The sequence below is a fragment of the Heyndrickxia ginsengihumi genome (assembly GCF_011008565.1).
Taxonomy (GTDB): domain Bacteria; phylum Bacillota; class Bacilli; order Bacillales; family Bacillaceae_C; genus Weizmannia; species Weizmannia ginsengihumi.
The window spans coordinates 57,672-115,342 of sequence record NZ_JAAIWK010000005.1 but is presented as its reverse complement, the minus strand read 5'-3'; the positions used below and the strand labels follow the sequence as shown (position 1 = coordinate 115,342).

General features: G+C 36.7%; 51 protein-coding genes (2 of these 51 cut by a window edge). 10 read left to right on the top strand and 41 right to left on the bottom strand.

Annotation, left to right across the window (positions count from 1 at the left end; genetic code table 11):
* From G4D61_RS05325 to galU, 3 genes are all read right to left on the bottom strand, one after another.
* Positions 1-167, bottom strand: partial view of a CDP-glycerol glycerophosphotransferase family protein gene (locus G4D61_RS05325; protein ID WP_163173401.1) — the start only. The gene continues 2,077 nt to the left of window position 1, outside the view; 167 of the gene's 2,244 nt are visible here — the first part of the coding sequence; it begins with the start codon at positions 165-167; its stop codon lies beyond the left edge, outside the window.
* Positions 168-355: 188 nt separating this feature from the next.
* Positions 356-3,721 (bottom strand): CDP-glycerol glycerophosphotransferase family protein, encoded by a 3,366-nt coding sequence (locus tag G4D61_RS05320; protein ID WP_163173399.1) that lies wholly within the window; start codon positions 3,719-3,721, stop codon positions 356-358.
* A gap of 35 nt (positions 3,722-3,756) precedes the next feature.
* Positions 3,757-4,641 carry a UTP--glucose-1-phosphate uridylyltransferase GalU gene (gene galU, locus G4D61_RS05315; RefSeq protein ID WP_163173397.1) on the bottom strand — a complete coding sequence of 295 codons (885 nt, stop codon included), beginning with the start codon at positions 4,639-4,641 and terminating at the stop codon, positions 3,757-3,759.
* 560 nt (positions 4,642-5,201) lie between these two features.
* Between galU and G4D61_RS05310 the strand changes: the two genes are divergently transcribed.
* Positions 5,202-6,173, top strand: coding sequence for a hypothetical protein (locus G4D61_RS05310; RefSeq protein ID WP_163173395.1), 972 nt, complete (start codon positions 5,202-5,204; stop codon positions 6,171-6,173).
* A gap of 458 nt (positions 6,174-6,631) precedes the next feature.
* Here G4D61_RS05310 and G4D61_RS05305 read toward each other — a convergent pair whose 3' ends face one another.
* The 7 genes from G4D61_RS05305 to G4D61_RS05275 all read right to left on the bottom strand — a co-directional run bounded on the left by G4D61_RS05305 (position 6,632) and on the right by G4D61_RS05275 (position 12,599).
* Positions 6,632-7,198, bottom strand: a complete 567-nt coding sequence (locus tag G4D61_RS05305) for a bifunctional 4-hydroxy-2-oxoglutarate aldolase/2-dehydro-3-deoxy-phosphogluconate aldolase (RefSeq protein ID WP_163173393.1) — start codon at positions 7,196-7,198, stop codon at positions 6,632-6,634.
* A 16-nt stretch (positions 7,199-7,214) separates the two neighbouring features.
* Positions 7,215-7,766, bottom strand: a complete 552-nt coding sequence (gene hxlB, locus G4D61_RS05300; RefSeq protein WP_163173391.1) for a 6-phospho-3-hexuloisomerase — start codon at positions 7,764-7,766, stop codon at positions 7,215-7,217.
* On the bottom strand, positions 7,763-8,383 hold the full coding sequence (gene hxlA, locus G4D61_RS05295) for a 3-hexulose-6-phosphate synthase (RefSeq protein ID WP_163173389.1): 621 nt from the start codon (positions 8,381-8,383) through the stop codon (positions 7,763-7,765). The genes hxlB and hxlA overlap by 4 nt, the downstream gene beginning before the upstream one ends.
* Positions 8,380-9,669 carry an MFS transporter gene (locus G4D61_RS05290; RefSeq protein WP_163173387.1) on the bottom strand — a complete coding sequence of 430 codons (1,290 nt, stop codon included), beginning with the start codon at positions 9,667-9,669 and terminating at the stop codon, positions 8,380-8,382. The genes hxlA and G4D61_RS05290 overlap by 4 nt, the downstream gene beginning before the upstream one ends.
* A 103-nt stretch (positions 9,670-9,772) precedes the next feature.
* The gene (locus tag G4D61_RS05285) at positions 9,773-10,735 is read right to left on the bottom strand and encodes a sugar kinase (RefSeq protein WP_163173385.1); all 963 of its coding nucleotides are present in this window, start codon (positions 10,733-10,735) and stop codon (positions 9,773-9,775) included.
* Positions 10,732-11,472 carry a sugar phosphate isomerase/epimerase family protein gene (locus tag G4D61_RS05280; protein WP_163173381.1) on the bottom strand — a complete coding sequence of 247 codons (741 nt, stop codon included), beginning with the start codon at positions 11,470-11,472 and terminating at the stop codon, positions 10,732-10,734. Before G4D61_RS05280 ends, G4D61_RS05285 begins: the two co-directional genes overlap by 4 nt.
* A gap of 92 nt (positions 11,473-11,564) precedes the next feature.
* Entirely contained in the window at positions 11,565-12,599 is a 1,035-nt protein-coding gene (locus G4D61_RS05275; protein WP_163173379.1) for a LacI family DNA-binding transcriptional regulator, read from the bottom strand.
* Between the two features lie 400 nt (positions 12,600-12,999).
* Here G4D61_RS05275 and pxpB point away from each other — a divergent pair, with 400 nt between their 5' ends.
* The 3 genes from pxpB to G4D61_RS05260 are packed head-to-tail and all read left to right on the top strand — an operon-like array spanning position 13,000 to position 15,481.
* A complete protein-coding gene (gene pxpB / locus G4D61_RS05270; protein ID WP_025727305.1) occupies positions 13,000-13,704 on the top strand; it encodes a 5-oxoprolinase subunit PxpB in 705 nt (234 codons plus the stop codon).
* Entirely contained in the window at positions 13,701-14,699 is a 999-nt protein-coding gene (locus tag G4D61_RS05265; protein ID WP_025727304.1) for a 5-oxoprolinase subunit C family protein, read from the top strand. Before pxpB ends, G4D61_RS05265 begins: the two co-directional genes overlap by 4 nt.
* Before the next feature lie 14 nt (positions 14,700-14,713).
* Entirely contained in the window at positions 14,714-15,481 is a 768-nt protein-coding gene (locus G4D61_RS05260; protein WP_025727303.1) for a LamB/YcsF family protein, read from the top strand.
* A 269-nt stretch (positions 15,482-15,750) separates the two neighbouring features.
* On the opposite strand, the gene G4D61_RS05255 is transcribed toward G4D61_RS05260, so the two are convergent.
* From G4D61_RS05255 to iolA, 11 genes are all read right to left on the bottom strand, one after another.
* The gene (locus G4D61_RS05255) at positions 15,751-18,141 is read right to left on the bottom strand and encodes an Ig-like domain-containing protein (protein ID WP_235929324.1); all 2,391 of its coding nucleotides are present in this window, start codon (positions 18,139-18,141) and stop codon (positions 15,751-15,753) included.
* A gap of 231 nt (positions 18,142-18,372) precedes the next feature.
* Positions 18,373-19,245, bottom strand: coding sequence for a class II fructose-1,6-bisphosphate aldolase (gene fba / locus G4D61_RS05250; protein WP_025727301.1), 873 nt, complete (start codon positions 19,243-19,245; stop codon positions 18,373-18,375).
* A 32-nt stretch (positions 19,246-19,277) separates the two neighbouring features.
* Positions 19,278-20,129 (bottom strand): 2-keto-myo-inositol isomerase, encoded by an 852-nt coding sequence (iolI, locus tag G4D61_RS05245; protein WP_025727300.1) that lies wholly within the window; start codon positions 20,127-20,129, stop codon positions 19,278-19,280.
* A 39-nt stretch (positions 20,130-20,168) separates the two neighbouring features.
* Positions 20,169-21,038, bottom strand: a complete 870-nt coding sequence (locus tag G4D61_RS05240) for a sugar phosphate isomerase/epimerase family protein (RefSeq protein WP_025727299.1) — start codon at positions 21,036-21,038, stop codon at positions 20,169-20,171.
* Between the two features lie 35 nt (positions 21,039-21,073).
* Positions 21,074-22,102: a bifunctional inositol 2-dehydrogenase/D-chiro-inositol 1-dehydrogenase gene (gene iolG, locus G4D61_RS05235; protein ID WP_025727298.1), complete on the bottom strand. Its 1,029-nt coding sequence runs from the start codon at positions 22,100-22,102 to the stop codon at positions 21,074-21,076.
* 97 nt (positions 22,103-22,199) lie between these two features.
* Positions 22,200-23,639: a sugar porter family MFS transporter gene (locus G4D61_RS05230; protein ID WP_035354843.1), complete on the bottom strand. Its 1,440-nt coding sequence runs from the start codon at positions 23,637-23,639 to the stop codon at positions 22,200-22,202.
* A 16-nt stretch (positions 23,640-23,655) separates the two neighbouring features.
* Positions 23,656-24,549, bottom strand: coding sequence for a myo-inosose-2 dehydratase (gene iolE, locus G4D61_RS05225; RefSeq protein WP_025727296.1), 894 nt, complete (start codon positions 24,547-24,549; stop codon positions 23,656-23,658).
* Positions 24,550-24,566: 17 nt separating this feature from the next.
* A complete protein-coding gene (iolD, locus tag G4D61_RS05220; RefSeq protein WP_025727295.1) occupies positions 24,567-26,480 on the bottom strand; it encodes a 3D-(3,5/4)-trihydroxycyclohexane-1,2-dione acylhydrolase (decyclizing) in 1,914 nt (637 codons plus the stop codon).
* A gap of 28 nt (positions 26,481-26,508) precedes the next feature.
* Complete coding sequence (gene iolC / locus G4D61_RS05215) at positions 26,509-27,486, bottom strand: 5-dehydro-2-deoxygluconokinase (protein WP_025727294.1); 978 nt, start codon at positions 27,484-27,486, stop codon at positions 26,509-26,511.
* Between the two features lie 20 nt (positions 27,487-27,506).
* Positions 27,507-28,325: a 5-deoxy-glucuronate isomerase gene (gene iolB, locus G4D61_RS05210; RefSeq protein ID WP_025727293.1), complete on the bottom strand. Its 819-nt coding sequence runs from the start codon at positions 28,323-28,325 to the stop codon at positions 27,507-27,509.
* A 100-nt stretch (positions 28,326-28,425) separates the two neighbouring features.
* The gene (gene iolA / locus G4D61_RS05205) at positions 28,426-29,901 is read right to left on the bottom strand and encodes a methylmalonate-semialdehyde dehydrogenase (protein ID WP_025727292.1); all 1,476 of its coding nucleotides are present in this window, start codon (positions 29,899-29,901) and stop codon (positions 28,426-28,428) included.
* 457 nt (positions 29,902-30,358) lie between these two features.
* Between iolA and G4D61_RS05200 the strand changes: the two genes are divergently transcribed.
* Both G4D61_RS05200 and G4D61_RS05195 read left to right on the top strand, forming a co-directional pair.
* Positions 30,359-31,114 (top strand): DeoR/GlpR family DNA-binding transcription regulator, encoded by a 756-nt coding sequence (locus G4D61_RS05200; RefSeq protein WP_025727291.1) that lies wholly within the window; start codon positions 30,359-30,361, stop codon positions 31,112-31,114.
* A gap of 311 nt (positions 31,115-31,425) precedes the next feature.
* Positions 31,426-31,632: a hypothetical protein gene (locus G4D61_RS05195; RefSeq protein WP_025727290.1), complete on the top strand. Its 207-nt coding sequence runs from the start codon at positions 31,426-31,428 to the stop codon at positions 31,630-31,632.
* An 81-nt stretch (positions 31,633-31,713) separates the two neighbouring features.
* On the opposite strand, the gene G4D61_RS05190 is transcribed toward G4D61_RS05195, so the two are convergent.
* Together G4D61_RS05190 and G4D61_RS05185 are read right to left on the bottom strand one after the other, a co-directional pair.
* Positions 31,714-31,866, bottom strand: coding sequence for a hypothetical protein (locus tag G4D61_RS05190; RefSeq protein ID WP_163173377.1), 153 nt, complete (start codon positions 31,864-31,866; stop codon positions 31,714-31,716).
* 189 nt (positions 31,867-32,055) lie between these two features.
* The gene (locus G4D61_RS05185; RefSeq protein ID WP_025727289.1) at positions 32,056-32,481 is read right to left on the bottom strand and encodes a DUF4395 domain-containing protein; all 426 of its coding nucleotides are present in this window, start codon (positions 32,479-32,481) and stop codon (positions 32,056-32,058) included.
* Positions 32,482-32,666: 185 nt separating this feature from the next.
* On the opposite strand from G4D61_RS05185, the gene G4D61_RS05180 reads away from it, so the two are divergent.
* Complete coding sequence (locus G4D61_RS05180; protein ID WP_025727288.1) at positions 32,667-33,425, top strand: IclR family transcriptional regulator; 759 nt, start codon at positions 32,667-32,669, stop codon at positions 33,423-33,425.
* A gap of 78 nt (positions 33,426-33,503) precedes the next feature.
* On the opposite strand, the gene G4D61_RS05175 is transcribed toward G4D61_RS05180, so the two are convergent.
* From G4D61_RS05175 to G4D61_RS05115, 13 genes are all read right to left on the bottom strand, one after another.
* Positions 33,504-34,505, bottom strand: a complete 1,002-nt coding sequence (locus tag G4D61_RS05175; protein WP_035354722.1) for a C-terminal binding protein — start codon at positions 34,503-34,505, stop codon at positions 33,504-33,506.
* 68 nt (positions 34,506-34,573) lie between these two features.
* Positions 34,574-35,788, bottom strand: a complete 1,215-nt coding sequence (locus G4D61_RS05170; RefSeq protein WP_052137880.1) for a UxaA family hydrolase — start codon at positions 35,786-35,788, stop codon at positions 34,574-34,576.
* A complete protein-coding gene (locus G4D61_RS05165; protein ID WP_025727285.1) occupies positions 35,727-36,032 on the bottom strand; it encodes a UxaA family hydrolase in 306 nt (101 codons plus the stop codon). The genes G4D61_RS05170 and G4D61_RS05165 overlap by 62 nt, the downstream gene beginning before the upstream one ends.
* 46 nt (positions 36,033-36,078) lie before the next feature.
* A complete protein-coding gene (locus G4D61_RS05160) occupies positions 36,079-37,398 on the bottom strand; it encodes an MFS transporter (protein ID WP_052137879.1) in 1,320 nt (439 codons plus the stop codon).
* A gap of 94 nt (positions 37,399-37,492) precedes the next feature.
* Entirely contained in the window at positions 37,493-38,506 is a 1,014-nt protein-coding gene (allD, locus tag G4D61_RS05155) for an ureidoglycolate dehydrogenase (protein WP_035354719.1), read from the bottom strand.
* 178 nt (positions 38,507-38,684) lie between these two features.
* Positions 38,685-39,590: a dihydrodipicolinate synthase family protein gene (locus tag G4D61_RS05150; RefSeq protein ID WP_163173375.1), complete on the bottom strand. Its 906-nt coding sequence runs from the start codon at positions 39,588-39,590 to the stop codon at positions 38,685-38,687.
* Between the two features lie 132 nt (positions 39,591-39,722).
* Entirely contained in the window at positions 39,723-41,048 is a 1,326-nt protein-coding gene (locus tag G4D61_RS05145) for an MFS transporter (RefSeq protein WP_025727281.1), read from the bottom strand.
* A 68-nt stretch (positions 41,049-41,116) separates the two neighbouring features.
* Positions 41,117-42,265: a galactonate dehydratase gene (gene dgoD / locus G4D61_RS05140; RefSeq protein ID WP_163173373.1), complete on the bottom strand. Its 1,149-nt coding sequence runs from the start codon at positions 42,263-42,265 to the stop codon at positions 41,117-41,119.
* A gap of 21 nt (positions 42,266-42,286) precedes the next feature.
* A complete protein-coding gene (locus tag G4D61_RS05135) occupies positions 42,287-42,922 on the bottom strand; it encodes a bifunctional 4-hydroxy-2-oxoglutarate aldolase/2-dehydro-3-deoxy-phosphogluconate aldolase (RefSeq protein ID WP_025727279.1) in 636 nt (211 codons plus the stop codon).
* A 17-nt stretch (positions 42,923-42,939) separates the two neighbouring features.
* A complete protein-coding gene (locus tag G4D61_RS05130) occupies positions 42,940-43,890 on the bottom strand; it encodes a sugar kinase (RefSeq protein ID WP_163173370.1) in 951 nt (316 codons plus the stop codon).
* 29 nt (positions 43,891-43,919) lie between these two features.
* Complete coding sequence (locus tag G4D61_RS05125) at positions 43,920-44,672, bottom strand: IclR family transcriptional regulator (RefSeq protein ID WP_025727277.1); 753 nt, start codon at positions 44,670-44,672, stop codon at positions 43,920-43,922.
* A 147-nt stretch (positions 44,673-44,819) separates the two neighbouring features.
* Positions 44,820-46,166, bottom strand: coding sequence for an MFS transporter (locus tag G4D61_RS05120; RefSeq protein WP_163173368.1), 1,347 nt, complete (start codon positions 46,164-46,166; stop codon positions 44,820-44,822).
* A 146-nt stretch (positions 46,167-46,312) separates the two neighbouring features.
* The gene (locus G4D61_RS05115) at positions 46,313-47,683 is read right to left on the bottom strand and encodes a sigma-54 interaction domain-containing protein (RefSeq protein WP_035354717.1); all 1,371 of its coding nucleotides are present in this window, start codon (positions 47,681-47,683) and stop codon (positions 46,313-46,315) included.
* A 196-nt stretch (positions 47,684-47,879) separates the two neighbouring features.
* On the opposite strand from G4D61_RS05115, the gene ahlS reads away from it, so the two are divergent.
* Positions 47,880-48,728, top strand: coding sequence for an AhlS family quorum-quenching N-acyl homoserine lactonase (gene ahlS, locus G4D61_RS05110; RefSeq protein WP_025727275.1), 849 nt, complete (start codon positions 47,880-47,882; stop codon positions 48,726-48,728).
* Between the two features lie 57 nt (positions 48,729-48,785).
* Positions 48,786-49,910, top strand: coding sequence for a zinc-dependent alcohol dehydrogenase family protein (locus G4D61_RS05105; protein ID WP_025727274.1), 1,125 nt, complete (start codon positions 48,786-48,788; stop codon positions 49,908-49,910).
* Between the two features lie 48 nt (positions 49,911-49,958).
* Here G4D61_RS05105 and pdxA read toward each other — a convergent pair whose 3' ends face one another.
* The 4 genes from pdxA to G4D61_RS05085 form a co-directional block, all read right to left on the bottom strand.
* Positions 49,959-50,963, bottom strand: coding sequence for a 4-hydroxythreonine-4-phosphate dehydrogenase PdxA (gene pdxA, locus G4D61_RS05100; protein WP_025727273.1), 1,005 nt, complete (start codon positions 50,961-50,963; stop codon positions 49,959-49,961).
* Positions 50,953-52,257 carry a four-carbon acid sugar kinase family protein gene (locus tag G4D61_RS05095; RefSeq protein WP_051476236.1) on the bottom strand — a complete coding sequence of 435 codons (1,305 nt, stop codon included), beginning with the start codon at positions 52,255-52,257 and terminating at the stop codon, positions 50,953-50,955. The genes pdxA and G4D61_RS05095 overlap by 11 nt, the downstream gene beginning before the upstream one ends.
* 13 nt (positions 52,258-52,270) lie before the next feature.
* Positions 52,271-53,263, bottom strand: a complete 993-nt coding sequence (locus G4D61_RS05090) for a 2-keto-3-deoxygluconate permease (protein WP_163173367.1) — start codon at positions 53,261-53,263, stop codon at positions 52,271-52,273.
* 175 nt (positions 53,264-53,438) lie between these two features.
* Complete coding sequence (locus G4D61_RS05085; RefSeq protein WP_025727270.1) at positions 53,439-55,127, bottom strand: sigma-54-dependent Fis family transcriptional regulator; 1,689 nt, start codon at positions 55,125-55,127, stop codon at positions 53,439-53,441.
* A 211-nt stretch (positions 55,128-55,338) separates the two neighbouring features.
* On the opposite strand from G4D61_RS05085, the gene G4D61_RS05080 reads away from it, so the two are divergent.
* A complete protein-coding gene (locus tag G4D61_RS05080) occupies positions 55,339-57,069 on the top strand; it encodes a GGDEF domain-containing phosphodiesterase (RefSeq protein ID WP_025727269.1) in 1,731 nt (576 codons plus the stop codon).
* On the opposite strand, the gene G4D61_RS05075 is transcribed toward G4D61_RS05080, so the two are convergent.
* Positions 57,066-57,671: the final stretch of an aminotransferase gene (locus G4D61_RS05075; RefSeq protein WP_025727268.1), read on the bottom strand. The gene runs 753 nt beyond the window's last position; 606 of the gene's 1,359 nt are visible here — the last part of the coding sequence; the start codon falls outside the window, past its right edge; it ends in the stop codon at positions 57,066-57,068. The genes G4D61_RS05080 and G4D61_RS05075 overlap by 4 nt on opposite strands.

The following is a 57,671-nucleotide window of genomic DNA, read 5'->3' as shown; positions in this document are numbered from 1 at the left end:
ACTAATTGTAAATTCAAAAGATCTAAAAATTTATATTTTTTAATTTTAAACGTTATTTTTTCTTCTTTTATATCCAATAAAATGTCACTAATAGATAATTTTTCTTTAACAACACTATAATCAATTTTTGTTGTGGGTAACATTTGACTATACTTAATTTTCTTCACTTGCATCATTCCTTTAACTTAAGATTATCAACAACATAAAAAATCAAGTTCAAGGGATTAATAACCCACAGTAAATGTTTACATAAGATAGAAATACTTTCAAAAAAATAAGTGCACTACTTAAAAGTCTATTATAAAAAAGGAACGCTAAAAAAGCGTTCTTAAATTTTAGACGACATGTTTATTATTTAAAGGATGTTCTTTTTTTTCTTATCCATAATAGCCTTATATGTCCGTTCACAATTCTTATTATCTACGTATTTAAAATACTTACTTCTAAGTAAACCATAGTTAGGTTTTTCTTTAAAATCTCTCTGATAATAATCCTTGACCATTTTTACAAGTTGATCAACATCAAATACTCTATCTCCGAACAAATCATTTTCCATATCTAAATAACTACCTTGAAAATTATTATAATCTTCAATATCAAATTGGTAAAAAATTACTGGTTTTTTCATATAAAACATTTCCCACGCTACACTTGAGTAGTCTGTTATTAATAGCGATGATTTCATTAATAACTCATTTACTTTTTCTTCCCCATATTGTAAAATCTTAATATTTTTTGAGTTCGTTTTAAAGTTATCAATGTAGGCCTTAAATTTTGGATGTATATAAAATTGTAATATTATATTTTCTGTTTCAAGGAAATCAACAAGTACATTTGAATTTAAAAAGCCAACATATTTCTTATAATACTCTGTTTCTCTGAATTTTGATTCTGGTAAATCATCCATCCAAGTTCTCCAGGTTGGCATAAGAAATATTATTTTTTCTTCCCCAGATAAATCCTTTAGAACATCCCATCTACAAAAACCAGTTGTAATAATTTCATTATCATTATAACCAAAATTATTTTTAATAATATTCTTTTCATAATCAGAAGTAGCCACAAATAAATCAACCGCATGCGTTGAATTTTTATTAAATACGTAATCAACTCTTTTTAATGCTGTAACACCATGTTGCAAAAATACTTGTTTTTTATTTTTTAAGGCTTTTTTTAGTCTACCTTTTTCAATACGAATATCATATGAATGCCCTTTTGATTCAGAAGAAATAAGCAACTCAGCAGCAAACATATACAACATATATTTAAAACTCATAAATTTTAGAACCTTATCCTTCATACCAATAACATTTGAATAATCTGGAGAACTTTCCTTAATTATATAGTAAAAATTTTTCCGTTTGCTATTTTCATAGCAATATTTAAAAAAGTAGTATCCATTGTCCTGAGCACCCTCAGAAAATTTTTCATAACCAAGCCATATACCTTTATTATTAAAATAATTTTTAAATAGCCTATAAGTATAATAAGCTAGATTCTCTTTTATTTTATAAAATGTAGATTCATAAGCTTCCTTTTCTTTATATCCGATAGCCAATGTATTTACCGAAGTAACATATGGATATATTAGAAAACCATTTTTATCTGTATAAGAATATCTTACTACTTTTTTGTCAATTGCCTTTTTAACTTCTTTAGTTGGATTTTTAATTTTAAGGGCATATTCTCTATTGTTAATTTTAACTACAACAAATAAATCCCAATAGTAATTCTGCAGCTCTAGTGAACTTAGGTCAACTTTAAAGAATACTTGAGAGTTGTTTGTATTATCCTTTTTTTCTTTTGCCTCAAACTTATATTCTACTACTTCGATTTTATCACGATACTTTAGCATGACAGAAGTAACCTCATAGACATTACATTCATGTAATTTTAAGGATACTTGTCCACTTATCAATGGTCCTCTCATTTTAAACTTAGTTAGCTTCATATCAGCTTTAACTTTTTCAGAATTCAAATTAATTTCAGGCTTCACAACGATTGATAATTCGTTTTTAGAAGTTAAATATGGAGTAACTGAATTAGGGGTGTCCGTTATTATGCTATCTAAAAACCTGTCATACGCTGGTTTTACCGGAGCATCAAAATATCCTATCCTATTAGTTTCTATTATTCTGTATGTTTGAATTTCTAGATACAAATCCCATCGTGATTGTTTAGTTTTATACTCCTGTATAAATGAATCTAGATTTAAAATTATAGATATTAAACCATCTTTAGATTTATAGTTTAACTCCTGTTTCCACTCTTCTTTTGTTTTTCTTTCCTTAAATATAATAGCAAGTTTTAGATTATCCATGTTATAACCATAATTATTGATACTGAAATGTATATTAGTACCAATAAGTCTAATATCATGGATATTTGTATATCCAGATAATTTTTTATAAACTTCTCTATTATATATCGATTGATCTCCACATAAAATCCCTAGCTCATTTTTACCAGAAATATATACTATTAGACTTAAGTCTTTATTTATTTCAAGTGGGCTCATATGTCTTTGAAGAGCAGATTCAACCCAAATACCTTCTTTTTTCACCTGTGAAATTATAACCTGTTCTTCTTTGTAAAATTTCACATACAAAAACCATCTTTGATTAAGCTCAAAAATGTTATTTTTGTCAAATAGTGACAGTAAGTTAATGTTAATTTCCCTTTTTAATGGATCAAAAAGTACTTCTTCCGTATTCAAAGTAATTACATCTGAACTTTTACGATTTTTAATATATATTGCGTACTCACCTTGAAAATCTATATTATCTGATTCTTTCAAGGAAATTTTCAATGTTTTATTATTTAATGAAAATTGATCAATGTATACATCATTACGTACTACACTATAGATTCTTTTATCCAAGATCTCATCGTTTCCAATTAAAAAAGATAGCTCCCCTTTTGAAGTAATGTACGGTAATATTTTTTTAGTTCGATTTATTTCAAATGAGTTAAAAAATCTCTGGCTTTCTTCACTAATATTTTGATCTAATCCAATTCTATATTTAACTAAATTATACCCACCATTCTTTTGTATTAGATATAAATAATATTCTAATTCATGTTTTAAATCTCTAATGCTTTCAAAAGGAAATTGCAATTTTAAAGGATTAGCACTCAATATCTCAAAGGTAATTCCAACTATACTATTATCTTTTTTATTTTGAACAGCCAAATACAATGGAGAGTTATTAATATTTAAAAGATTTTCTTTAAATGTCAAAATAACATTATTCTGATTAAATTCAACATTCTGAGCAGTGATCTTCTCATCAATTTTATTACAATAGCTTTTAAACACTTCAGTTGCATTACCATATAAAAGAGACAATGTGTTTAATTTAGTTAAATAAGGAACAACAACTCTATTAGAATTTAACCGATATTCATTCGGCAAATATTTATTAACCCTAGTTTTTAAATTAACTGTGTTATATTTTATTTTTATTTTTTTATTTTCTCTATTAATATATAAATCAATAATATTTTTACTCTTATCATCAAAATAAATTCCATTTAAATCTATATTAATAAATTTTCCGTTTTTATTGTTTTCTATTTCAGGAGTTACACTTTGGATTTTTTTCGACTCTCTGTTAACAAATAAAAGTTGAAAATTCTCTACAGGAAATTTTTCATCTTCTATAGTCATAATCAAAAAGTTTTCCCTCAAAGTATAAAAAGAAATTTCAAAGAAATCCATTCTATTTATCACATCTTTCTAATAATTAATTATTATTAAGACTTTATTTTGTATTCTTGTAGCAATTCGTCTATTACTTTAATGACATCTTGTCTTATTTCTTCATGTTGCAAAGCAAATTCTATTGTCGTTTTTACGAATCCTAATTTTTCTCCGACATCATAACGTTTGCCATCAAAATCGTAGGCAAATACGCGCTGTGTTGTATTTAGTTTTTGGATTGCATCTGTTAATTGAATTTCCCCTCCTGCACCTGTTTCTTGATTTTCTAGAAGTGTAAAAATTTCCGGTGTTAGTACATAACGTCCCATGATCGCTAAATTAGATGGAGCAGTTCCTTGGGCAGGTTTTTCAACAAAATTATTAACTTCATAAAGTCGGCCATTTTGTGCTGTTGGGTCAATAATGCCATAACGATGAGTTTCTTCTGAAGGTACTTGTTGAACACCAATAATAGAAGAATGTGTTTCTTCATATTTGTCCATTAATTGTTTTAAGCATGGAGTTTCACTTTGAACGATATCATCGCCTAATAGAACTGCGAATGGTTCATCACCAATAAAACTGCGTGCACTCCAAACAGCATGTCCAAGTCCTTTTGGCTCTTTTTGGCGAATGTAGTGGATATTAGCTAAATTCGAGGAGTAATTTACTTTTTCAAGAAGTTCATGCTTACCTTTTGAAGCAAGATTTTGTTCTAGTTCCGGAGCACGATCAAAATGATCTTCAATTGCCCGCTTTCCTTTGCCTGTAACAATAATAATATCTTCGATTCCTGCTTCAACAGCCTCTTCAATAATATATTGAATCGTTGGCTTATCAACAATTGGCAACATTTCTTTCGGCATTGCTTTTGTAGCAGGTAAAAATCTTGTCCCCAAACCCGCAGCCGGAATAATTGCTTTTCTTACTTTCTTCATAAATTTTATACCCCCAATTTTTAGCTATAAATTCTATTTATATAATAGTTTCTATTCTATTTTTTAATAAGGACCTTTATATTTTAAAATTGTATAATACTACTTCTATACCATCTAAAATTAGTTTTATTCCCATTATTATTAATGTAAAAAACAAGTACAATTTATACCACATTATAACATATTTCATAGCTATTAGGAGTTTCTCGTCATATTTGTAATGCACTTGTAATAGTATGTTGAAGCATGTCGAATTGAAAAAGTCATTTATATTAGCACTACAAAAGGCCTACATAAATACAATTTCTAATATGTTCATTTTATCTTTCTCCATCTAGTTTTCAATGGTAAAATAGCCCACACTCTTTATTTTTGAAGGATAATTTTTTATCTCCCAATGAATAATAAAAGGTAAAATATTTGTTTATGTTTCCTTTTTAAATATGAAAACACTTTCGTTTTTTACAATTATTTGGGAATTCACCCAAGATTTTAATGACCCTATTGCTTTTTCGTGTTAACATTTACTTATAGAAGCACTATGATCGGGGGGGACGTATGTGAAAAAATTGTCGATTTTAGTAATTGCTCTTTTATTAGTTGGATGCACACCACAAGCGTATTCAGACAATTTAACAAAAGGAAAAGATGCTTTTAACGATGGAGATTATTCAAAAGCCGTCAGTTTATTTGAAAAAGCGCAGAACGAAAAAGAAACAGATGAAATCTCTTCCTATATTAAGGCTACACAACTATTGCTTGATAGTGAACAAGCTATAAAACAAGGGAAATTAGATATAAGTTTGAAAAAGGCGAAGCAGGTGGTAGCAATGAAAGGAAATGATTCACTTCTAAAAAGAGCAAAGTCAAAAGCGAAATCACTGATTCATAAGGATCAAACATTATTAAGACAAAAAAAATCCTTGGAGAAGAGCATAAAAAAGGGAAAAGCACTTCTTGCCAACAATCAATATGATGAAGCAAACGACGTCTTAAATAAAGCATTAAGTAAAAACACGTTAGAACACCCTGCAATCTCTGAGCAAAAAAGTACAATCAAGAGTTTAATAAAGCAAGCAGTAAATGGAGCAAAAACATCTGCGTCTGATACTGAGCAAACGTCAGCCCAGCCGCAAAAAAGTTCATCAGATAATACAAAATCTAACCAAGATACAAGCTCAAAAGCAACAAGTTCAAATACTAATACAAACACTAATCAGCAAGAAGGCTCTAGCCAAGGTTCAAGTCAAAGTTCAAGCCAGTCTTCTGATCAATCACAAGACTCCGGTACGAATCAAGGAACAAATCAAAGCTTAACACAAGAAGAAGCTGTCAATTTAGTTAAGCAATACTTAGGTGTCGACTCCGATGACAAAACGATCGTTCAATACGATCACGATGATGGTCAAGGAAACTATATTATTCATGTTTATGAAAAAGTCATAGATGACCCAAGCACTGGTGTAGGTCATAGTGTAACCCGTGGCTGGTACAGTGTAAACAAAAAAACGAAAAAAATTACAGCTCAGTAAGGCTGAACAAAGCAAAATGAGAATAAAGAAATGTTATCCTTCTAAATAGTATAGAAGCCCCCCATTGAATCTATTATGCGATGGGGGGCTTCTATTTTTAGCGCAAGCTCAAGAGGCTGGGAAAAAATTCAAAAGTGGTTAGCTAAAGACGAACATTGTACAAATCAGCTCTGGAAATATACTCCTGCGGGAGGATAGGCATCGGTGAGACCCCGCAGTGCATTTACTTTTGTCCCCGCCTCTTGCTAATTACTTTAAGTCCATGGCCATGATAACTTTCAAGAAAAGGAGTAGAATTTCTTCTATATAAATGGAGTTTAAATGCAAATACTCCATTGGTTTAGAGAAACGTCCGCTCGGTGCTTGCCCACGGTAAGCTTCGGAGAATCCCTATCTAACATAAAAAAGACTGTAGACAAATAAGAGGATAGCAAAAGTATCCTCCTTTTCATTGCCCGTTATAAAACCGGCCCTTTTATTGCAGCCAAGCCGCTTCCCATTCCAACTGCAAGAGCGCCGGCATCGAGCCATTGCTGTGCTGTTTCATTTGTGATTCCGCCAGTTGGAATTAGTTCAATATTTGGGAATGGCCCTTTTAAATGCTTAATATAGCTTGGACTATATGCATTGGCTGGAAAAAGCTTCAATATAGTAAATCCATCTTTCATTGTTTGCATAATGTCTGTAGGCGTCACAACACCTGGAATATAGACGATATGATGTTCTTTAGCAAACTTGCCGAGCTCATGATCGTAGCCAGGGCTAATGACGAATTGTGCACCTGCTCTTACAGCCAGCTGTGCTTGTTCTATCGTTATAACTGTTCCGGCTCCGACAATCATATCTACTTTTCTAGTAAAATATTCGATCACTTTCTCTGCTTCGGGAATCGTAAAGGTCACTTCAAGGATCCGTATACCTGCCTGTATCAGCTTCTCGCCTTTTTCAATTGCTTCTTCCACTGTGTCTGCCCGTAATACCGCGATAAATTGTTCGTCATGGATCTTTTCTATAATTGGATTCATGCTACAGATCTCCTCACTATTCTAGATTACTATGGCGTTGAAAGGCGTCCTCATTCCCCGATTGCTGTGTTTCCATTAGAGCCATACAAACTGCATCAAAATAAATATGGACTGCTTGATCAAATAACGAACTTAATGGCTGTTTACTTTGAATTTCTCCTTCTCTTCGATATTTCGTTGCAGCTGGTATATCAATTGTTTGATGAGAAAGGTTTGCAAGCGGCGATGCTGAATCAGAAGTAACACTGACAACGGTTACACCTGTTTTCTTTGCCTTCTCTGCCGTTTGGACTACGTTTGCTGTTGTTCCCGAACCCGATATTGCCACTAATACATCTCCGTCCTTAACGGATGGTGTGATCGTTTCGCCGACAACGTAAACTTGAAAACCTAAATGCATAAGCCGCATTGCAAACGATTTGGCAATGAGTCCTGAACGGCCCTCCCCTAAGACGAAAATTCTTGATGGTGTTGTTAACATGTCGACAAGTGTAGCGACATGTTGATTATTGATTTTTGAAAAGACAGTTTGAATTTCTGATAAAATAATTTCTGTTTCACGATTCATTTTAGCTTCCTCCATGCTTCTTTAATTTCCTTGGCTGCCTGACCTGGATCTTTTGCTTTACTAATAGCCGAACCAACGATTAATACATCAGGATTCATTTTGTTTAGCTCTGGGAGTGACGTAAGGGAAATCCCTCCTGCCACTGCAAGCTGCTGGTAAGAAGGGATTTTTTCTTGATCCCACACTGCTCGATCCCCTTCTTCTTGCTGATCTTTACTAATATGTTTGCAAACAATAACATCTTGCAGATGCTGAATAGTATGCCTATTGTCTTCACCTGTATTTAATAAATCAATCATCACTTTTTTTTCATATTTCTTCGCTACTTCTAAACACGTTTCAATCGTCACCATTGGCGCTGCTCCCATTACCGTAGCAATATCTGCTCCGGCATTAAAACAAAGCTCGAACTCATATTTAGCGTTATCAAATGTTTTTACGTCCGCAATAATTGTTTTATTAGGAAAGCGATTTTTTATCTCATAAATACTTTTGACCCCAAACTCTTTTATTAAAGAAGTTCCTACCTCAATCCATTCAACTTCAGCTTCTGCTCCGGAAGCGATTTCAATTGCTTCCGGAATAGAAAACCGATCCAACGCTAACTGTATAATCATTTTATTACCGCCTTTGCTTCAAATTCCTCTTTCACTTCTACTCGCTTTTGAGCTTTCACCAACAATGTTAAAATGACTGAGATCAGTAAGGCAATTGCCATAAACATAAAGGATGCTTTCGTTCCGCCTGTAGCACCATTTAAGAAACCAACAATATAAGCCCCGACAAAAGATCCAAGTGCACCCATACTATTGATTAAAGCGTTTGCACTACCAGCAACTTTTTTAGGTAAAATTTCTGGCATAATGGCAAAGAATGGACCATACGGTGCATACATAGCGCCTCCTGCAATAATTAGGAGCGCATAAGAAATCCAGAAATTAGAAGATCCAATCATATAACTACCATAAAAGGCAACTGTACCAATAAGTAATGACACCCATACAAATGTTTTGCGATTTAATGTTTTATCAGAAAAGTAGGATACTAGAATCATCGCAATCGTTGCTAATAAATATGGGGCTGCAGATAACCATCCTGTAGCAACAATATCCATATGGGAAGCTTCCTTAATCATAGACGGCAGCCACATGACAAAACCGTATACCCCAATACTCCAAGCGAAATATTGAATTGCAAGGAGAATGACTGTTTTAGAACGGAAGGATTCTTTATAACTAGCAACTTCTTTCAATCCTTTTTGTTCCTCACTCATCTCTTCTTCAATATTACGTTTTTCTTCATCCGTTAACCATTTTGCTTGACTAGGTTTATCTTGAACTAACTTCAACCAGAAAAATGCCCAAATGATTGCTGGTAAACCTTCTATTACAAACATCCCTCTCCAGTCAAGCGCTTTCAATAAATAGCCAGATACGATCGACATCCATAATACTGTAACCGGGTTACCTAAAATTAAAAAGGTATTCGCACGTGAGCGTTCTTCTTTTAAAAACCAATTACTTAAAAATACAAGCATCGCCGGCATAACGGCAGATTCTACAACACCAAGAAAGAAACGAATTGGATATAACCATGCCACATGGTGGACTAAACCTGTTGCTGAAGCCAAAAATCCCCATAAAATCATACTCCAAAAAACAAGCTTTTTTGCACTTTTTCTTTCAGCATAAATGGCACCAGGAATTTGAAAGAAGAAATAGCCTAAAAAGAATAAAGCTGATAAAAAGGATGCAACACCTGCTGTAATGTTCAAATCCCCTGCCATTCCACCAGCTGCACCAAAACTATAATTGGCACGGTCAAAATATGCCAAACTGTAAGTAATAAAAGCAATCGGAACCAAGTAGAAAAATCTTTTTTTGCTCGCTACGTTTTTCTCCATCATCATACACCCCTATAAAAAGATTTTGATCCTTATTGCATTTCTTGAATCATGTTGCCGTTATGCTCCGATGATTCACATCACCTCTTTCAAAAGGCTAGTTTTACGACCTTACAGCAGCCTTATTTTGTTGCATAAATGTCATGAGTTGCGCTCTTGTCGGCAAACCTTCTTTATCTCCAGCAGACATTGTTGCAAGTGCACCAATCGCATTTCCTCTTCTAGCTGCTTCAAATACAGATAAACCATCAAATAATCCACTTAAAACACCTACGGAAAAACCGTCGCCTGCACCTACCGTGTCAACAACCGTCTTAACATAGAAGCCTGGTATAATACCCTGTTCTTTTTCTGTAGCAACATATGCACCCTTTTCACCAATTTTGACAAATACAATTTTGACTCCTTTATTTAAATAGTGTGCCGCAATGTCCTCAGGACGATCATATCCCGTTAATACCTTTCCTTCAGCAACTCCCGGAAAGACATAATCAGCTTGGCATGCGAACGATTCAATCGTTTCAATCATTTCTCCTTCACTAGTCCATAGAGACGGTCGTAAATTTGGGTCAAATGAAATTGTGCTCCCTTCATTCCTAGCCTTATCTATGAGATAGCGACTTAATTCGCGAGTAGATGGTGAAAGCGCAAGCGGAATACCTGTTAAATGATAATGTTTCGCTTTCATCTCTGCTAACTCAGGAAAATCCTCCATTTTCATCTTGCTCGCAGCGGAGTTTTTTCGATAATATTGAACGAAAGGATCACCTGTTAATACTTTTTCTTTGAGCTGGAATCCTGTAAGGTGCTCTTTATCCTTTTTCACGAGAGTAGTGTTTACATGTTCTTTGTTTAATTCATGAATGATATAATCACCAAGCGGATCAGTACCCACCTTGCTCATCCAGCAAACATGATGTTTCAAGCGTGCTAAACCGATCGCTACATTTGTTTCCGCTCCCGCTAACTCCTTTGTAAATTCTGTAACTGTCGCTAAATCACCCGTCTCTTTTGCAATAAACATCCCCATTGCTTCTCCAAAAGTCATGACATCAAATATTGTCATCTTACATACACCCCTTCTTGTATGAACTGTATATAACATTCAACTTTAGATTTGATTGGAAATTCAAATGCCATCGTATGAGTTTTCGAGAACAGACTAAGAAAACGCTTCCATTTTTGGTTCAATGTATCATCTATTGCAATCGTTTCTAGTCCTTTTCCCGTTTCAATTACTTCTTTAATATGAATGTAAATCGTCTCATCCCGTAACATTTCAATAGCCGTTTCTGGATTTTCCCCCACATATACCCAATTACCGATATCACAAGTCAAAAAAATGGGAATCCTTGCACCATGACAAGTTGAAAAAAAGTTTACTAGTCTATCAATCCTGCCCCCTAATGCCGTTTGGTCATTCTCGATGGTAAAGGTAATTCCAGCCTCTGTAAAATAGTTGACAGCATCTCCCAAAGCACGAATATTTGATATGTTTTCCTTATAATCCCCCAATGAAAATTTGATCAATTCTGCCCCGAGTTCAATTGCTTCTTTATAAAAAGTTGTTAAATCAATGAGCTGATGTTCTTTTCCGAACAGTGCTATTGGACAAGAATAATACGCTTTTAAATTAAGTGCTGTCAGCATACGCTTAATCTCTCTTAAATTAGGAGTTTGTTCATTTAATAACTCCCTGCGAATCTCTACACCCTTTAGTCCAGCAGCTTTCACTTCAGAAAAAATTTCCTCATAATTTGTTTCCAATGGGAATGAATTCATTGTAATCAACAGATTTTCCATATTGCTTACCCCTTTGTTTGGGACCGATACCACTTTTAGTTATTGGGACCGATACCATTTTCTTGTGTAAATGATTTATCCTTTGCTGTAAGCTAAACTTTTGGAGTAGATCCTCTTTCAAATAGCCTTGTTTGGTATGCAACCGTTTGAACAGCTGTTTGCTCTCCGTTAATTCTTTTCAATATTAATTCTGCAACAGTTGATCCAATTTGATAAGTTGGCTGCACCATTGTTGTAATGCCTGACTCAATAGCTGCTGCCCAACTAGGATTATCAAAGCTCATTAAAGCGATATCTTTTGGAATTTGTAATCCTTTTTCTTTTATACTTAAAATAAGCTTTAATGCCACAACACTGTTTGCTGTTAAAATTGCCCTTGCCTGCCCCTTTGAATCAGCTAAAAATGCAGCAAGTTGACTATCCAACAAATCTTTATCATGAACATCCAACTCATAGATATCATTCAAACTTTGATGCTCTTCGTTCTCTATTTGTAGTGCTTCAAGAAAAGCTACATATCTTTCACGGCGCGGACTGATTTCTTGAACTGGTTCGGTAAAGTAAGCAATTCTTTCATACCCCTGTTTTAGCAAATAGGAAACTGCTTGCAATACAGCGTGATGGTTATCGATTCCGACTGTGTCAAAAGACAGTTCAGGAATTTTCCTATCCACAAGAACGATCGGTGTTTCCCCATTCCTCGAAAGTTCCTGTAAAAAAGCTTGATTTCCTCCTGTCGTTTGCACAAATACCCCATCAATTTGATGAGATTGGAGCATTGAAATATATTCACGCTCTTTTGATGGTTGATTGTCAGAGTTACAGATTAATAAACTATATCCGTGTTGCTTGCAAACATCCTCTGCTCCTCTTAATATCGCTGTCGTATATGGATTCGTAATGTCTGCAACGATAGCCCCGATTAAATAGCTGCGATTCCCCTTTAAACCTCGTGCTAAATTATTCGGTCTATAATTTAATTGTTGAATTACATGTTCAATTTTCTTTTGCGTTTTTGGTGAAATTTCATGAAAGCGGCCACCTAAATAACGTGAGACTGTTGATTTTGATACACCTGCTGCCGCCGCTACATCATAAATTGTCACTTTTGAATCTTCTTTTTTCATACTCTTCAACCATCCAATATTTAAAATGAAACCGATACCATTATTTTAGCAAACGCTTTCAATATGTCAATGATTTTTTAAAAAAGAAGTTAAATAAATTAGTAGATTTTTCTCTCCACATTTTCCATGTCATCGTTAAAGAGCAACAGTATACAATTAAGAAAACACATAATTAAAAATTAAGTGCACGCCAACGCGTTCCATCCCTTCTTCTTATTTTTCATATCTTAATTCATAAAATTTGATGAAAATGGGAAAGTTTGATACTTTCAATCATAACGGACATTGTGATTATATTGAATCATTAGAAAATTTACATTAAAATTTATATATCAGCAATGTTTTTCATTTTTCATCAATATTCTCATACAATACTATTTTAATGGAGGTGACAGATGTAATGGATTATCAATTATATCCTTTAGGTGACCAAGCAATTGTTATTGAAGTTGGAAATGATATTAACATAGAGACACATCGTTACATACAATTCATTTCTAATTATTTGGACGAATCCCCACCTGATTGGATGATTGAATATGTACCTGCATATACAACCGTAACGATTTTTTATAATCCTTTAGCTATCCATCAACATACAGTATTTCCTTATACATATGTCTGTAAAGAGCTTCACCACATTCTATCAACTTTAACAATCGATTCATCTCCAAAACACCGGATTGTTGAAATACCCGTTTGCTATGGCGGAGAATTCGGACCAGACTTAGCATATGTTGCTGAAATTAACGGACTGACACCAGAAGAAGTCATTGACATTCACTCATCAGGCGATTATTTAGTATACATGATCGGCTTTGCCCCTGGTTTCCCGTATATCGGTGGAATGTCTGAAAAGATTGCAGCGCCAAGGAGAAAATCGCCAAGATTAACAATTCCTGAAAGATCTGTTGGCATAGCAGGAAAGCAGACAGGCGTTTATCCTATTGAAACACCTGGGGGCTGGCAATTAATTGGACGAACTCCTATAAAATTGTTTCGCCCAAAAGGTGTATCGCCAAGCCTGTTAAAAGCAGGTGACAGCATTCGATTTAAACCTATTAGTCACGAAGAATACTTACAATTGGAGAAAGATGAATCATGATTACTATTTATAAACCTGGTCTGCTTACAACAATTCAAGATATCGGGAGATTTGGATTTCAAAAATATGGTGTAATTGCAAGTGGTGCAATGGATACACTGGCGCATAGAATCGCAAATTTACTCGTAGGCAATGAAGAAACAGCACCGACTATAGAAATGACTTTACTTGGCCCGACTATCCAATTTAACGAACCATCATTGATCTCTATTTGTGGCGGCAACCTATCACCAAAGATTGATAACAAACCTGTTCATTTATGGAAACCTGTGTTTGTGCAAAAGGGGAGTATGTTAACATTTGGTTCTGCAAAAAATGGCTGTCGTGCTTATCTTGCAATTGCCGGGGGTTTTTCAGTACCAACTGTAATGAATAGTAAATCCACATATTTAAGAGCAAACATCGGTGGCTATCATGGCCGTGCTTTACAAGCGGGTGACCAAATAATAGCAGCTTCCCCAACTGCGCTTTCTATGAAAATGTTGAATAGATTTAAAGAAATGGCCGGCAATCATGCTTTTAAAGAAATGGATTGGTCCGTATCAGCGGAATTAATTTCTTTTTATCATTTGAACTCCCCTATCCGCATGATGAAAGGGAGACAGTTTTCATTATTTACTCAGGAAAGTCAAGCAAATATTTTCCATCGTGCTTTTTCTGTTTCAACTGAATCAGATCGGATGGGATACCGTTTGCAAGGCCCATCGTTAGCATTAAAACAGCCGCAAGAAATGCTGTCAGAAGCAGTAAGCTTCGGCACCGTTCAAGTTCCTTCCGACGGAAATCCGATCGTTCTATTAGCTGATCGGCAAACGACAGGCGGATATCCTAAAATTGGACAAATTGCTTCTGCTGACTTGCCACTATTAGCGCAGGCAAAACCAGGCGACCAAATTCGCTTTGCAGAAATCAGTCTTGAAGAGGCTCAACAGCTCTATTTAGAAAGGGAAATAAAAATTCAACACTTAAAAAAAGGAATCCAACTAAAATTTTAATAGGAGTGAGAAACATGCATATTGTCGATATAAATTGTGATATGGGGGAAAGTTTTGGCGCTTATCAAATTGGAAGTGATGAAGACATCCTCGATTTTATTACATCTGCAAATATAGCCTGCGGATACCATGCTGGTGACCCAACAACGATGAGAAAAACGGTACAGTTGGCATTAGAAAAAAATGTCGGTCTCGGAGTTCACCCAGGATTGCCTGATTTAGTTGGTTTTGGAAGAAGAAATATGCAAATCTCTCCTCAGGAAGCTTATGATCTTGTCGTTTACCAAATTGGATCACTTTACGCATTCGCAAAATCAGAAGGGGGAACACTACAGCACGTTAAACCACATGGTGCACTATTTAATATGGCTGCCAAAAGTGCCCCTCTTTCTGAGGCGATCGCAGAAGCCATATACAAGGTCGATCCGGAACTGATCATGTTCGGTTTAGCTGGCAGTGAGCTTATTAAAGCCGGGAAAAAAATTGGTCTTCGTACTGCTAGTGAAGTCTTTTCTGACCGCACCTATCAAGAAGATGGCTCTTTAACATCTAGACGTGAAGCAAATGCATTAATAAAAAATCATGAAGCTGCTGTTAATCAAGTCATTCGCATGGTAAAGAAAGGAAAAGTAACGTCTTTACAAGGAACTGATATTTCCATTCAAGCGGACACAATTTGTATCCACGGAGACGGAGAACATGCCCTTGAATTTGCTCAATATATTACGAAAGCGTTAAAAGATGCTGGAATTTTAGTTAGAAAGATTAGTGAAATTGTTTAATATTTAAAAGAGCTAGGCACAAATGAAAGTGCCTAGCTCTTTATTAGGAAATAACTAATGAAAACCCAAATATGTGCTCCACCCCCGCTCCTGAAGAAATATACTTCGCTTTCCGCGGGCGGCTGGTGAGCCTCCTCGTGCTAATTGCACTGCGGGGTCTAACCGATGCCTATCCTCCCGCAAGGAGTCTACGTTTATTTCCGGAGCTGATTTATGCAATGCTCATCTTTAGCTAACCAATTTTGAGTTTCCCCAGCCTCTCTATCCAATTAGTATACTTTCACACTACGCGTCTTACTTTTATTGCCGGCTTTGTCCTTGGCATAAATCTTTAACGTTGCTCCTTTTTTCTGTTTCGATATTTTAATGTGATAGTACCCTTTTGAACTGGATTTCGCCTTTCCGAGATACTTGCTCCCTCTATAAACATAAACAGTCGCACTTTTTTCAGCTTTCCCTGTCACTTTCGTAGTTTTTGTCGTAACTTTATTGACCGATGGCATATGTGGTGCTATTTTGTCCGCAACTTTAAATGACTTGCTATGGCTCCTATTTCCTACTTTATCTGTAGCATATGCGACTAATACAGTACCTGCCTTCTGTTTTGATTTAATTTTAACAGATACATTTCCTTTACTGTTTGCCACGCCTTTTCCCAATACTATTTTTCCTCTGTATATAGTCAGTGTCGCCCCTGCCTCAATCTTTCCAGTTACCGTTGTTGAATTGTTCCCAAATGTATAGACTTTCGGTGTAGCTGGCGAAATTTTATCCACTACTTTTATCGTTTTACTAGCACTTTTGTTTCCCGCCTTATCTACAGCATACACTGTGAGCACAGTGCCTGCCTTTTGTTTTGCTTTGATCTTTATGGAAAAGCTCCCTTTATTACTAGCAATCCCATGGCCAAGCACCGTTTTTCCGCTTTTAATGAAAACGGATGAACCTTGTTCAGCTTTGCCAGTTATCGTTATAGCATTATTGCCAAAAGTGTACACAGTAGGTACTGCCGGCGGTGTTTTATCTACTACCTTGACAGAAACTGCAGCGCTCTTTTGCTGTAATGAATTTTCAGCATAAATAGTTAAAATTGATCCTGCCTTTTGCTTAGGAATAGGTTGAACTTTAAACATATCATGACTGTCTACAGTAGCCTGACCAATAACTTTAGAACCTGACTTAACAAAGACTTTATTATTCTCATACGCTGTACCGATAATGAAGTTACTATTATCGCCAATTTCTTGTACATTTGGTTTAATTGGTTGTGCACTGCTTTGATCGGTCGATAAAAGGGTATAAGTAATATCTGTCCCTTTATTGACGGGGATGCTTAAACTTTGTGAAGATGGAATTTGCTTTACAACTGCTCCCCCGCCTTTTAAATTCAAAGCTCCTCCACTATAAACTTTAGTCTGTAATGAATCAAAAGCTGGATCTCCTTTAAAACCATATAGACCAGAACGTTGCCGCAATATCAACGCCGCCCTAAAATCTGTCATGAATTTTCCAAATGTAAGATTTTTATCTATATATTTTTTAATAATATCTTGAACGGCTTGATAGTTGCTATTGGGATCATCAATTAATTCTTTAAAAATTTGATCTCCGTGCCCACATTGAATTTTTAAATACTCTATAAATAAATATGATAATGAATAATTGGCTAACGTATCTCCCGAATCATCCCAATTTAGTAAAGAATGCCCCTTCGTAATATCTGCATCTTCATTGTAATAGTCGATGCGATCTTGAAGGGATTGCTTTAAATACATTTGCTCCGCCGCCATTGAAAGTCCTTCATTCAGCCAAGTATCCATTTCGGGTTTCTGCTGAATCAATACTTTTTGGTTATAATTGATCATATGTTGAAATTCGTGAGCTAAAGTAGAATATGCTTCCGAAACATCTTTACTAGATCCTAGCCCCATCGATGGATACGTATCAATATAGAAAATTTCTGAGCGATTTGAATAAGAAGCAGTGGAGAGATCGCGGGGATCAAAATAGCCTGCAACATATCCTCCGTCACCGCTAAATCCATCTTGTATATCATAGACAAGAATATTAACTTTTTTATTTCCATCAACATCTGATTCATTTCCAAAATTTTCCACATCTAATGGGTAAATATGATCGTCAAATTCGCTTCCTAATTGCTTCGCTTCTGTTGCCGAAATTTCATTGTCGTTCACCCAGACTTGTGTACGGGAACCGTCATATAATAATGTCGCATTCATGCTCTCGTATTGGTCTTTTGCAATATTATAAGTCCAAAATTGCTTATGATCACCGACATCATATGATTGTTTTATAGATTTCGCATTTTCACTGAGAAGTTGATTTTTATATTTCTCTTCATCAAATGGCTTTACATAATCCATTTCATAGGCGTTTTTTGCAATGTGCTTATTAAACGTGTATTGATCATTATTAATTTGTATAGAATCAGAATTCTCACTTTTAGTTCCATTTGTTGACTCATTACTGATTAATTCATAATTTTTAGGAACTGAAGCTGCTTCCTTATTACTATCCTGATTTAAAGATTGTGTCACATCTTTAGAAGATCCACTGCTTGCGGACACTTCTATCGGCACAAAGGCGAACAGAATGATAAAGATAGCCGTATAACATATCTTCCAAAAACATACAAACAATGCTTATTCTCCCCTTTTTCCTTTATACTGCTAATTATAATAGTTTAAGAGAGGGAGAGGTTCGATTTTAACCAAAATTAATTACATACAATATTTTCCAGTTGATATTGCTGCTCATACATCACTTCAACCGTTGATATTGATAGCAGTCAAAAAAGGGCACTAATTTTTACAGTGCCCTTAAAAATTTATTGAAAAGCTACCCATGTAGATTCTTTTTCCGCAGACCGTTTAATCAACGTAACTTTTTTCTACTCTCTGACTTACATCAAATTCTTTCATTTTTGCTTTCACAGTAGTTTTTATTGCTTCTTTACCAGGTGTAAGAATCGCCCATGGATCATGTACTTTACTATCATTTATGAGCACTGTTCTGATCGCCTTCGCCCACGCTAATATACATTCCGTATTGACATTAATTTTTGCATGACCATATTTAATTGCTTTTTTAATTTGATAGTCTGGTATACCTGATCCACCGTGTAATACAAGCGGGATATTTGTTAACTCTGAAATATATTTCATCTCTGAAAACCCAAGCTTCGGTTCACCTTGATATTGTCCATGCACTGAACCAAGCGCAGCAGCTAATGCATCAATCCCCGCTTCATTGACAAGTCTTAAGCATTCATTTGGATCTGCATATTGGATCCCGCCAATAAGTCCATCCTCCATGCCACCGACTGTCCCGACTTCTGCTTCTACTGAGACACCGTTAGCCTTTGCATATTCAACAACTTGCTTTGTCATTACAATATTTTTATCAATCGGATAATGTGAACCATCAATCATCACAGAGGTAAATCCTGCGTCAATTGCTTCCTTACATCTTTCTACTGTTCTACCATGATCTAAATGCAGTGCTACCGGAACTGAAATGGACATTTCAGTTAAAAGTCCATTTACCATTCCAACGATCGCCTTAAACCCACCCAATTTATCTATAATTCTATCAGAAGCAGCTAAAATAACTGGTGCTTGTTCCTCTTCAGCCGCCTGTAAAATCGCTTGAGTCCACAGTAATCCATTTATATTGAAATGGCCAATTGCATATTGACCATCTTTCGCTTTTAAAACCATCTCTTTCATCGATACAAGCGTCACTTTGGCAGCATCCTCTCATTTCAAAGTCATATTTAGTTCTTAACTGCATTTAAATCGTAATATTTAGATATAACTTTTAGAGTCGTATCTTTAGCTGTTTTTATCGTTTCTTCCGCAGTTAACTGATAATATTCAGGACGAAATAGTTCGACAGAAACAACATCTGAATAGCCAATTGCTTTTAATGTTGATAGTATATTATCAAGATCAATTGCACCAAAACCCGGCCATACTCGATCTTCATCCGTTAAAATTCCGATTGGAAAATCCTCTGTATCGTCAATATGCAATATGAAAATTTTTGATCCATCCGCTTTTTTTAAGTCGTCCAGCTGTGAACCCATTGCATGAAAATGGAAACAGTCAAATACTAAACCTACGTTTTCACGATTAACCGTTTGAATAATGTCATATGCTTGAGCAAATGTATTAACCGTCGCCTGTGGATGTCCGATAAATTCAACAGCAATTTTTACATCATATGGTTCAGCAATCATAGATAACTCTTGCAGCACTTCTACGCAGCTCTTTTTAATCTCATTTTTTAATATTTTTTCTTCCGTAACTAACGGAACAGCCACAATATATTTCGCTCCAATTTTCGAAGCTTTTTCAACCATATCTTTAAATTTATCTATTATTGCTTTATGTCCAGCTTCATCGCGATTGTTGAAAAATATTAATGCATTGAGCGCCAATGGTTTAATATGATGTGTGTCAAAAAAATACACTAACTCCTCAAGCGTATGATTCTGTAAATATTCCGTCAATTTATCCTCTGTTCGAATTTCGATATAATCGTATCCTAGTTTTTCGCAGTATTCTAAATCCTTTATTAAATTTGAGTTTCGTAGTGTCGTAGCTTCATTAAATCCTAGTTTCATCATCAGCTCTCCAATACAAATTTATTTTTAATAGGCGTATTAACTTATCGCTAGGCCTAAACCTTCTTTCATTTTTTCCAGCATGAACTTACTAGATTCATCAGCCTTATCAACCCAGGCAAATACAGCGTTTGTTGCAATTCCATCAAAATTCATTTCTTTTAACTTTCTAAAAATTGTATCGAAATCTACTTCACCTTCGCCAATATTTAAATGTTGATGAATCGTTACTTCTGCTCCTGGTGGATTAACAATATAACGTAAACCGTTTGCCGCTTTGTGATTAAATGTATCAGAAAACAACACATGTGTTAGCCGATCGCCAGCATAGTCGAACATCGTTTCTATATCCCCAATACCATCATCGTAATAAAAAGTATGAGCCGTTGAATAAACAAGATTAATCCATGGTCGATCCAATGCACGGATCATATCTACTGCGCCTTTATTTGTTTCGATAAAATCATAAGGGTGCGCTTGAAGATTTAGTTTAATCCCTTCTTTTTCAAAGACTGGAATAAGTTCATCCATCGATTTAATAAACTTCTCCTCACAAACGACTGGATTGTACTTTGTACCATTGAATTCGCTATTCATTAAATCAATATCCAATTCTACAGCAATTTCAATTGCACGTTTCCAATTTCGTACTGCCGCCTGACGACGGTCCTCCTCTGGACCTGCCCAATAATAAAGAGGAAGTAATGAAGATATTTTAACCCCCGCATCATTTAACCATCTTTTTAAATTTTTAATTTGACTTTTATCTACTTTAGGATATTTATAGAATGGGCAAAAATCTTCGCGCGGTGATAATTCAATATAGTCGTATCCTAGCTCCGCTGTTTTGTCTACCATTTCCTTTAAAGATAAATTTTCATACATTGATGGGTCTAGTGCAATTTTCATATTTATTCCTCCATTCAAATTGAGTAAAGAAAATTTTATGCTTGTTGCAGATTTTTATAGAAATCTGGTTTTTCACCTAAAATAATTTCTTCTTTTTGGCCGCTTTGTTGTGCCTTCACGCATACATCTGCTGTCACAGCAGCAATATATCCATCCCAAGACGTTGGTCCTTGTGGTTCGCCTTTTTCGCTTACAGAATCGATAAAATCTTGAATTTCAATATCGTAAGCATCCACAAATCTGTCCTTCCAATCAGTTAGAAGATTAACACCCAACTGAGCATCTTTGCGAACAACAATACTTGGAACCTCAGGCAATTTGACGATACCTTCTTCACCGATAATTTCGCATTGAATATCGTAGCCATATTTACAGTTCACAAAAACTTCGGCAGTAATGGCAATTCCGCTTCTAGTTTCAATTAAAAAGATTTGCGGGTCTCTTAAAGTTTCTAATGCATTCCTTGTTTTCTTCGGATAAAAAACTTGAACAGATTGATAGTCATCATTGACTAACCAATGAAGGATGTCAATTTCATGAATTAATGTGTCCACTACCGCCATGTCCGTTGTATAGTTTTCATCTACACTTACATTTCGATGTGCACAACGGATCATTAAAGGTTCACCAATAATTTTTTGATCAATTGCTTCTTTCATTTGAACGTAGCCTTTATCGTAGCGGCGCATGAATCCCACTTGAACTAATCTTTTTCCGTAATTTATTTCTGCATTGATAATTTCCATACAATCTTCTGCAGTAGTTGCTAATGGCTTTTCGCAAAAAACATATTTTCCGTGTTCAATCGCTTTTAACACGCTGCCCTTATGTGCAGGCCCCCAGCTTGTTACTAATACTGCATCTACATTTTCATTTGCTATTAATGTTTTATCATCTGGATAAGCGATTGCATTCAATTGAAATTGTTCAACGACCTGCTTTGCTAGTTGCTGATTTACATCTGTTACAGCGACAATTTCTGCCCCAGCTAGTTTCTTACTAATTCTTTTTATATGTTCTCTCCCAATTGCACCTGTACCGATTACTCCAATTTTCAATGTCATCATGCTGTCCTCCTATATATAATTATTGATATCATTTCTGCTTGTTTACTAGATTATCCTTTCCAGTATGCGCTTACAAATTAGTTTATTGTCTTTATCATAAACCAGTCGTTCCTGTCGGTCCTTCCGTTTCTTGTTGTTTATCCCATTGCGAACGGAAATTATGTTCGAGCTGTTCAAGCGAACGTCCTTTTGTTTCTGGCAAACATTTTGCAACAAATGTTATTGCGATAAGACCTAAGGCAACAAAAATGAAGAACGTTGTAGATAATCCAATCTTATCCAGCAAAATTGGAAAAGTTAATCCGATAAGAAAGTTTGTTAACCAAAGGCACAATGCTGTAATCCCCATACCAAGACCTCTTAACCGCAACGGGAAAATCTCTGAAAGCATTAACCATGTAACAGGTGAAATGGCCCCTTGTTGAAAAGCAAGAAAAGTAACTGTGAGTGCAAGCACTATAAAAGGAAGTGCAGCTGTTCCTTTAAGAACAATCGAGAATATGCCAATAAGCAGCAAAACTGTTGTTGTTCCAATTTGACCTGTCAAAAGCATTGGTCTACGACCAACTTTGTCAAGCAGCCAAATCCCGACGAAGGTTGCTAAAACTGATATAACCCCATTTGCGATATTTCCAACAATTGCAGCCTCAGTTTTAAAACCGGCATCCTTTAAAATTTCAGTTCCATAATACATGATGGAATTGACACCTGTAATTTGCTGGACAATCCCAATTCCAATTCCAATAAGTAAAATACGGCGAATCCATGGGACAGCTAGGTCTTTAATAGTAGCTTTTTCAAGCTCAGATTCTTCGGTAATCGCGTTCTTAATTTCCTCGAGCTCTATTTGTGCACGATTTTCCTCACGTATTTTCTTAAGAACACGTAAAGCATCGCCAAACTTGCCTTTTGAAGCAAACCAACGCGGGCTTTCCGGTACAGCCAGCATTCCAAACCATAGAAAGACTGCTGGGAGTGTGGCAATGACTAACATATACCGCCAAATATGTGCAATATCACCGAGTGTACTTGAAAGAATGGCATTAAAGGTAAAGGCTAACAGTTGACCAGTTACAATCATGAGTTCATTCTTGGTAACCATTCCCCCTCTGCGTTCAGCCAGTGATATTTCAGCTAAAAATGTCGGTACTGTTACAGATGCACCTCCTACAGCAAGACCTAAAATAAAGCGAAAGATGACCATAACTGTTGCATTCGGTGAAAAAGTACATCCAAGTGTGGCAATTAAAAACACTAATGCTAGATAGAGGATCGTTTTACGACGGCCATTTCTATCGGATAATCTCCCTCCGAACAATGCACCTAACGCTGCGCCTAACAGTAACGAGCTAGTGACGAGACCTTCAGTAAATGAATTAAGATTAAGTTGATCCTTTCTAGCCATATAAGGCAAAGCACCATTAATAACCCCTGTGTCATATCCAAAGAGAAGACCTCCGAAAGTTGAAACAAACGTGATTGTTTTTAGAAATCCTTTTTTACTACGCTGCTTCATTTCCCCATTATTATTCATGTTTTTTCCCCACCTTCTAAGTATGGACGAGTAAATTTTCATCAATGTATGTTTTAGCGATTAATGCATATTCTAAAGGATTGGCAATTTGAGGGTTTTGTTCTGCCTCGACTACAATCCATCCTTTATAATCATGATCAACTAATACTTGAAACACTTCTGTAAAATCTATACTGCCATCCCCAGGTACAGTAAACATCCCACTTAAAAACGATTGCAAAAATGACTTTCCATTGGTTTTACATTCTTCCAATATACGTTTTCGAACATCTTTAAAATGAACATGTTTAATGCGGCCAATATGCTTCTTTAACATTGACATGCAATCTCCATCAGATACGTAAATATGCCCCGTATCATAGAGTAAATGCACATGGTTCGCATCTGTATTTTCCATTAAACGGTCAACTTCCTGTGCTGTTTGAATACCCGTACCCATGTGATGGTGGTAGACTAATTTCAAACCATATTGTTCTGCAATTCTCCCAAGATCATTTAAACCTTCACACAATTTTCCCCATTCGGCATTGTTAAAGGAAGGTTTTTCCGTAAAGATGTTCTTATCTAAACCTTGAATACTGTAGGTTTGCTCTGATACTACCGCGACATCAGCATGAACGTCCTTTAAATATTGGCAATGTTTGTGAAATTCATCTGAAACCGCTTCTATCCCATCACGAATAATGAAACTACTAAACCATTGCCCCGCTATTTTTAAGTTTCGCAGTTTTAATTCTTTATTTAACGCTTTTGCTTCTGGGAAAAAGCCGCCGACTTCCGTGCCTTGAAAGCCAGCAACGACGATATCACTTAATAGTTGTTGTACAGTATTTTCTTTGCCAATCTCAGGCATATCATCATTACGCCAACCGATTGGGGCAATGCCCCATAAAATATCTTGATTCGACATATACCCTTCCTCATTTCTTAATACTGCTTTGCAGATTGTAATTTTTGCATGCGAGATTCATGTGCCTTTTGAACGTTCTCGTTATTTGATACTTCAGCAACACCGACGTTCCACCAGCTTTCATACCCGTCTGTCATTGTCTTTGGAAGTACTTTAATATCTATCAGTGTCGACGTTTCTTGTTTCTTTGCATCTTCTAAAGCTGCCTTCAGTTCATCAAGTGTATGGACCTTATAAGTTTTAGCTCCATAACCTTCTGCTACTTTCGCATAATCAATGTTCAAAATTTGGTTGTCATGAGTTCTAAATTCTGTAAAATAGCTGCTGCTGCCGTTTTCCATCTGTAAATTATTAATACAGCCATATCCTGAATTATCAAATAAAACAACATTAATTTTTTGATTATACTGGATCGACGTAATAAGCTCTGAATGTAGCATAAGAAAGCTGCCATCACCAACAAGTGAATATACTTCTCTATCTGGATGTGCGAGCTTAATGCCTAATGCGCCTGAGACTTCATACCCCATACAGGAATATCCGTATTCTAGATGATAAGTATTTGGGATCGTAGTATTCCATACACGTTGCAAATCTCCTGGAAGAGATCCTGCTGAGCTGATAATCGAACTATCAGGTTCAATACAGTCGTTAACAGTAATTAATGCCGTTGTTTGAGGAAGCTCTGTATCCAGTGCGTCTGCATATTCATTGAGCACCTCTTGAGTAAATTGGTTTTTAATTTCCGGTTCAAACTGATTACGGTTAAATGTAACTTGACTTAGACGATCCCTCTCAGCTAGCCACTCTTCTCTTAACTGAGCAATTGTCGAACCAAATTCACTCTTGTAGCCTTCTAATAATAAATCTAATTGTTCTAATGTTACTTTGGCATCTGCTACAACCTGGAAAGCATCTAGCTTATAAGCTTGCATTCTATTAACATTAATATTTAAAAATTTTGCTGTTTCAAACTGAAATGCCGTTTTCGAAGAAGTCGCAAAGTCTGTATATCTTGTTCCTACCCCGATAATCAGGTCTGCTTGCAACGCAGCCTTATTTGCCGCCAAAGTTCCAGTAATGCCCATACCGCCCAAATTATTTTTAAAAGTGCTCTCTACTGTTGATTTACCTGCTTGTGTTTCAACCAGTGGAATATCATATTTTTCAGATATCTTCATTAATATATCACGCGCTTCAGAGTATTTTGCCCCACCGCCGACAATGATTAGTGGACGTTTGCTATCTTTAATCAATTGGACTGCCCCTTCAATCTCGCGCTGGGTCGGTAACTTTCTATCTATATAATGCACCCGTTTTTCAAAAAATTGTTCATCGAAATCATAAGCCTCTCCCTCTACGTCCTGAGAAATACAAATCGTTGCAGGACCTGCGATTGCCGGATTTGTCAAAACTTCAAACGCACGAATTAAGCTAGACATTAATTGTTCTGGCCGTGTAACTCTATCCCAATATCTCGAAACTGCTTTTAAAGCATCATTTGTTGTAACAATAGGGCTATGTTCATGTTCAACTTGCTGTAATACTGGATCTGGCTGGCGTGTTGCAAACGTATCGCCTGGTAAAAAAAGTACCGGGATATTATTTGCCAATGCGGTTCCTGCAGCTGCTGCTAAATTTGCCGAACCCGGTCCAACAGATGTCGTCACAGCAAAGATTTTTTGCCGCAGCATCTGTTTACTATAGGCGACCGCGGCATGTGCCATCCCTTGTTCGCTCTTTCCTTGAATCACTTTTAAATGTCCCGAATACTGTTCGAGCGCCTGCCCAATCCCTAGTACATTACCATGACCAAAAATATTAAATATTCCTTCAACAAATGGAAATTCCTTATCATCTACATGAATGTATTGTTGATTTAAAAATTTAATCAAAGCTTGAGCTGTTGTTAACCGAACCTTTCTCATCATTTCCACCTCTATGATCGTTAGTTAAATGTTAAACACGCGTAGAAATCAATCCTTCGATTTCATCCACTGTCGGCATTGCATCTGATGAACTATGTTTGCTTACAACAATAGAGGCTGAAGCGCTTCCATATTTTAGAGCAGTTTCAATATCTTTTCCGTTAATGAGAGCATATAGAAAAGCTGAAGCGTATGAATCCCCTGCTCCAAACGTTTTTAATACTTTCGTCTTATAGGCATTCCCCTTAAAGATTTCTCCTGACTTTGCATACGCATATGAACCTTCTACCCCATGTTTAATCACTACAAGATTTGGAGAATGCTGAAATAGATAATGAATCGTTTGTTCATTTGTCCCACCGGTTGTATGTTCCATCATATCGTATTCATCACGTGTTCCAATTACAATATCTGATTGTTCTGCAATAAGAGAATAGTAAACAGCCGTTTCTTCTGTTGATTTCCATGAATATGGACGGTAATCTAATTCAAAAATGACTTTGACATTATTTCTCTTAGCTAAACTAACTGCTTTTAAAATGGCTTCACGGGATGGACTTTTAGATAGGGCAGTTCCTGAGACAAGCAATACCTTAGCTTGTTTTATATAATCTTCATGAACTTCCTCAGGTTTTAAATAAAGATCAGCAACTTCTTCCCTGTACATTAAAATACTGCAGTCTTCGGGACTTTTAATTTCCGTAAAAGTTAAACCAGTTTTATGACCTTCATCGTCTATTACAATGTTCGATGTATCAACACCCACTTCACGCACATATCTTTCAATATAACGACCATGTTGATCATCTGAAATTTTACCAATGAATCCAACTTTCAGACCTAGCTTTGAACTTCCAATTGCAATATTAATAGGGGAGCCCCCAACATATTTTTTAAAAGTCATCGTATCTTCCATCGGACGGTTATATTCTGCTGCATTTAAATCAATACATGCACGTCCAATGGCGATCACATCAAATTTTCTATCATTATTAAATTCATATTTCATTTGATAACAGCTCCTCACCTTTAACGTTCTAATATCCACTCATGATCAGGATCATTGTAGAATTTCCAAGTACGTTTTGGTCCTGCCATTACATTTAAATAATAAGATGTATAGCCTTCGGGTACACCTACAGGATGATAACCTTCTGGAACAAGCACGACATTTCCATGTTCGACAGTCATTGTTTCATCAAGCGAGCGATCATCGTTATATACGCGTTGAAAAACAAATCCTTGTTTTGGGTTCATCTCATGATAATAAATCTCTTCTAATAATGATTCATTTGGTAGGTTATCCCGATCATGTTTATGAGGCGGATAACTTGACCAGTTACCGCTTTCTGTAAATACTTCAACGACAAGTACACTGTTCGCAGATGGATCTGAATCAGGTAAAATATTAAAAACTAGCCGTTTATTATTCCCCTTTCCTCTTCTCTCAACAGTATTATCCTCAGCTTTTATCAATCTCGTTGGTAATTGGTTTTCTGATGGAGAATAGCAGAGTGCTATACGCGCGTGACTAACTGCCTTTATTTCGAAACGGCGATCATTGGAGATATACACACTGTCTGTTGGCCTCTGTTCGAAAACAGTTTCCATCCTCCTCCCAATATTGTTAAACGACTGCTCACCATCTGTGACACTTATTTTACCTGTTAATGCAACAATACAGCATTCCTGTTTGCCAAGCACTTCCGTATATTTAGCATTTTGATCCAATTCTACTATTCTAAATTCAACATATTGCAAAGGAGAATTTTCCTTCTTCACTTCATGGACAATCGTAACACCATTAGATTGCTCAATATTACTAGGTTTTCGGAGAAGACGGCTCATTTTTCTACCTCCTCATTGTTTTTGAACCTTATCGGGATATCATACATATGCATGTGCAAATAGAACGCACATGCATACTATCAGTAAAAAATGAAATGCTTTATTCAAATGAAGGTGCTTTGTAGCGCGCTGTTACTACTTTTTTATGTGTATAAAAATCGACACTATCTTTACCATTCGCATGCAATGTCCCATAGAATGAAGACTTCCAACCAGAGAATGGGAAAAAGGCCATTGGCGCTGGAACCCCTAGGTTAATACCTAACATCCCTGCATCAATATTTTCACGGAAATAGCGAATTGCTGATGCATTTGTTGTGAAAATACATGAACCATTTGCAAATTCCGATTTATTTGCTACTTTTATTGCCTCTTTTAAGTTTTCCACACGAATGATAGACAAAACTGGAGCGAAAATTTCGTCTTTCCAAATCGTCATTTCAGTTGTTACATGATCAAAAATGGTTGGTCCAATAAAGAATCCTTCTTCAGATTGACGTTCACGTCCATCAACGATCATGGATGCTCCCTCTTCGATTCCTTTTTCAATATAACGAATTGTACGTTTTTTGTTTTCTTCACGAATAACAGGACCTAGTAAAACTCCATCATCTAAGCCATTCCCCATTTGAATGTTTTTCGTTTTTTCAACGAGTCTAGAAATAAATTGGTCTGCAATCCCTTCCTCAACTGTTACAACAGAACATGCCATGCAGCGTTCACCAGCTGATCCGAATGCTGAATTAATAATATTTGTCGTTGCTTCTTCTAGATCTGCATCATTTAGCACAATGATATGGTTTTTTGCCCCCGTCAGCGCTTGAACACGTTTTAAATTTTCGCTCCCACGTTTGTAGACATATTCACCAACAGGTTTTGAACCAACAAACGAAATTGCCTTAATATCAGGATGATCTAAAATGCCGTTTACAACATCATGAGCCCCATAAACCATATTAAATACACCATTTGGCAGCCCTGCTTCTTGTAAAAGTTCGGCCAACTTTTCTGTTAGGAGCGGGGTTTTTTCAGATGGTTTTAATATAAATGAATTTCCTACTGCAATTGCCATCGGAAACATCCAACATGGCACCATCATTGGAAAGTTAAAAGGAGCAATACCGCCAATTACACCGATTGGATAACGATAATTGGAGACTTCGACATCGGTAGCAATTGTTGATAAAGAATCTCCCATCATTAATGTAGGAGCTCCTGCTGCAAATTCCACATTTTCAATTCCGCGGCCAACTTCACCTAATGCTTCCGAGAAGCTTTTTCCATTTTCAAGTGTAATTAAGCGAGCTAGTTCCTCCTTATGCTGAGTTAACAATTGTTGGTAGTTAAATAGAATGCGGGCGCGTTTTTGGACCGGAACTATTTTCCATTTATCAAATGCTTCTTGAGCAACTTTTGCAGCATATTCAACATCTTCTCTTGTAGAAAGCGGGACACGGGCAATTACTTCTTTTGTTGCCGGATTATAAACGTCTTCATATTGAGTAGTCCTGCTTTCAACCCATTCGCCATTTATATAGTTTTTGAGTTTTCTAACTTCTACTGCTACTTCTGCCATGTCATTTTCCTCCCTTAAGAATAGGCTATTAATAAATAAGAAATGCATTGAATATTAACTATACATATCAATTTCCATAAATTATTGTTATGTTATGGATATGTTTTAATAATATTATGGTTACATTATAATTATAAAACCGTTTACAGTCAATCTTGTTTTGCTAATTTTTTATAATTTTCTTAAGAATTCCGCATCCATAATAGTCTATCTTAATAAGATTCACAGTAAATCTCAAGCATTTGAACGAATTTATTTATGTACCAAATAAATAATGGTCATATTTTGATTAAGTATTGATATTATTCTATCAACATGACATACTATAATAAATAATTAATCCATTGTTTTATCAATACTTTTAAGTCTTTTGTTTTAAAATGACACTGCGAAGATTAAAAAATAATGTATATAATCATTTTTTTGAAAAATTATTCTATTAAAGGGGGAGGATATTATGTTAAAAACAAAACGAATTAACTTAATTCGAGATTATGTTTTTGAACATCAAACGGTATCATTAGATGAGCTAGTTAAAAAGTTTGATGTATCGAAAAACACGATTAGACGCGACATCCAAGAATTAGTAGATAGCGGAGAAATTAAAAAAGTGTATGGTGGAGTATCAGTAAATCATACTTCGCTTGAGCCATTTACAGATAGAACGGCACGAAATCAGCAATTAAAAAAATTAATTGCAAAAAGAGCGGCTAATTTTGTTGAGGATGGGGATATCATTTTTATAGATTCTGGAACTACCACTGTAGAGATGCTTGAATACCTTAAAACAAAGCAAATCACGGTCATTACAAACAATCTTGATTTTATTATTAATTCCCTTCCTTACGAAAGTTTAAATGTCATTTCCACCGGGGGAATACTCGAACGAACTACCAAGTCATTTGCAACCATTAAAAATATGGAATTGTTTAATACCTATAATATTAATAAGGCATTCATGGCCTCAACTGGCGTATCGATTACGAATGGAGTAACAAATTCATCACCGCTTGAAAGCCAGATTAAACAAATAGTTGTTGAAAAAAGTGCCAAAGTTTATTTATTAGTTGATCATTATAAATTTGATAAATCAGCCTTGATGACTTATTGTACATTGGATCAAATTGATTATTTAATTACTGATGCAATGCCAGATAAGAGCTATGAAGAATATGCAAAAGAAAATGGAATTAACCTGACGATTGCTAATTAGTATTGTTGGCTAATATATGTAGTTATGAATCGAATCTAAAATAACGATTCTTTTTTACTTAGAAACCTGAGTTCTAAAGAAATAGAACTTAGGTTTCTTTAGCATAAGGGAAAATTCTTATCCGTAATAAAACAACAGTCTTAAAATAAAAAAATCATTTATATATACAAGCACCCCGCAAATCTTTCCGCATTAGCCCTGTGCTTTTAACCATTCCGATTAATGAATCATACATAACATAGAAGTAGTTAGTCATTTACCATTAGTACAACTTATTTTACATGAAATACATTTAAAGGAGGAAAATAAAAATGTCTGAGGGTAAAAGAGAAAAAGTGATTCATGTTGATAAACTTGTCATCCATGCACAGGAAGTTGAGATTATTAATGAAGGCAATAATAACGATGATAACGAGCAGCCACGGCGAGATCCTTGGGACTTCTTTTGGAGGCCGCAACAAAGGCAATTAGATGAAGTAAGTGAAAGTAGCAATAATGAGAATGTAGAGCCAGAATAGGGAGAACTGCCTGTCCGCAATTATTAGACAAAAATAATTGCGGACTATTAAGATATTTTCTAATTTTGATTGTCCAAGTCTTTAGCTTGGATCTACTTCGTCCCATGAAAATGTTGTAACACTTGTATATTCTCCTTCTTCAATTTCTTCCTCTGTAGCACTTTGATTCAATTCCTCTTGATCATCCATTCCTGGAGCAATCGTAGGTTCATTTTCTTTTTTCTTATTAAACATTTAATAAACTCCTTCCACACTTTATTAAGTCTAAATTGTAGTATGCTCAAAAAATGTATATATATTTATTGAAAGAAAAACGTTGAAGCAATGAAATTTTTTAAATAAAAAAGAGCCCGATCTAAAAGATATACTTATTTCTTTTAGTCGAGAGCCCTCATATACTGAAAATCAATCATACACTTAAGTTTATGAATTTGATCTTCGATATTTATATTGCTTCCATTGATAATGGAGAAAACAGCCAATGCAAAAACCTAAAATAGCAATAAAAGCCGCTAAAGCCACAAGAATCGTAAATATATAACCAACGATATTCCATCCGAGTAAAAATCCAATAAACCCAAGTGCTAAACAAATAACGGCAATTTTTTGATTAAATTGCTGCTGCCCCCATTCTTCAGGAATATACTCTTTTGGATTTCTTCGCAAAAATAATTTCGCTAAACGCATAATTGGATTAAATTGAAATAACAATCCACAAAGCCCTGAAATGAGCGGAATCAGTAAAAACCATTCTTGATGAGTTAACCATGTAGCCAAAACACTAAGGACAATAACCCACTGATTTGTTCGAACTAATGGACGTGGAATAGATCGAACATGTTCATCCATACAATCCCCATCTTTCTAATTGGATTTATTCAGTTTAATTTTATCTAATTATTTAAAAATTGAAAAGGTGCCTGACCCCTTTTTGGCTTTAAACCCAAAAAGGGGTCAGGCACCTGCATTGTCATTTTTATATTTGATATGATAAATTGGTAAAAAAAATAGGCTTTTAGAATTGGAGAATACAGATGAAAAAATATTGGGTTCCTGCAATAGAACGAGCTGATTCCATTTTAAAAATACTTGCCAACCACCCTAGACAATATCGGCTAATTGATTTATCTAATGAGTTAAACATTAATAAAAGTTCTATGTTTTCATTGCTAAATACACTTGAAGATCTACATTGGGTGAAAAAGGAAAAGGATGGTACTTATGCTCTTGGATTAGCAATGGGAATGTTTAGCGCCTCTTATTTTCATCAACTTGATCTAGTGGAAATATTTCATCAAATCGCTCCTTTATATGTCGAACGGATAGGAGAAACAGCGCAATTAGCGATATTAAACGATAAACATATTTTTTACTTAGCAAAGCAGGAAAGCCAGTCTCCTATTAGGATTGCAACAGATCCCGGAATGACTCTGCCCGCACATGCACCTTCTTTAGGAAAAGTGCTGCTTTCACAATTTACATATAAACAATTGATTGAATTGTATCCTGATGAACCTTTAGAACCTTTAACACCATATACAGTAAAAACTCGCCAAGCATTATGGGAGCAATTACAATATATAAAGGAAAACGGTTATGTTTTTGAGCAACGAGAAGCAACGAAGGATTTCTATTGTGTAGCTGCACCTATATGGAATTATGAGAACCATATGATTGCTGCTGTTAGTTTTACGATGCTAGAAGGCAGCTGGAAAGAAAAAAAAGAACGTGCTATTACTGAAATATTGAACCTGGCTAATCATTTATCAGAATACACCGGTCATATGGAATAATAGCCTTTCTTTCTGTCTATATCTTTGATTGCCTTTATTATAAGAAAAAAGCACCCTCGAGGATGCTAAAATTTCATTTTACATATAAGATGATTTATTTTGTAGCTTTACCGTGCTTTTTATAGAAGGATTCACAATATAATCTGGATAATATCCACTTAGCACATCTATAATATTTTGCGCACTCTTACTCTTTAACTCTATTTGAGATTGTTCTGAATAATATGCTGCATGAGGCGTTAAAATCACATTATCCATCTCGAGCAGCGGATTTTGATGAGAAATAGGTTCTTCTTCTACTACGTCTAAAGCAGCACCAGCAATTTTTTTCTCGGTTAGTGCCTGAATAAGCGCTGACTCATTAATAACAGGTCCTCTTGATGTATTAATCAAAAAGGCATCCTTTTTCATAATTTGGAATGCATTATGCCCAATGAGCCCTTTTGTATTTTGGTTTAACGGCAAATGGACGGAAATAAAATCGGATCTTCGAAAAAGCTCTTCGAATTGGACAAGTTGGACGCCTAACGTAGAGGCTGTTGACAAAGGAATGAATGGATCATAAGCAAGAATTTGGAATCCTAACTGTTTTGCCTTTCTAGCTAATGCTTGTGGAATATTTCCGAATCCGACCAATCCTAATATCCTATCCTTTAATCTGAACACAGGCTTTGCAACAGTAACATCCCAATTGTGATGTTTGACAGCTTGATCCAGAATTGTAATTTTCCGTGCTAAAGCTAGCAGTAATGCCAAACTGTGATCCGCAACCTCATCCAAACAATAATCTGTTACATTGCTAACAATGATTCCTTTTCTCGTTGCCTCATCCACATCAATCGTATTGACGCCAACACCATATCGAGCAATTACTTTGCAATGGTCTAGCTGCTCAATGACCTGTTTCGTAATCGGTGCATATTGATTTAGTATCCCATCTGCTTCCCTCGCTGCTTGAATCACTTCTTCTTCTGTCCGGCATTGGGCCGTAATCAATTCAATTCCATGCTTTTGCATCAATTCCCTTTCAACATTCACATCTTTATAATCATAATCCGTAACGACGACTTGATATCCCATATTTTCCTCCTTTGCGGTGCCTGACCCCTTCTTTGCATTAACGCAAAGAAGGGGTCAGGCACCAATATTTAAAATGTTGGGCCAATTCTCCATATGCCAAAATCATATTGCTTCAATATTTCGGCCTTTGTTTTTTTGCCAGAGCATACTTCCACAATTTCATCTAACATCTTGGCTGCCACTTCTCTCGGGGTTTCTTTTCCTTCAATAACTGTACCCGCGTTAATATCCATATTGTCATTCATTCGCTCGAACATTGCCGTATTTGTAGAAATTTTAATCGTAGGCGCTATAGGTGAACCGGTTGGTGTTCCTCGACCGCTTGTAAATAACACAATTTGCGCACCACCGGCAATCATTCCTGTCAGCTGTTCAATATCATGTCCTGGGGTATCCATCCATACTAACCCTTTTTTTGTAGGACGTTCCGCATAATTGATTAATTCCTGCAACGGCCGGCTTCCTGCCTTTTTAGCAGCACCTAATGATTTTTCTTCTAGTGTACTTAAGCCGCCTCGCATATTTCCTGGACTCGGATTTCCAGTGCGGATATCTACCCCCATTTGAATTGAGCGTTTTTCCATCGCCTCAATAACCTCGTACGCCCGCTTTTTCACCTGATCATTAACAGCTCTTGCCGCCAGTAAATGCTCTGCACCAATCAGTTCAGTCGTTTCAGCCAAGATTGCTGTTCCTCCAAGATCGACAATCATATCACTGACTTCGCCAACAGCCGGATTAGCTGATAATCCTGAACAAGCATCGGATCCGCCACATTCCGTTCCAATAATCAAATCGCTAAAATCAATCGGAACTCGCTGTTGCATAGAGGCCTCTTGCACCATTCTCACAGCAATTTTTGCACCTTTTGCAATCGCATCCAGAGTACTTCCTTGCTCTTGGATGGATACTACGTCAACAGGTTTGCCAGTTTCTTTAACTTTGGCAGCAATACGATAAGCCTGATGGGTTTCACAGCCTAACCCAAGAACGATTACACCATATACATTTGGATTAGCCCCCATCCCGACATACGTTCTAAACGTTTGTTCATAATCTACACCAACTTGTGCACATCCATGCTGATGAATAAATGTGACTGTACCATCCACTAGCTCTGTAATTCTTTGAGCTGTTTGTGTAGCACATGTAATGGTCGGTAATATTAAAACATGATTGCGAATACCTACGCTGCCATCCGGACGTCTATATCCAAATAATTTATTTTCCACCAACTCTGTCACCCCTTCCTCTTTTCCCTTCAAGATTATGAGTATGAACATGATCCCCAGCCTCAATATTTGTACTAGCCGATCCGATCACTTCTCCATATTTCAAAATATCTTCTCCTATTGAAATCGGTCGCACTGCAAATTTATGACCAAATTCAATCTGATCTTTTAATTCAATTTCCTTTTGAAAGTACTGGCATACCACTTTGACTACAGCACCGGTTGGGATTGGCTCCAGAGCTACTGCCACATGATCTTTCGGATTCAGCATTAACGCTTTATAGTCATTTTTCATGTATGAAATCCTCCCGCCTTCACGTATACATAAAATCATCCAATTATCATACTTTGACCTTTGGTTTAATTGGCCTTATTTCACCTAACCAAAATAGATATGCTGCCGCACCTAATAATGTTGCCACTCCAGAGATAAGCAAGGCCATAATAAACGAACCAGTTGATGCTACAATGAATCCAGTTAGAATGGGTCCTAATATTCCCCCAATATTGGAAGCACAGTTTTGAACGCCTCCTACTGTGGAAGTCATATTTTTAGGAGCGATATCACCAGGTAAAGACCAAATTGCAGAAGCAGCGATGGCTAATCCAGCGTAAGAAATAGACAGTAAAGCAACTGACATTACAGCTGAAGACACCATTCCTGCAAAGGCGATGGATGTTGCCAATAACATTCCGCCAACGAGGTTAATCTTTCGCGCTACAGTCAACGAAAGCTTCCGGCGGTGATACAAATGATCCGTCAACCATCCGCCGATCCATTCACCGATCATTCCAACAAGCGGCGGTATCATCGCAACAAATCCCATATTCATCATTTTCATTCCACGTTCTTCAACTAAATAAGTTGGGAACCACGTGATGAAGAAATAGATCGCATAATTTAAGGTAAAGAAACCAAAACACATAGCCCAAATGTTTCGATAGCGAAATAATTCATACCATTTCATTGCTTGATCCTTATCAAGCCCGTCTTTCTTCACTTGTCCGTCGCGAATATAGCGAAGTTCCTCCTGATTAATATACTTATGCTTTTCAGGATCACGAAAATACCAGATCCAAATGATCATCCAGATAATTCCGATTAAACCGGAAACAACAAATGAAAACCTCCATCCAAAAAAACCGATAATCCAGACGATAAGTGGCATTGCCAATGCAGTTCCCACTTTGGAACCACTATCGAAGAAAGCCGAAACTTTCCCCCGTTCATGATCTGGAAACCATTTTGATGTGACACCGCTATTGCTTGGATACGCCCCTGATTCTCCTATCCCAAGCAAGATCCGCAATCCGATCATCGATCCGATCCCTCTTGCAAATGCAGTTAATGCAGTAGCAACAGACCACCAACCTACGGCGAACGCTAAGCTAATTCGATGCCCGACTTTGTCAGCAAACCACCCAGATGGAATTTGAAAAATCATATAAGACCAGAAAAAGGCCGACATGACAATTCCCATTTGCGCATCATTGATATGAAGATCTTCCATTATTTTTGGTGCAGCCGCTGATAAATTAGCACGGTCCAAATAATTGATAGCAATTGCAGCCCACATTAAAATTGCAATGTTCCAACGGGCCTTTGTCCTTTTATTAGTTTGTTTACGAAAATTCACTTCCTTGTTCACGTTTTTATCCATAAAAAAACCCCCTATTAATGATTCAAACTTTAGTTCATCGACCACTTCACTTCCAAACTCCCAATATCGCAAAATGGAAATCTATTATCTATCATCAATTTACTAAATAATGATGCACAGATTCTGGAATAGGAACGCCATTCTGTAAATAATGCTGTTCTTTTAGCAGCTCTGGCTCGCCTGGCACTAAAACTTTATTGAATCCTTCTGCAGGTGGAATCTCATGAATCTCATCAATCATTTGGTCCATTGATGCTAAAAATGTATCAATATTAGTGAAAGCTTTCGGATTGATTGCACAAACAAAGTGACCAAGCTTTCGCATTTTTTGATAATCATCATACATAGTGGTAATATGTGGGCCAAAAGCAGATCCCGTTAAAATTCCTGATAAAACATCAACAACAAGTGCTAACCCATATCCTTTTGCTCCTCCTGCTGGCAATAAGGCAACTGCTTCAAAAGGATCCGTCGTTGGATTTCCTTTTGTATCTACTGCCCAATCAGACGGAATCGATTTTCCGGTTTCACGTGCATGCAATACCTTTCCAAATGCTACTTTACTCGTAGCCATATCTAATACAATTGGAGGATTGTCTTTAGTCGGAAAACCAAATGCAAGCGGATTCGTTCCAAAAAAGGCTTGTGCTCCTCCAGTTGGAACAACACTTTTATCTGTATGCGTCATGGCCATTCCAATCATTTGGTTCTGAATTGCTTCATACACAAAGTATGATAGAGCGCCACAGTGACTGCTGTTAACGACACCAACAACACCAATTCCGTTTTTGCTTGCAAGACTAATTGCCTTGTTCATAGCCTCTTTAGCAACAACATGTCCAAAACCATCATCCCCATCTAATATTCCTGTAACTGGGCCTGTTTCCCGGAATGATATTGTAGGATTTAGATTTAATCCTCCTGCTTTTGCTCTCTTTACATAATGTTCAGTACGCAGTACGCCATGAGAATGGACACCGCGCAAATCGGCATGAACCAATACATCTGCGACAATCTCAGCATGATCTTCTGGAACCCCTACCTGTTCCAGCTTCCGCCTAACCAGTCCCTTAAGTTCTGTGTGGGGAACAACAACGTTATTTTCCATCTTGATCTTTCTCCTTTCCCGTAAAAAAAATTTTTTCTTGGATTTAAAAGGAAAATGCAGCGACAGCGATCATAGGTAACGCTATCGGCGAATGTGTTCACATAATAGAAGATTAAAAGAATGCGCTTACATTATTAACAATACGTACACTATTTCTCGCATATAACTAATTCTTTCTTTATTCTAAAACTTGTTTTAAAAACTGTTTTACTTGTTGTATTTTTTCATTACTAAGTGGGCGAGCAGGCGGCAGCACCTCTGTAGAAATTTCTATCCCCCTTTGTGAGATCGCTTCCTTTATCACGCTGACAAAAGGAGAATCTAGTTTAAGCAGTAATGATAATGGCGCTAACTTACGATGCAGTTCAATCGCTTTTTCATAATTTCCTTTACTAAAAGCTTGATAGATTCCTGTTGCAAGTTCTGGTGCAAAATTTGCAATACCTGGAATAGAGCCATCTCCTCCAAGAGCCAATGTGTTAAAAAGATGGTCCTCATATCCAGCTAACACGGAAAAATTCTTTTTCTCTGACTTTACAGTTAAAATCATCTCTTTAATGTGAGTTACCGAATCAACCGTTTCTTTAATTCCGATAATATTTGGATACGCTCTTACTAGTTTCAAAACAAATGCTGGAGATAAATCCTGTCCTGTTATGGCAGGATAATTATAAAGAATGATCGGAATGTTTACATGTGCTGCAATTTCCCCATAATGTTGATAAAGATGGTCCTCGGACAATCCCCAATAATATGGATTAATGACGATAATCCCATCTGCACCTTGTTCTCTTGCATGTATACTTAGTGAAACTGCCTCTTTTGTGCTTGGACTCCCTGTTCCGATAATAACTGGAACACGCCCATTAACATATTGGATGACAAAACTTGCAACCTCTTTTCTCAACTCAGCTGGCATTTGACTAAACTCGCCGCCAGATCCTAAAAATAATAGCCCATTTACTTCTGAATCAATAAGAAAGTCAATCAGATTCCCCATTCCTTTTTTATCTAGATCCCCATATTTATTAAAAAGTGTTGGAACAGGGGGAATGATTCCTTGAAATACTGCTCTATTTTGCATGGAAGCTCCCCTTTTCATATAGTGGATTTATCATTAGTTTATTATATTAAACTTAGTTCTATATAATAACCAAAAAATGAAAGGTGCCTGACCCCTTTTTTGCTTTAGTTCAAAAAAGGGGTCAGGCACCTTTCATTCTAATCTTTTTACTTTACCTACAAGAAAAATATATGAAAGTGCCCCGATTAATCCTAGTGCTGCAATGAATACAATTGCAGGAGCAAAGTTTCCTCCTTTTACTAAAAAACCGATTACAATCGGAATTACAATTGAAGCAATATTTCCGATAAAATTAAATACACCGCCTGTTAATCCAACTAAATTTTTCGGTGCCAATGTTGAGACGAATACCCAAGTAATGGATGCAAGACCATTTCCTAAAAAGGCTAATGTCATAAACAAAATGACCATCGAAGGTTTTTCCACAAAATTGGCTCCAATAATAGAAATAGACAACAAGAGACCAACAATAATCGGAGTCTTCCGTGCGACACCTAGAGCTGCCCCTCTTTTAACAAGCAAATCAGAAACATATCCTGATGCAATGACACCTATGAAAGCAGCTAAATATGGTAAGGACGCTAAGAAGCCAGCTTTTATAAAAGCCATATGACGATATTCGACCAAATAGGTAGGAAACCATGTTAAGAAAAACCAAAGAGTGGAATTGACACAAAATTGGCCAATATAAATTCCCCATAATTTTCTTTTTGTAAGTACAAAGGCAAGTTCTTTCACACCTGTACTACTTTTTTGTTTCCCACTTTTATTCCAATCAACTAATCCGTCACCATCACTAATGACTTTTAGCTCAGCCTTGTTCACTCGTCGGCTATCTCTCGGATCACGATAAAATAAATACCAAACAATGGCCCAAACAATCCCTACTAAACCAGTAACGACAAATAACCCTCTCCAGCCAAATGCACTTTGAATCGTCGTTAATACAGGTGTTAAAAAGGCAAGGCCGACAAATTGGCCAGACGTATACAAACCGATTGCACGTGCCCGTTCATTCTCTGGAAACCATGAAGTTACGATTCTATTGTTCGTTGGATATGCCGGAGCTTCCAAAACACCTAAGCTAATTCGCAGTCCAAACAATCCGCCAAACCCTCTCACCATTCCTTGAATGAGTGTTGCTACCGACCACAACCCAAGTGTAATCGCATACAAAACTCTCGGTTTAACATGGTCTACAAACCAGCCGCCGGGAACTTGAAGCAACGCATACGCCCAACCGAAAGCTGAGAAAATCAACCCCATTTGTACTGATGACAAATGTAAGTCTTTACTCAAAAACGGAGCCGCAATTGAAATGTTACTCCGATCCATATAATTTACAACGACATTTATAAAAATGAGCAATAAAATGCTATATCGGACTCTCGTAGCCTTTTCCTTATGATTTTCAAGCATACTTGGTTGTTGATATTTCCTCAGTTCATTCTCCCTCATAAAAAATCCCCCACTTTCCCTTCGTTGAAAAAATAGGAGCCCGCCAATCCAGGCCCCAACCTATTCAGTTACCATTCTGCAATACTGCCATCCTTATGGCGCCATACTGGATTCCTCCAATTATGGCCATCTTTTGCTAGTTTTCGGACAAGCTCTTCATTAACTTCAATACCAAGACCTGGACCGTTTGGAATATTCACATATCCATCTTCGTATTTAAAAACATCTTTATCCACAATGTAGTCAAGGAGATCGCTGCCAACGTTATAGTGAATCCCTAAACTTTGTTCTTGTATAAAGGCATTATGACAAGTTGCATCAACTTGAAGACACGCTGCTAACGCAATCGGTCCTAGAGGACAATGCGGTGCTGCAGCAACATCATATGCTTCAGCCATCGATAAAATCTTTTTACATTCCGTTATCCCCCCAGCATGTGATAAATCAGGCTGGATAATATCTACAAATCCTTCTGCAAGCAAAGATTTATAGTCCCAACGTGAAAACATTCTTTCTCCTGTTGCAATTGGTATACTCGTACTCCTTGCAATTTCACGTAAATCTTCATTATTTTCTGGAAGGACCGGCTCTTCAATGAACATTGGGCGATAAGGTTCAAGTTCTTTTGCTAAAATTTTCGCCATCGGCTTGTGAACCCTTCCATGAAAATCAATGCCAATCCCAACATATGGACCAACAGCTTCACGAACTGCCGCAATTCTTTCTACCGTTTGATCAATTTTTTCATACGAATCAATATATTGAAGTTCTTCTGTTCCATTCATCTTTACAGCAGTAAATCCTGCCTCAACAACTTCTTTTGCTGCATGCCCAACATCGGATGGACGATCTCCGCCAATCCAAGAATAGACACGGATAGAGTCACGCGCTGCACCACCCATTAATTCGTAAACAGGAGCATTGTATAGCTTACCTTTAATATCCCAAAGCGCTTGATCAATTCCCGCAATTGCACTCATTAAAATTGGACCACCACGATAAAATCCAGAGCGATACATCGTGTTCCAATGATCTTCAATTCGTGAAGGATCCTTTCCAATTAAGTATTCCATCAATTCTTTCACTGCCGCTTTCACTGTCTCTGCTCTTCCTTCAATAACAGGCTCACCCCAGCCGGAAATTCCTTCATCTGTATTAATTTTTAAGAAAAGCCAGCGTGGCGGTACTTGAAATACTTCATATCCAGTAATTTTCATTTCTATCATCTCCATCATATTTTAAATAGATTGTTTTACTTCAAAGACAAATTGCTTTGCTTTAGCCGTTAACTGCTCTAAGTAATCTTCAGTAACTGGTTGCTTTGTATTCACAAGTGAACTTGCTACACCAACTCCAGCTGCTCCAGCCTTAATGTAGGCTCCTACATTGCTTAAATCGATTCCCCCTGTTGGCAGCAGAGGAATTTGTGCAAGCGGTCCATGAAGATCTTTCACATACCCCGGTCCCAACGTTGATGCCGGGAAAACTTTGACTAAGTCTGCTCCTAATTCATAAGCCTGTAAAATTTCAGTCGGTGTAAACGCCCCTGGGATACTAACCGCACCGTAACGCTTTGTTATTTTAATCGTTTCTGGATTAAGTGACGGCGCTAAAACGAAACTGGCGCCCGCTATAAGGGCAGCACGTGCTGATTCTGGATCTAATGCAGTCCCTGCTCCAACTTTCATGTCATCGCCCATTTCTGATGCAACTTCCTCTATAGATGACAACGCTTTCTTTGAATTCAAAGCAATTTCAACAGCACGAATCCCACCTTCATACAGTGCTTTGGCAATCGGCAATACATCCGCTGGTTCGGCACCTCTAATAATGGCAATGATTTTTGAATCTACTATCGTTTTAAATGTATCCATCTTTATTCCCCCTAATATTAACGATTAACATCTTCTTGATTAGAATGGATAAAATTTTCTAACAACTCTCTATCTGGTAATCCTTCAATATCTCCATCTACCGTTGTAACGATTGCGCCAACAGCACATCCCCGGGAAATAGCTTCCTTTACTGAAAGACCATCTAATAAACCAGATAAAACACCAGCCGCAAATCCATCCCCGGCTCCAACAGGATCTACTACTCTATCAATTTTAAAAGCAGGAACGGTATCGCTTTCATTACTCATTGAATAAAAAGCACCACCTGCTCCAAGCTTCACGACGACTAAACGAGCGCCTAATTCTAGGAAACGTTGTGCAATTTCGCGATAATCTTCAACTTGAAATAAAAACCGCCCTTCACTGACTCCCGGAAAAATAATATCTGATTGCTGAGCAATTTTTACAATAACCTCTCGTGCCTGTTCCTCACTCCAAAGTTTTTTTCTGATATTCGGATCAAATACGACTTGAACATGATGTTTTTTTGCATATGTAATAGCTTGAAATATTGCTTCAAGACATGAATCGCTCAATGCCGGAGTGATCCCAGTAATATATAAATATTTAGCACTTGCAATATAATCTTCCTTAATATCTAAATGATTGAGTCGGCTTGCGGCTGAGTTTTTACGATAATAATTCACACGAACAGCTTTTTCATTCACAATCTCTTTAAAAAATATACCTGTAGAGGCGGCGGGATCCATTTTTACTTGACTTACATCGATGCTTTCACCACGGATAGAGGAAAGCATCGATGATCCAAACTCATCCTTCCCCACTCTGCTAATCCAACCTGTTTGATGTCCTAATCGTGATAATCCGATAAGGGTATTCGTTTCCGCACCTGCAATCTTCATCGAAAAGTACTTTGCATATCTCATTAAACCTTTCGTTTCTGGAGTAAACAATATCATTGTTTCCCCAAGACCAATGACATCCATGACCACCCTCCTACTCGTAAATGATGTTATTACGCATGTATATATCCCATACTGTCTGAGATATGCTGCGCTGTGCTTAGCAGCTTTGGTACAATCAATTCTTTTCTCGCCAACATCCTTTCTTTAGGACCTGCAACACTAATGGCAGCCTGTATCGTCCGTTCTACTCCGAAAACCGGCGCTGCTAAACAATATAATCCTTCCTCACTTTCCTCATCATCGATCGCATAACCTAAACGTTGATATTCGAGGATTTTTTTCTCCATCATGTTTCGATCTGTAATGGTATGCTCAGTCAACGCTTTAAACTCTGTATGATCTAAAATACGATTTCTTTCTTCCTCATCTAAAAAAGTAAGAAATGCTTTTCCTAGCCCCGTGCAATATAATGGGCGGCGAAAACCTGGCTGTGCACTCGTACGAATCGATCGATTACTGTCCATCTTAGCAATATAAACAATTTCATCACCTGACAGTACCGCTAAAAAAACAGTTTCTTCTACATCCTCCATTAGTTTCTTTAAATATGGGAGACCTTGAGCATGGATATCGAGCGATTCCCTTGCGTTCGCACCAATTTGGATTAGCTTTGGCCCTAAACGATACTTTTTAAGCACATCTTGAATTAAGTAACCCTCTTCCAATAATGTCTTGATCAAATTCGATGTACTGCTCTGCGGCATCGAAAGATCTTCACTAATCTCCTTAATCGTTAAACCTCTCGAATGTTGAGCCAATAATTCAAATACTTCAAGCACACGCTTCGCTGACTTAACTGCCAACCTACAAACCCCCTTAAATCACATATATGATTTAATATTTCATTTATGATTACCATGTCTTTATGGTACTAAATTATAAATCTTCCGTCAATTAAAAGGTGCCTGACCCCTTTTGTGCTTTAATGCTCAAAAGAGGTCAGGCACCTTTTATTGAAGTGTTTCCAGCGAGCGGCCGGTTGTTTTTGGTGCCAGTATCGCAATGTCTAATATAACAATGATCATTGCTGTGGCAACGATGACAAACACGGTTGTTGCTCCATATTGTTGCAAAACAGGGAGCAACATAAATGGCATTAAACCGCTCATAATTCTACTTAAGCTATAAGCTATTCCAGTAGCAGAAGCCCGAATATCCGTCGGGAATATTTCTGCTTGCAAGACGTGAAATGAATTCGAAAATACATTGCTAAACAGTGTGTAAAGGAACCCATATAGAATAATGGTCGTAGAAGAATTGCCAATGCCAAATAATATTCCAAACAGCCCCATACAGAAAGCTGAAAGACAAACAAGCCATTTACGATCAATTCTCTCAATTAATGGTACAGAAAACAAAGAACCCAATGGATATCCAATGAAAGAAAGAGCAACAAACTCAAGTGAATGCGTAATCGTATAACCCTTTGCCGCTAAAACTAACGGTGCCAGCGTCCCAAAACCGAAATATCCAACCGTTTGAAAGATTTGAAGAATGTAAAGCATAACTGTGCGTTTTACAAATTTTCTTTGAAAGACGACGGCATATGAATATGGTTTGGCAACTTGGACCGTTTTCATAAAATCCTTTGCTGAAGATTCTAAAGCTACACTGACTTGTGAGCTTGTATCTAACTTTGCTAGAATACTTTCTGCTTCCTTAAATCTTCCAACGGATGCCAGCCATCTTGGTGATTCCGGTAAGTTTTTCATTTGGAAAAATACAACAATTGCCCCAACTGCTCCAATAAGAAACACCCATCTCCAACCTTCAAAACCTAAAGGTGATAACGGAACTAGCGCTCTTGCAATAAATCCCTCAATTGGAACAGCAAGGAAAGATAAAGTATATGCCCACGCAATATATTTTCCACGTTTATCCGTTGGGATAATTTCAGATAGATACGTATCACAAAGGGCGGGCTGTGCCCCTAAACCTAACCCTGCTAAAAATCGAAATAAAATAATGCATTCAACATTTGGACTGAAAGCGATCAATAATGTAAAAAAACTATAAATAGCAAAATTAAATAAAAAGGCCTTTTTCCTCCCATATCGATCCGCAACTCTACTGAGGAAAATCGCTCCAACAAACATCCCTAAAAAGCTTGAGCCTAATAAAAGCGGCATGATCCCTTCACTGATATGAAACTTCTCACCTAGTACACTTGATAATACACCCGATAAAAAAAGTTCATACATTTCAAAAAACAGGCCAACTCCAATTAGGATCGTAGCCTTTTTGTGCCCACTTCCAATTGCTAAAGAATCCAACCGGCTTCCGATTACTTCCTCCACACTATTCCCCCCTTTTAATGTGTTTCAACAAAGGATCTCTTCATAGTTTTCAAGAGATGTTTGTTAGAACTTATAACAAAATTTAAATTTACATAAAATAATAATATGGTGCCTGACCCCTTTTGGGCATTAAAGCCTAAAAGGGGTCAGGCACCATTCCATCTTTTTAATTTTTTAACCAATGTTGTGTGATGAATACCGAGTTCTTTTGCTGCCTGTCTGATTGATTGCTTTCTTTTAATTGCTTCTTCTACTAGCATCTTTTCATAGTTCTCAACTTGATCCTTTAATGTTTTCGGAATACTTTTATATGAAGTTTGGAAAATATGGCGCGGTAAGTGCTCTGGTGTAATGATTTTGTCTGGGATGGAAACGATAATACTTTCCACCACATTTTTTAATTCGCGAATATTACCTGGCCAGTGATAGCCTTGTAACACTTTCTTTGTTTCGAGCAAAAGCTCCTTCTCCATCCGATATTGCTGCTTAAAACTATTGAAAAAGTAATCAATTAATATTTCTACATCGTCCAGCCTCTCATTAAGAGGCGGTACTTCGATTTGTACAACCGCTAGACGGTAAAATAAATCTTCTCTAAATGCTCCCTTCTCCATTCTTTTTTCTAAATCTTGATTAGTTGCTGAAATAATTCTGACGTCTATTTTTTTTGATTGTGTACTGCCAATTCTTTGAATCATTTTATCTTGAACGACCCGTAACAGTTTTACTTGCAATGACATCGGCATGTCACCGATTTCATCTAACATAAATGTTCCGCCATCCGCTAACTCAAGCAGCCCCATTTTCCCTTTCTTTTTCGAGCCAGTAAATGCCCCTTCTTCATAGCCAAAAAGCTCTGATTCCAATAATGCTTCAGGTATTGCCGCACAGTTCACTTTAATAAACGGCTTCTTTTGACGATTGCTCATATAATGAATCAAATTCGCAATTTCCTCTTTCCCTACCCCAGAAGGTCCTGTAATTAGTACACTTGTCGGAAATGGTGCTACTTGTTCCACTTGTTGAATAATTTTTTTCATTTGTTCACTTTTATAAAGAAACTGTGCTTGTTCATCTCCTTGTTGGCGGTATGTAAAACGATGGTGATTTAAATTTGAAATATTTTCAGCACGTTCTAAATGATCCTTCAGCTTGTTCAATTTTGTAATATCTCTGACACTCGTAACAACCATTTCAATATTTTCATTCTGATCAAAGATCGGTCTCCCTGTCACTATGACGTCTTTCTCTCCCCGCAATGTTTGCATAATTGATACAGGTTCTTTCTCCCTTAAAACTAATAACGAGACTGATTGATTAATATATCCTTCCTCTATTAAATCACCCATATATCGACCTAATAAATCATTGCGGCTAAAACCAGACAACTGTTCATAAGCCTTATTAACAAAAAGTGTAATGCCAGAATGATCAACAATATAGACGCCATCAGAAACAAACTCAAGTATTGTCTCTAATCTCGTACTTATCTTTGCGATATTTTGATAAATGGCCAATTCCCCCTCTTTTGAATGGTGAATATTTTCTTTCCAAAAAGAATATTGTAACCGCTTTCTGTATTTATCTTAACACAATGTGAAGAATATTTTCACCATACGAAATATTTTATCTAGTCAGCACGTGTTTTTTAGGTTGGCATAATTCTTGCATTTTTCACGTATGAATTTTAAACAAACTAATGGGGGAATGAAAATGGCAAATATCATTAAACCGCGTCCAAAACTTTTCGTATTAGATAATGGAAGAATGAGAATGGATAAGAATTATATGGTTGCAATGCATAATCCTGCAACGATTGATCAACCAAATATGCCTGCCACTTTTGTAGAATTTCCGATTTATACAGTACTAATTGATCACCCCGAAGGAAAAATTCTGTTCGATACTGCATGTAACCCAAATTCGATGGGCGAAAAAGGCAGATGGGAGGAAATGACCCAAAAAACCTTTCCATGGCAAGCGAATGAAGAATGTTACTTGCATAACCGTCTCGAACAGTTAAATGTTCGTCCTGAAGATATTAAGTTTGTCATCGCTTCCCATTTGCACTTAGATCATGCGGGCTGTTTAGAAATGTTTACGAACGCAAAAATCATTGTTCATGAGGATGAATTAAATGGAACCCTCCGTTCTTATGCAAATTACGATAAAGGCGGTGCCTATATTTGGGCAGATATCGACGCTTGGATAAAAAACCATTTACAATGGCAGACAATTGGGCGCAATGAAGACTATATCGAACTTGTTGATGGCATCAAAATTTTAAATTTTGGAAGCGGACACGCATGGGGACTGATTGGCCTGCAAATTGACATGCCTGATACAGGAGGCATTATTTTAGCCTCGGATGCTGTCTATTCAGCTGAAAACTATGGACCGCCAATTAAAATTCCAGGAATTATTTACGACTCACTTGGGTATGTAAAAGCAGTTGAAAAAATTAAAAAAATTGCAAAAGAAACAGACTCACAAGTTTGGTTTGGCCATGATGCAGAACAGTTTAAACAATTTATTAAATCAACTGAAGGCTATTACGAATAATTTTTTTGCCATGTAATCACAAGTAAAATAGCTATTTTTGCCGAGGAGGATAAAAACATGAAAGTAACGTCCGCAGTACTTGAGAAAATGGGAGCTCAATCCCCTTATGAGGAAAGTAAGCCGATTGTGATTAGAGAACTGGAACTAGACGCTCCAGGACGTGGAGAAGTATTAATTGAAATCAAGGCAGCAGGACTATGTCATTCTGATCTATCGGTTATTAATGGCAGTCGTCCCCGTCCATTGCCAATGGCGTTAGGACATGAGGCTGCCGGTGTTGTCGTTGAAACAGGTGAAGATGTTCATGATTTACAAGTTGGGGATCATGTTGTATGTATCTTTGTCGCTACATGCGGTCACTGTGCTCCGTGCCAGGAAGGAAGACCTGCACTATGTGAAGAAGGGGCAAAGACAAATAGTAACGGTACATTATTAAGCGGGGCGAAACGACTACATGATGGCAACCATTATATTAATCATCATTTAGGGGTTAGTGCTTTTTCAAGCTATGTCGTAACTTCAAGGAATTCATTAGTAAAAATTGATCCATCTATTCCTTTTGAAAAAGCGGCGTTATTTGGTTGCGCCGTTATGACAGGTGTGGGCGCCGTCGTTAACACAGCGAAAGTAAAAATGGGAAACTCTGTCGCCGTTGTTGGGCTTGGCGGTGTCGGTTTAAGTGCATTGCTTGGGGCTATTGCCGCTGGTGCTAGAGAAGTAATCGCGGTTGATATCAATCCAAGTAAATTAGCCTTTGCAAAAACATTAGGAGCCACCCACGTCTTTAATTCTCGAGATGAAGATGTTATTGACCAAATTAAAAAGGTGACTGACGGCGGAGTTGAGTTTGCTTTTGAAACAGCTGGTGCCGTTCCAGCTATGAAAGTCGCTTATCATATTACGCGCCGAGGCGGAACAACAACAACGACAGGTCTCCCACATCCAGATCACGAGTTTTCCTTTCCACAAGTTACTTTAACTGCAGATGAAAAAGTACTAAAGGGATCTTATTTAGGAAGTTGTGTTCCATCACGCGATATTCCTAGGTTTATAGAATTATACAAACAAGGTCGTCTGCCAGTAGATAAACTGTTAAGTGATGTCATTCCTTTAGAAAAAATTAATGAAGGATTTGACCGCTTAACAAACGGTGAAGTCAATAGAATAGTCGTAACACCATAAAAAGGTGCCTGACCCCTTTAGTGAACTAAAGGGGTCAGGCACCTTTTTTTAGTTTTTTGGGGCCAGTTCTACGGCTTGTCGAATAGCTTCCATCATACTTTTCTCTTCTACAATGCCTTTACCGGCAATATCAAAAGCCGTTCCATGGTCGACGCTTGTTCTTATAATTGGTAGACCTACTGTAATATTGACGCCTGCATCCAAGCCAAGTACTTTCACAGGTCCGTGACCTTGATCGTGGTACATGGCAACAACGATGTCAAAGTCCCCTCGTACAGTGCGGAAAAATAAAGTATCAGCTGGAAGTGGACCAACTGCATGAATGCCTTCTGCTTTTGCCTTTTCAATTCCTGGAATAATTTTTTCTTCTTCCTCACCGTAGCCAAATAGGCCGTTTTCACCTGCATGAGGATTAATTCCACAAACCGCAATTCTCGGATGTTCGATACCTGATTTTGTAAGAGTGTCATGTGCCAGTTTAATAACATGATAAACTCTTTCAGGATTAATCATTTTGACAGCATCTATAATTCCTACATGTGTTGTTACATGTATAACCTTTAAATTTGGAGCAGAAAGCATCATTGAGAAATCTTTCGTATTCGTTAAGTCTGCTAAAATTTCAGTATGTCCCGGATATTGATGACCACCTTTATGAAGCGCCTCTTTATTAAGTGGGGCAGTACATATTGCATCAATTTGTTGTTTTTTTGCTAAATCAATTGCCTTCGCTAAATATTCGAAAGCAGCGTGCCCAGCTTCAGCGGACACTTTCCCGACTGGGAGATCTTCATTTAGTAAATGTAGATCTAAACAATACACCGTTCCATACGAATAAGATAATTCACCTAATTGATCTTCTGTAATAGTTTCTACTTTTAAATCACTATGAATAAATTGTTGGGCGCGATTTAAAATACTGCTGTCGCCAATCACAATTGGGCGACAAATATCATAAACTTCTTGATTTCGAAGGCTTTTCATGATGATTTCAGGACCCACCCCTGCTCCATCTCCCATTGTTATGCCAACTATTGGTTTATTAATATCCATATTCTTTTACATCTCCTACCATATATTTTAATGCATTCACTAACGAATACTTATTCCCAAATCCTCCCGCCTTTGTGATTGCCCATACATTCTGCACTGCATTACTAAGCTTTCCTAACGGCAATCCAGGTTCAATCTCTGAATATAAAGCGATTTGGAACATATTCAACTGATTGCATACAGCCTTCGCCGTATCTCCGCCAGTCAAAATTAAACCATTAATATCATGAAAAGCTGACACGATTTCCTTGGCAATTTTCCCAAGTTCTGTTGAAATAATAGCACCAATTTCTTTTTTATTGAGAGAGCGCCTAAAACCAATTTCTTTTGTGGCTTTCCTATTCTTAGCTGATGGATCCACAAATAGAACAAAGTGCTTTTTAAATTGCATCCTTTTGATCTCATTTACAATCTCTTTTATACAATAAGTTCGATCTATTAAATCTACTGGGTCGAGTTCTATTAAATAAGAATCTGCCAGATGCTTAATGTATTCAATTTGTTGTTTCGTAGTACTTGACATACTTCCAGATACTGTTAATGTTTTGTTAACTAAAATATCTTTTTCCTGATTGGTCGCTTTCTTCTCTAAATCCAGTACATCAGGTAAATATTCAATTAATCCAGCAGAACCCGCCCAAATCGTTTTTTTGTTTACTTTTCCAAAAGCCGTTGCGATTTTCTTTAAATCCGCATCAGTTTTTGCATCACAGACGAACCAAGTAGATCCTTGTTGACTTTGAGTGCTAATGAAATTCTTAATCTCCTCTGTTGAGCCTTGTAATAAATCGTGATTCAATAAAATAATTGGATCCTTTACAAGCTTGCCTAATATTGCTGGAATATAACTGTTTGTCACAGGGGTCTTTGGATCTTTTCCAAACTCTGATTCCGAAACGAGATGACCGTGAACATATTGATGACCGTTAATTGTTAAACGGTCCATTTTTGGATATGCAGGTGCGACGACGACAATTTCCGGCTTGTGGACTAGTGCAATGGCAGATAACTCAGCTGCAATATTCCCCCTTAATGTGGAATCTATTTTCTTATAAACTTGAGTAAACCCTTGCTCATAACACTTAAAGCTTGATAGATAAACATTTTTAAATGCATATTCCTCACTGAGTGCACGACTGTCAGTATCAATAATTGCGACATCCTGTATACTTTGTAATGTACGATCATCATTACAATCTAGAAGTACAGTAGATGCGATGCCCATCTTTGATAGCTGTACGCCTGAATCGTTCGCCCCCGTAAGATCATCTGCAATGATATAAAAACGCTGCATAATCCTTGCCCCTTTACTTCATATCATGATTTTCACTTAAACTGACATGGCTTACATTTCTTTTTTCAGCTCTTTTTGCAAACCAAGTCGTAAGCAATGGTGTTAAAATTGCCGTAACGATAACAGCTGCTGTTACTTGAAGAGTCGCAGTTGCAGCGATTTGACTATATCCGCTATAAATTGCAGCGACTGCCACTGGTACTGCTGCTGCGTTTCCAGCTGTTGATGAAGCAGCGACTCCCGCAACACCATCTCCCCCTGTTACACGGTCAATAATGAATAAAACTAAACCTGTGATGACTACTACACCTATTCCTAATATAATCCCTGATATTCCAGCCTTTACAACATTTGTTAAGTTAATTCCTGCTCCAATCGATAATGAGAAAAGCGGAATGATAACATCTTGACCTTTGCTTAAAAACTCGCGCATTTTTTCATCTAAATTTCCAAGAATCATCCCAACAACTAAAGGAAGAATCGCGAAAACAAAAGCCAGAACTGGGAAACTTGCCAATCCGGCTACTCCTAAAATTAGCATTGTAAAAAATGGACCTGATTCAAGCGACATAATAGAATATGCGGCTACATCCTCCGCCTTTTTTCCTAACTGCCCCATTAATGCCATATAAAGACCGCCATTCGTATCAGAAAAAGCAGCTATAATTGCCAATGCAGACAGACCTAAAAACAAGTGATTTTGATCCGGAAAAATATGTTTAATGAGCAAAGCAATAATAAAAGCGGTTGCAATTTTTCCGATCCATAAACTAACCCCTTTTTTAAGGATATAGCCAGTTGATTGAAATCGTATCGTTGAACCTAAACAAATATAAAAAGCAGCCAATAATGCTGAAGTTCCAGTTAACAAACCACCTGTAAAAGAACTTTTAAATTCTGGAGTATCAAAGATTCCTGGAAAAAATGTCCTGATTAACGCTCCTATAAGTAAAGGGATTAACATCATTCCCCCTGGTACTCTATCTATTGCTTCCTTAATTTTCATGTTCATCCATCCCCTATGTTTCAATTTTAAACAATAAACAAGCAATAGAAACCGGTTTCAATTATTATATTAAACTACAATTCATCATTTTGCAACAATATAGACAAATTATTTTCACATTTATTTTTATTCGTTGCATTTTTAAACAATTACAACAGAAAAAATGCAAGCTGAATTATTTTTTCAGCTTGCGCCATAATGTAGATCGATTGATATTTAAACGTTTTGCCACTTTTGTTTGATTAAAATGTTCTTCTTCTAGAACTAGCTCGATAATTCTTTTTTCAATTTCCTCTAATGTTCCCGACAAGAGTGTAGACATTTGCTGAGTTTGCTTTAATTCCTTTCGATGCAATTGTGTCTCAATTAATTGTTCATCAATAATGTATCCCTTCTCCATCAACACAATATCTTTAATAAACATTTTTAGCTCTTCAACATTCCCTGGCCAGTTATAGTGCATTAATAAAGATAATCCTTCATTTTTGATTTTCACAGCAGATGTTCCTAATGTTTGATGGTAATGCGTCATAAATAATGTCACAAGTTCACGTATATCTTCTTTTCTTTCAGACAATGTCGGAAGATTAATTCGAACGATGGAATCATCATAGATTAGCTCTCCTAGCAATGGATTTTCTCGAGTTAGAGCTAAAATAACAGTGACTTCCTTATCCTTAAGGCTTTGAATCATTGGCGATAAAGATTCCATTACGCCTTCTTGTAAGCAATCAGTTGAATGAATATAGATCGTTTTTACATCAGAATCTAATTCATCAATGTTCATATTCATAAAGTCATTGATACGAATGGATGCATATAATTTCCTGCTCTGAAATTTCTTATAATGTATATATTGGGCGACTAATTCTTTACCAGTGCCATTCTCTCCTATTAAGATAAAATGGTTATGCGACAAATGCCGTTGAATCATTGCAAGACATGTACGCATCGTCTCACTTTCCGTGACTAACATTTGAGTAGAGTGTAAAACTTTAATATTTAACGATTGTAACTTTGATGTACTTTCTTTCATCTTTGATACTTTACATACAATATAAGAAGTCGTTTTCATCTTAATCTTGGAAGTGGCAATTTTTATTAAACAATCATTACACTGAATGATATTCGTTTTGTCCATTGCCTTTATAATGTTTGTTAATTGTTCAACTGTTACTGGACGTTCTGAAAACCCCTTCCAGTTTTCATAAACGATATCCCCGTGTTCAGAAAGAACGATAATATCTTTTGCAGCTACTCCTAATATTGAGCTTAGCAGTTTAAGTTCATCCTTATGTTTTATCACTAATTGATGAATTGACTTCGCCTTTTGAAACGCTTCATAAATTGCTTCTTTACCAGATTGGATCAAAATACCATTCATTCCAATTGTGGAAACTGCATTAATCGTAATAACATCACCCATAATAAGCTGGAATCCTTCACTTTTTAATCGCTTTACTAAAGGCTCAATTTCATTTTTATCATTAATTGTAAACATATCAAATGTAATCTCCAGCAAATCTGTAATTGCCTTTGCCCCTTGGGTAATGTTTGAAAAACCGACAATAGCTTTTTTACCAGGAAAGTCTTTCGCGAGTGTCAATACACGAAGCATGTCATAGCCTGAGATATTCACGTCCACTACTGGAATATTGACTGCTTTTTCGATCATTCTTGCGGTTCCGCCACGGCTTATAATAACATCGTAGCCCTTTTCTTCAGCTTCCTTGGCAAATTTAATTCCTTCTTGAAGGTTACCCGTTTTAATTGTTAAATCTAATTCCGTATCATCCTTTTGACACTCTTGCACTAAATGCTCCATCGCTATATAAGGAGCAACAAACAGTCCTTTTACTTTCATGATAATCACACCTAATTCGTTATGTATGAATAAAAATACTGCTTACATTTTTTAAGAATAGTATATCACTAATATTGACCTAATGATTTCACAATTAAGATTATTAATCGTGAATTAAATCACTGCTTAATTTTATAGAATTAAGTATAATGGACTATATATTATGCACTTTTCTCGAAAACTCTATTTATATGTGGAAAGGAAAGTACTCATGATTTCTTCAAATGATCAGTATAAAGAAAAGCAATATAAAGACACGCCCAAGATTACAAAATCACCCGCTAGCATTAAGCAATTATTAGATATTATGTTTGCAGTGGATCAGGCCTCTATCGTAGCCATTACTGATAATAAAGGAATCATTACTTATGCCAATCAAAAATTTTGTGAGATTTCTAAATACAGTATGGAAGAATTGATTGGTCAAGACCACGAAATTCTTAATTCAGGTTTCCATCCGAAGGGTTATTTTAAAAACATGTGGAAGACGATCGGAACCGGCCATATTTGGACTGGGGAAATTAAAAACAAAGCAAAGGATGGCTCTTATTACTGGGTAAATACTACCATTGTTCCTTATTTAAATGAAAAAGGGAAACCATACCAATATATTTCTATTCGCCAAGATGTAACAGTCTTGAAAAAGTTACAAGAACAGCTTGTACACAATGCATATCACGATGAACTAACAGGCTTAAAAAATCGGCGCTGTTTTACCGAGGAACTAAATAAGTGGTTAGATCAAACAGACCATGATAAGCAATTAGGCATCATGTTCCTAGATATTGATCGTTTTAAAAATATTACTGATACTTTAGGGCATTCAACAGGTCAGCATTTTCTAAAATTGATTGCTAAAAGATTATCGCGCCATTTAAAAGGGATTGGCGATGTATATCGATTTGGCGGAGACGAGTTTGTCATTGCAGTAAAAAATTGCTCTTCCTCTGAAATAAAGGACATTGTTCGAAGAGTACAGGATATATTTCAAAAGCCATTTTCACTGCATAAGGATATTTATTACTTTACTGTAAGCATTGGCATTAGCATATCTCCTCAAAACGGTTCAGATATTGAGACTCTCATGAAACAGGCCGATATTGCCATGTATCAAGCAAAAGAAATCGGAAGCAATTCTGTCCAATTTTTTAGTAATAAAACACATGAAACGTTATCTAAAAATATGAAAATAGAAAATGATTTAAGACAAGCCATTGAAAATAAAGAGTTTGTCCTTTATTATCAGCCGCTTGTTGATTTAGTACAGCATAAAATAATTGGTGTAGAGGCACTCATTCGTTGGAATCATCCAACAAAAGGACTGATTCCACCATCAGATTTCATCCCTTTAGCAGAAGAAACTGGAATGATCATCCCGATTAGCGAATGGGTTCTAGAAACGGCCTGCAAACAATTAAAATCTTGGCAAGAACAAGGTCTGCCTCCAATCTATGCAGCGGTTAATCTGTCTCCATTTTTATTTGAAACAGATGGGTTTATTCATACGATCAAAAAAACACTACAAGAAGTAAATTTAGACCCAAAATATTTAGAGCTGGAAATTACGGAAAGTATGATGCAAGATCCAGAAAGCGTCATTCCGCTATTGACAGAACTGAAATATTTAGGTCTTTCGTTATCCATTGATGATTTTGGAACTGGTTATTCTTCACTCGCAAATTTAAGACGTTTTCCAGTCGACACACTCAAAATCGATCGCTCCTTTATAGAAGATATTTGCAAAGATGACGGAGTAATAGTTAAAACTATCCTCACAATGGCATCCCATCTAGGTTTAAATGTCATCGCCGAAGGAATCGAATCAAAAGAACAGCTGCAATTCCTTATCGATTTCTCCTGTCCAATCGGCCAAGGCTATTTCTTTAGCCGCCCATTGCCAAACGAAGAACTAAAAAAGTGCCTGACCCCTTTTGGATGCTAAAGCACCAAAGGGGTCAGGCACCTTTTTACTGTATCTACAAGAAAATGTAAATCTTCTTCCGTAGATGATAGTGGTGGAGCCATAATTAATATATTACTATATCCAGGAACGGTATCACCATTTTTACCAATGATCAGTCCTTTTTCTTTGCACTTTGCAATAACATTGGCAATTGCTTCATCAGAAATCGGTTTCTTTGATTGTTTATCTTCAACTAATTCAATACCATATAGATAGCCAATTCCTCGTACTTCCCCGACATGCTCTAATTGCTCTAATGTGTGAAGCTCACTTAAGATGTCGCGACTATTTTGTTCTACTTGCTTGACAATATTTTCTCTCTCAATAATTTCAATTGTTTTAAGGGCAACTGCACATGAAGCCGGATGGCCGCCGAAAGTGGAAATATGACGGAAATGAGAGTCATTTTCTTCTTCTTTAAAAGTGTTATAAATGCTAGATTTCACAGATGTTGCTGATAATGGGAGATATCCACTTGTAATACCTTTGGCCATTGTTATAATATCCGGCTCTACGCCTGCTGAATGCATGAACCCAAACATTTTACCTGTTCGTCCAAAGCCTGAAACGACTTCATCAAC

Bases quoted from the DNA above. Each gene is read 5' to 3' on its own strand.
- G4D61_RS05320 (WP_163173399.1), bottom strand. From the start codon at position 3,721: ATGGATTTCTTTGAAATTTCTTTTTATACTTTGAGGGAAAACTTTTTG.
- galU (WP_163173397.1), bottom strand. From the start codon at position 4,641: ATGAAGAAAGTAAGAAAAGCAATTATTCCGGCTGCGGGTTTGGGGACA.
- G4D61_RS05305 (WP_163173393.1), bottom strand. From the start codon at position 7,198: ATGAATCCAATTATAGAAAAGATCCATGACGAACAATTTATCGCGGTA.
- hxlB (WP_163173391.1), bottom strand. From the start codon at position 7,766: ATGAATCGTGAAACAGAAATTATTTTATCAGAAATTCAAACTGTCTTT.
- hxlA (WP_163173389.1), bottom strand. From the start codon at position 8,383: ATGATTATACAGTTAGCGTTGGATCGGTTTTCTATTCCGGAAGCAATT.
- G4D61_RS05290 (WP_163173387.1), bottom strand. From the start codon at position 9,669: ATGGAGAAAAACGTAGCGAGCAAAAAAAGATTTTTCTACTTGGTTCCG.
- G4D61_RS05285 (WP_163173385.1), bottom strand. From the start codon at position 10,735: ATGACAATATTTGATGTCATGACTTTTGGAGAAGCAATGGGGATGTTT.
- G4D61_RS05280 (WP_163173381.1), bottom strand. From the start codon at position 11,472: ATGGAAAATCTGTTGATTACAATGAATTCATTCCCATTGGAAACAAAT.
- G4D61_RS05275 (WP_163173379.1), bottom strand. From the start codon at position 12,599: ATGAAAAAAGAAGATTCAAAAGTGACAATTTATGATGTAGCGGCGGCA.
- pxpB (WP_025727305.1), top strand. From the start codon at position 13,000: ATGGATTATCAATTATATCCTTTAGGTGACCAAGCAATTGTTATTGAA.
- G4D61_RS05265 (WP_025727304.1), top strand. From the start codon at position 13,701: ATGATTACTATTTATAAACCTGGTCTGCTTACAACAATTCAAGATATC.
- G4D61_RS05260 (WP_025727303.1), top strand. From the start codon at position 14,714: ATGCATATTGTCGATATAAATTGTGATATGGGGGAAAGTTTTGGCGCT.
- iolI (WP_025727300.1), bottom strand. From the start codon at position 20,129: ATGAAACTAGGATTTAATGAAGCTACGACACTACGAAACTCAAATTTA.
- G4D61_RS05240 (WP_025727299.1), bottom strand. From the start codon at position 21,038: ATGAAAATTGCACTAGACCCATCAATGTATGAAAATTTATCTTTAAAG.
- iolG (WP_025727298.1), bottom strand. From the start codon at position 22,102: ATGACATTGAAAATTGGAGTAATCGGTACAGGTGCAATTGGGAGAGAA.
- G4D61_RS05230 (WP_035354843.1), bottom strand. From the start codon at position 23,639: ATGAATAATAATGGGGAAATGAAGCAGCGTAGTAAAAAAGGATTTCTA.
- iolE (WP_025727296.1), bottom strand. From the start codon at position 24,549: ATGTCGAATCAAGATATTTTATGGGGCATTGCCCCAATCGGTTGGCGT.
- iolD (WP_025727295.1), bottom strand. From the start codon at position 26,480: ATGATGAGAAAGGTTCGGTTAACAACAGCTCAAGCTTTGATTAAATTT.
- iolC (WP_025727294.1), bottom strand. From the start codon at position 27,486: ATGAAATATGAATTTAATAATGATAGAAAATTTGATGTGATCGCCATT.
- iolB (WP_025727293.1), bottom strand. From the start codon at position 28,325: ATGAGCCGTCTTCTCCGAAAACCTAGTAATATTGAGCAATCTAATGGT.
- iolA (WP_025727292.1), bottom strand. From the start codon at position 29,901: ATGGCAGAAGTAGCAGTAGAAGTTAGAAAACTCAAAAACTATATAAAT.
- G4D61_RS05200 (WP_025727291.1), top strand. From the start codon at position 30,359: ATGTTAAAAACAAAACGAATTAACTTAATTCGAGATTATGTTTTTGAA.
- G4D61_RS05195 (WP_025727290.1), top strand. From the start codon at position 31,426: ATGTCTGAGGGTAAAAGAGAAAAAGTGATTCATGTTGATAAACTTGTC.
- G4D61_RS05190 (WP_163173377.1), bottom strand. From the start codon at position 31,866: ATGTTTAATAAGAAAAAAGAAAATGAACCTACGATTGCTCCAGGAATG.
- G4D61_RS05185 (WP_025727289.1), bottom strand. From the start codon at position 32,481: ATGGATGAACATGTTCGATCTATTCCACGTCCATTAGTTCGAACAAAT.
- G4D61_RS05180 (WP_025727288.1), top strand. From the start codon at position 32,667: ATGAAAAAATATTGGGTTCCTGCAATAGAACGAGCTGATTCCATTTTA.
- G4D61_RS05175 (WP_035354722.1), bottom strand. From the start codon at position 34,505: ATGGGATATCAAGTCGTCGTTACGGATTATGATTATAAAGATGTGAAT.
- G4D61_RS05170 (WP_052137880.1), bottom strand. From the start codon at position 35,788: ATGTTCATACTCATAATCTTGAAGGGAAAAGAGGAAGGGGTGACAGAG.
- G4D61_RS05165 (WP_025727285.1), bottom strand. From the start codon at position 36,032: ATGAAAAATGACTATAAAGCGTTAATGCTGAATCCGAAAGATCATGTG.
- G4D61_RS05160 (WP_052137879.1), bottom strand. From the start codon at position 37,398: ATGGATAAAAACGTGAACAAGGAAGTGAATTTTCGTAAACAAACTAAT.
- allD (WP_035354719.1), bottom strand. From the start codon at position 38,506: ATGGAAAATAACGTTGTTGTTCCCCACACAGAACTTAAGGGACTGGTT.
- G4D61_RS05150 (WP_163173375.1), bottom strand. From the start codon at position 39,590: ATGCAAAATAGAGCAGTATTTCAAGGAATCATTCCCCCTGTTCCAACA.
- G4D61_RS05145 (WP_025727281.1), bottom strand. From the start codon at position 41,048: ATGAGGGAGAATGAACTGAGGAAATATCAACAACCAAGTATGCTTGAA.
- dgoD (WP_163173373.1), bottom strand. From the start codon at position 42,265: ATGAAAATTACTGGATATGAAGTATTTCAAGTACCGCCACGCTGGCTT.
- G4D61_RS05135 (WP_025727279.1), bottom strand. From the start codon at position 42,922: ATGGATACATTTAAAACGATAGTAGATTCAAAAATCATTGCCATTATT.
- G4D61_RS05130 (WP_163173370.1), bottom strand. From the start codon at position 43,890: ATGGATGTCATTGGTCTTGGGGAAACAATGATATTGTTTACTCCAGAA.
- ahlS (WP_025727275.1), top strand. From the start codon at position 47,880: ATGGCAAATATCATTAAACCGCGTCCAAAACTTTTCGTATTAGATAAT.
- G4D61_RS05105 (WP_025727274.1), top strand. From the start codon at position 48,786: ATGAAAGTAACGTCCGCAGTACTTGAGAAAATGGGAGCTCAATCCCCT.
- pdxA (WP_025727273.1), bottom strand. From the start codon at position 50,963: ATGGATATTAATAAACCAATAGTTGGCATAACAATGGGAGATGGAGCA.
- G4D61_RS05095 (WP_051476236.1), bottom strand. From the start codon at position 52,257: ATGCAGCGTTTTTATATCATTGCAGATGATCTTACGGGGGCGAACGAT.
- G4D61_RS05090 (WP_163173367.1), bottom strand. From the start codon at position 53,263: ATGAAAATTAAGGAAGCAATAGATAGAGTACCAGGGGGAATGATGTTA.
- G4D61_RS05085 (WP_025727270.1), bottom strand. From the start codon at position 55,127: ATGAAAGTAAAAGGACTGTTTGTTGCTCCTTATATAGCGATGGAGCAT.
- G4D61_RS05080 (WP_025727269.1), top strand. From the start codon at position 55,339: ATGATTTCTTCAAATGATCAGTATAAAGAAAAGCAATATAAAGACACG.